Genomic DNA, 55,826 nt, shown 5'->3' on the forward strand with positions numbered 1-55,826 from the left:
AATGATCGCGGTGCCGTGCTGGTCGTCGTGGAAGACGGGGATATTCATCCGCTCCTTCAGCTTCTGCTCGATGTAGAAGCACTCCGGCGCCTTGATGTCTTCGAGGTTGATGCCGCCGAGCGTTGGCTCAAGCGCGGCGATCATGTCGATCAGCTTGTCCGGGTCGTTCTCGGCCAGCTCGATGTCGAACACGTCGATACCGGCGAACTTCTTGAACAGGCAGCCCTTGCCTTCCATGACCGGCTTCGAGGCCAGCGGGCCGATGTTGCCCAAGCCGAGCACGGCGGTACCGTTGGTGACGACACCGACCAGATTGGCGCGCGAGGTGTACAACGCGGCAGTCGATTCGTCCTCGACGATGGCGTCACAGGCAGCAGCGACGCCTGGCGAGTAGGCCAGCGCCAGATCGCGCTGGTTGGTCAGGCCCTTGGTCGGGCGAACGGAAATCTTGCCCGGGGTGGGCCAGCGGTGATATTCCAGTGCGGCTTCGCGCAAATCCTTTTCCACGGAAATTCCTCGGCAAACGTGTTAGGGAAAACCCTGCAGGTTACTCCAAAAAACCCCGCACGGGTTTCGTAATTATGAATTATTGCTTAGACCGGTGGATTTTTCCACTCGTCAGCAAAACTCAGGACGACTCCCAGTCGTGTACGTGCAGATGGGCATGTGCCTGCCCCCCGTGCCGATGCCGGTGACGATGCGCCAGTCCGGCCGCCTTCAGTAGTTCAAGGTCCTGCAGCGCAGCCGTCAGCGGCCCGTCGTAACACAGGCGGCCTTCGCCATTCAGGATCAGCGCACGCTCGCCCAGCTCGGCCGCCAGACTGAGGTTGTGCGTGCTGACCAGCACGGTGCGTCCCGATTCGAGCAGGGTATCGATCAACCAGCCGACCGTCGCCGGATCCAGCGATGCGCTCGGCTCGTCGAGCGCCAGGAAGGAAGGATCGAGCGCCAGCAAGCAGGCCAGCGCGACTTTCTGCTTCTGGCCGCCGGACAAGGCGAACGGCGCCTCGTCAAGCAAGGCCGACAGGCCCAGTTCAGCGGCCCAGCGTGCCACCCGCTGATCGCCATCGGACAAGCCGAGTTGCCGGGGCCCGTAGGCAATTTCCTCGCGCACCGTCGGATTGAACAGCATCGCCTCCGGGTGCTGGAACAAGAGCACGTTGTCCTGACGGAAACGGCGGGCAAAATCGCGTTGCCTCAGCAGATCCTTGGACAGCATGCGCCCCTGCCAGGCAATCGTGCCCTGTGTCGGCTGCAGCAGTCCGTTGACCAGGCGCAGCAGCGTCGACTTGCCGGCTCCGTTCGGCCCGAGCAGCACCACCTTCTCACCGACTTCGATACGGAAACTCAGGTCGGCGAAGACCGACCGGCCGTCGGGCCAGGCGTAGGCGACCCCATTAAATTCCAGCAATGGGTCAGCCATCGAAACTCCCGCGTGAGCGCATCGCCTGCGCCGATTGTTCGGCGCCGTGCAAAGCCTTTTCCATCAAGGCGCCACCCTGCACTCCGGCATGGCGGAGCAAGGTCGTCGGCTTTGGCGGCAGCGGATTGCGGCTGCGAAACGCCGCCCGGAAATCGTCGAGCAGGCGCCGGTAAACAACCACCTGGCCGAGCGTCAGTGTCGCCACCATGGACAACAACGGCCAACCGCGCAGGGCATCGAGCAGGCGCACGCGCTCGACCACCCAGAACCCCAGATAGACCAGCAGCAGCACCCGCAGGTTGATCAACAGCAAGGGCGCCCACACCGGCTGCGCCCGCCAGGCGGCGAGCAGCGCATAGGCCAGGCTGACGCTGGCGTTGAACAGCAGCAAGGCAAACACCGCGCGTTTCAGCAGCGACCAGCGTGACGCCCCCGCCGCCAGCAGGGCGGCCAGCAGCCCGAACGCCAGCCACGACGGCTCGTGGATGAAGCTGATTGCCAGCACGGCACCGGCATAACCGGCGAGCCAGAGGCGGGCGCGATTCATGCGGCGACCCAGCCTTTGCGCCGTGCCAGACGCCAGACGAACAAGGTCAGCGCCGCCTCGCCGACACCGATCAGCAGATGCGGCAAGAGCACGGCCGGCACGGTGATTTCCGGGCCGAGCGGGAAGAACAGCGGGGTGCCGTCGTCGCGCCGGGCTATGGTCGGCTGCAGGCCGAGTACCAGGGCAACGATCAAGGCAGAGACCTGCAGCGAAACGAAAGCGGCCACCACCACCGCGACGTCCTCATTGAAACGCGCCAGCGAGCGATACAAACCAACCGCCACCAAGGCCCCGACCAGGCCCAGGGCCAGCGCATTAACACCCAGCGCGGTAATGCCGCCGGCGCCGAACAGCAGCGCCTGCAGCAGCAGCACGCCGCTGTAAGCGAGAAACGCAAGGCGCACACCGAACACCAGCGCCAGCACCGCCACCCCGAGCGCATGCCCGGAGGTCCCGCCGGGCAGCGGCAGCATGATCAGGCCAAGCGCGTAGGCCAGCGCCGTCAGCATGGCCAGACGCGGCACCAGCGTCTCGTCGAGCCGTCCGACCAGCCCGCGGCCGGCCCAGGCCCAGGCAGCCGCCGCCACGCCCCAGGCGGGCAACCAGGTCTGCGGCGACAGGAATCCGTCGGGAATATGCATCGATCAGGGTCAGAACGTCAGCGAAGTGGAGAAGATCAGACGGTATTTTTCCTTACCCTCGGCACCCTGCTGCGTATTCGATTCGTTGAGCCGGGTCCACACCGGCTTCTTGATGCCAAGCGCGAAGCTGGCATTGTGCCAGTAGGCACGCACCCCGGGCATCACATATAGCATGCGTCCACCGGTACCTGCCTCGCCGACACCATCGACACGGTCGCGACCGAGCGCCAGGTATTGCACTTCAAGCACGGGATCAAGGCGGAAAGCCTTGTCCGGCATGGTCAGCGCCCGCCAGGACAACGCCGCGTTGAGGCGGTTCTCGGCACCGAACTGCACCCGCTCGCCATTGGCGTAGGTATAAGGCTGAAAGCGAAAGGTTGATGCTTCCAGATTCAGGGTCAGCGTCTGGCTGAGCATCTTGCTCGCAGTCACGCCAAGCGACCACGCCGGCTTGCCGAAGCCCAGCGATTTGCCTGCATCGATGCTGCCGTCGGCCAGACGGTGATTGGCACTGCCGGTCGGCAAGGTACTGCCGGCAAAAACGCTGAAATGCCAGTCCTCCAGATCATCAAGGCTTTCATTGGCCGGCGTCAGCTGCCAGCCGTCCTGGTCGTAGCGAAAACCGATCTGTCCCATCACCGAGGCATCGGCCCAACCGCGCGAATCGAGCCCGCCCGACGCCTCGACCTTGGCATGATGCGGCACGAACAGGTAGGCCGAAAACCACGGGGTTACGCCGTAACCCAGCCCGAGCATGGAAAAGCGGGCGTAGTCGGCATTCGGCGCCGCCCAATCGTATTGCTTGAAGCGTGCCTCATCCACTTTCAGGTAAGCCAGCATCGCCCCTGCCGGCAACAGCGACGAAGACGCCGACTCGATCGGTGCCCCCGGCCCTTGCAGACCGGCGGCCCCCACGCCGGCAACACCGTGGTGCGCCAGTGCCGGCTGGGCAAAAGCGGCCGCCAGCAAGGCCCCGGCGCGCAAGACGGCTGTGTTCATCGTTTTTTCCTCCCCAGGTAAAGCTGCCACAGCCCGAACAGGCCGAAAATCGTTCCCAGACCGCCGAGCCACAGTGCCGTCCGCGGCGTTTCGGCAAGCGGCGGTGTCACCGCGAGTTCGCCGGAAATTGCCGAAATCTGCCGGTCGACCCCATGACCGTCTTCCGACCAGGCTTTCAGTCGCCACTCACCCGGTGTATCGGCAATGAACACCACCCGACCGGCGACATCGGTCCGGCCAACCTGCGCGGGCGTCTCGCTACCGGCCGGATAAAGCTCGTAGGCCTCGAAGGCAAAGGGCTGAGCGTCGGCGTAGCGCAGCGTGACCACGGTGGCCGTCGCGCCAGCGGTATTGACCTGGACCTCATGCGCCGTCGCCGTGCCAGCAAGCAGCAGCCAAACCACAAGTAGGCGCCTCATCGGGCAATCTCGAACTGCAGCGTCGCGCTGCGTAGCGAGCGGTCGGCCTTGCCGTCGGTGAGCGGCGTCTCCAGCGTCGTCGAAATCAGTTGCACGCCAGCATGGCGCAGACGGATCGCAATCCGCCCATCGGCACCGGTGACGCCGCGCGTATCGTCGCCATAGGCGACCGGCAGAGCGGCGACCGGCTGGCCGTCGTCGGTGACCAGCAAGCTCAATTTGTCGCCACTGGCCAGCGTCAGCGGATCGCGCAGCGGCGTGATTTCCAGGCCCTGCCCGAGCGGCTGGCCGGCCGCCGGCAGCCAGCGGCCGATACGCTTCACCGACTCGGCCGCATGCCAGCTACGGAGCACGCCGCTCATCCCGGTTTTCGGCACGTTCTTGGTTTCCCAGGCCGTCTTCGTCCAGTAGCCGGAAACATACTGTGCCTGCAGCACGGCGCAGCCACCCGGCAGGCGCACCGGCGAGCTTGGCGGAACGGTCAGCGCCCGCTGTCGGCCTTCGCCGTCAAGGCAACGCGCGCCGACCACCCGCGCCGCATCGTAGGGGACGGTCTCGGCGCCGGCATGGGCGGAATGACGGTGGCCCTGGAGCAACACCAGTTCGTTGCCATCGGGTTCCAGCCAGAGATCATGCGCCCAGGCGAACGAGGAGCAACACAACAACAGGAAAAGCAGCGGAGCACGCATGACCGGGCAAGCCTTGTATGAAAATATTTACTATCTTCATACAAAATCCGTGCCCGCGCCATAAGTCATTGTGCGTATTCGATTTACGCTTCTACGCTGGACGCCAAGTGGTCAGCAACTTTCCACTGGCAGTGTCAGCGTGAATTCCGCCCCACCTTCCGGGCGGTTGGCGGCGCGCAGGTGGCCACCGTGGCGTTCGGCGATGCCGTAGCTGATCGACAGGCCAAGGCCGGTGCCCTGGCCGACCGGCTTGGTGGTGAAGAAGGGTTCGAACAACTGCGCCAGGTTGGCCTCGGGGATGCCGGGACCATTGTCGAGGAAACGCAGCTCCAGTTTCCCGTCGGCGACCTGCCCGGTGACCAGCAACTGCGCATCGGCCTGGCCGGCGGTGGCGTCACAGGCGTTCTGGACGAGGTTCATCGCCACCTGCTGCAGTTGACCGGACGAGCCGCGACAGCGCAGGCCGGGCGGCAGGTCGATGTCGACCGCGAACTTGCCGGCCGCGCTCTGGCTGACCCAGCGGACGGCGCGCTCGACCACCTCGTTGACGTCGACTTCCTCGGGTGCCGCACGGTCGACGGCAGAAAAGCGCTTGAGTGCGTCGACGATGTCGCGGGTGCGCTCGGCGCCTTCGATCATGCCGTCGATCAAGTGCGGCATGTCGGCCAGGATGCGGTCGATGCGGAGTTCCCGGCGCAGTTCGGGCAGGCTGGCGAGTTCGCCGGCGTGCACTGCATCGATATAGCTGCCGAGACGGCCGGCGTAGCGTTGCAGCGAGAGCACGTTACCAAGCACGAAGCTGATCGGATTGTTCAGTTCGTGGGCGACGCCGGCCACCAGCCGGCCCAGCGAAACCATCTTCTCAGCATGCAGCAGTTGGCTTTGCGTGCGCTTCAGATCGTCGTGCGCCTGACGCAAGGCATGGTAGGCCTTGCGCAGTTCGCCGACTGGCCGGCCGGTAACCACCACGCCCATCAGCTTGCCGGTCTGCGACACGCGCGGCGTGCAGTTCATCGACACCGGCACCGTCGAACCGTCACCGGCACGCAGGAAGAATTCGCAATCGTGCACGCCTTCGCGGGCGTAGCGGGCAAACAGGTCGCGGGCGCGGGCGCGCTCGACCTCATCGGCGAACAGGTCGAAGACCGGCGTATGCGCCAGCTCTTCCATGCTTTTGCCGGCGAAGTGGCAGAGCGAGGGATTGACCTCTTCGATACCGCCGTTGCGATCGCAGACGATCAGGATGTCGGACATCGAGGCGAGCACGCTCTCGATGAACTGGTGCGACTCTTCGAGCGCGGCATTCTTTTCTTCGAGGGCAACTTCATACTGGAGGAGGTCGTTATAGACCTCGTCCATCTTCTGGATCACTTCGATCCAGGCCTGCTCGCCGCCGCCGGCGAATTCAGCGGGTGGGGCGGTAGTGGACATGGTCGCTGCCATGGGCGTCGTGGGCGTGGTGGTATTCGGCCTCCAGCGCCACCAGGTTGAGATGGCCGTGGCGCACGCCGCGCTCGGCGATCAGGGCATCGGCAAATTGCCGGACGTCGGCCGTCGCCCCCTTGAGAATGACCGTTTCCAGGCAGTTGTCGTGGTCCAGGTGGGCGTGCATGGCCGCCACGGTCAGGTCGTGGTGGTCATGCTGCAGGCGGGTCAGGCGCTCCGACAGCTCGCGCTCGTGGTGATCGTAGACATAGGACAGATTGGCCACGCACTGACCGGCCGGCTTGCCGCGCTGGCGATCGTGCTCGATCGCGCCACGAATCAGGTCGCGGACGGCTTCGGAACGATTGACGTAGCCGCGGGCAGCAATCAGTTCGTCGAACTGCCGGGCGAGCGAGTCATCCAGCGAAATGGTGAAGCGTTCCATCAATCAGGCTCCTTGAAAACACGCCTGCCACAATGCCGCCATTCGCTGGCGCTGGCAAGATCAGGGCGCTGGCTCGGGCAGCGGAATCATCCGGCCCAGTTCGGCAGGGTGGTGCAGCAGGTCAGCCAGCGTATAGCGGTCGAGCACCGCCAGCATCGCCGCCAGCGCTTCGTCGAGGATGGCCGGCAGGCGGCAGGCCGGCATGATCCGGCAATGGCCGTCGCTGGCGAAGCACTCGACCAGCGCCCAGTCGTTTTCCGTCTGCCGGATCAGTTCGCCGAGCCGGATCCCGGCCGCCGGCCGCGCCAGCCGGATGCCGCCGCCTTTGCCGCGCACCGTTTCGATATAGGCCAGCCGACCAAGGTGATTCACCACCTTGGTCAGGTGGTTGGCGGAAATGTCGTAGGCCTCGGCGATTTCACCGATGGTTGCCAGCCGCTCGGCATGGATGCCGAGGTACATCAGTACGCGCAGGCTGTAGTCGGAGAAGCTGCTCAGTCGCACCGGCACCCTCCGGATGATAAGATGCAAAAATTATACATGTTATACAAAACCCTTCGGACCCCATGGTAAAGCAATCCCCCGGCAAGCGGACCATCGAAATCAAACCGGTGCCCGACCCCAACGTCAAGGTCTACCCGCGCTCGGTCAGCGGCCTGTTCAACAACTGGCGCATGGCCTTCGTCTGGCTCACCCAGATCGTCTTCTACGGACTGTGCTGGCTTCCCTGGAACGGCCGGCAGGCCGTGCTCTTCGACCTGGAACAGCGCCGCTTCTACCTGTTCGACCTGGTGCTGTGGCCGCAGGACACCATCTACCTGACCATCCTGCTACTCCTGTCGGCGCTGGCGCTGTTCCTGTTCACCGCCGTCGCCGGGCGCCTGTGGTGCGGCTACAGTTGCCCGCAGACGGTGTACACGGAGATGTTCCTGTGGGTGGAGAAGTGGATCGAGGGCGACCGGCCGCAACGCATCAAGCTCGACGCGGCGCCAAACAGCCGCGACAAGTTGCTGAAGAAATCGCTCAAGCACGCCATCTGGCTGGCAATTGCGCTGTGGACCGGGATCACCTTCGTCGGCTACTTCACGCCGATCCGCGATCTGCTCGGCGGCTTCGCCAGCGGCGCCACCGGCCCCTGGGAAATCTTCTGGATCCTGTTCTACGGCGGCGCCACCTACGGCATGGCCGGCTTCCTGCGCGAGCACATGTGCAAGTACATCTGCCCGTATGCCCAGTTCCAGTTCGTGATGTTCGACCGCGACACACTGATCGTCGCCTACGACGCGCAACGCGGCGAAGCGCGCGGCAGCCGGGCAAAAAATGCCGATCCCAAAGCCATCGGCCTGGGTGACTGCATCGACTGCAGCATCTGCGTCCAGGTCTGCCCGACCGGTATCGACATCCGCGACGGCCTGCAACTCGAATGCATCGGCTGCGCCGCCTGCATCGACGCCTGCGACCAGGTCATGGACAAGATGAACTATCCGCGCGGGCTGATCCGTTACTCGACCGAAAACGCCGTCGAGCAGGGTTTCGGCCGCCAGGAAATCATCCGCCGCACCTGGCGCCTGCGGCCGATGCTCTATCTTGGTGCATTCCTGCTCATCGGCGGCGTCAGCGCCTGGTCGCTGGCGACCCGTGCCCCGCTCAAGGTCGGCATCGAGAAGGAACGCGCGGCGCTTTATCGGGAAAGCGACAATGGCGACATCGAAAACGCCTTCCGCATGCATCTGACCAACGCCAGCGAACAGCCGCGCAACTTCCGCATCGAGGTCAGCGGCCTGCCCGGGATCGCCATCAACGGCGCCGACCGGGCCAGCGTCCCGGCCGCCGGCATGCAGGAAATCGCCCTGTCGGTGCGGGTCGAGCCCGGCAGCGCCGACGCCGGCTCGCACCCGATCAGCTTCCGCATCAGCGACGTCGACAACCCGGAAATCCACGTCGACCAGAAGGCTTCGTTCTGGATGCCGTGAACCGGCACGGGAAATGCTTCGTTGACGGTGTCGCCGAGACGACTCAAGCCGGGTCGTCCTGGCTCCGTTAAATCAGGCAAGCCGTCCAGGAGGAAGTCATCATGGCACACACCGACATCCGACTCACCGTCGCCGAAGAGCGCACCATCTACGACGTCGCGGCCATCGACCGCGCCCTCGACGAGGCCACCGGCAACCGTAACGAAGCCCTGGGCGCGCTCTACGAAAAGATGAAGCAGCGCGGCGGTGGCCGCTTCCTGATCCGCCCCAGTGGCACCGACATGGTCGACGACCTGTACGACACCTGCCCCAACTTCGGCGAAGTCATCGACGACATCAAGAAGCATCTGGCGCTGGCCGTCGCCGGTAGCGAGCCGATGCACTTCACGCCCATCCTGCTGCTTGGCGAACCCGGCATCGGCAAGACTCACTTCGCCCGCGAACTGGCGGCTCGTCTGGGTACCGGCCACGAATTCGTGTCGATGAGTTCGCTCACCGCCGGCTGGATCCTCTCCGGTGCCTCGGCGCAGTGGAACAACGCCAAACCCGGCAAGGTGGCGCACACTTTGGTGCATGGCGACTACGCCAACCCCATCGTGGTCCTCGACGAGATCGACAAGGCCGGCGGCGATTCGCGCTACGACCCGATGGGCGCGCTCTACAGCCTGCTCGAACACGACACCGCCCGCGCCTTCAAGGACGAGTTCGTCGATATCGACATCGACGCCTCGCACATCCTGTGGGTGACCACGGCCAACGACGAACGCAGCATCCCGGAGCCCATCCTCAACCGGATGAACGTCTACGAAGTGCCGCGCCCCGACTACGATGCTTCGTTGAGCATCGCCCGCGCGCTCTACCGCGACTGCATCAACGAGCACGACTGGGGCTTCCCGCCCGAGGCCGACGACGGCGTCCTGGAACGCCTGGCCTCGCTGCCGCCGCGCGACATGAAGAAGCGCCTGCTGTCGGCATTCGGCACGGCCAAGCTGGAAGGCCGCAACTGGCTGGAAAGCCGAGACTTCGACCAGGCCCGCATGGGGCGCAGCCGCAAGATCGGCTTCTGACGACGGCTGGCGGCGACCTCAGGTGGTCGCCGCCAGCTCCTTGCGCCGGCGCAGGTATTCCGGCTGAAACATGGCCATGCGCAAGACGTCGCGGTATTCGCCGTCAACGAAGAATTCCTCGCGCAAACGCCCTTCCTCGGTGAAGCCAAGCTTGGCATAGACATTCACGGCGCGTTCGTTGTCGCAATCGACGATCAGGTAGAGCTTGTACAGGTTGAGCACGGTGAAGGCGTAATCCATCGCCAGCCGCGTGGCGACGGTCGCATATCCTTTACCCTGATGCGCCGGCGCGATGATGATCTGGAATTCCGCCCGACGATGGATGTGGTTGATCTCGACCAGCTCGACCAGGCCAACCCGCTCACCCGCCGTCTCGGCGATGAAGCGGCGCTCGCTCTGGTCGTGGATGTGGCGGTCGTAAAGATCGGCCAGTTCGACGAAAGCCTCGTAAGGCTCCTCGAACCAGTAGTGCATGACCGTTTCGTTGTTGTCCAGTTCGTGGACGAAGCGCAGGTCTTCGCGCTCCAGGGGTCGCAGGATCAATGATTCAGGCATGGCGCCTCCTTCAACAGATGCAAACCCGATTCTAACGCCGGCAGAAGGTGTAATCTGTCACCGAATTGTCACGCCACCACGGAACACGATCCTGTCTCCCACAAGCACCGACGCCATGACCACCCACCCGCACCTCCGGGGCTGGCTGTTGGCATTCGTCCTGCTGATCAACACCATCGTTTTCGCCGTTGGCATCCAGAGCCTGCAATACAGTCGGGAACGAAATACCCAGGCGGTCTACGACACCACCGGCAACCTGGCCAACCTGCTTGAGACGAATATCGCCGAAACTGCCAGGCACATCGATCTCGCCCTGCTGGCTATGGTCGATAGCATGGAGGCCGACCTGCGCAATCATCGCCTCGACGATGCCCGTATCGCCGAGATGCTGCGCGTACAGGCCGAACGGGTTCCCGAAGTCGATGCCTTCCGGATCACCGACCAACAAGGGCGGGTTCTGTGGGGTAAGGGCGTCAATCGCCAAGCCCCGGCGAGCTATGCCGATCGAACTTTCTTCGCCGAACACAAGGCGGTCCCCGGCCAGTTCATGCTGCTCAGCCCCCCGATCATCGGCCGTGTTTCGGGCATACCGGTGATCGCCTTTACCCGCTCCTATCGCCACCCGGATGGCAGCTTTGCCGGCGTAATTGCCGCCGCCGTCCCGATTGCGCACCTGACCGCACAACTGGCGCAGCTGAATCTTGGCCCCCACGGTTCCGCCGTCATCCGGCATGAAAATCTGGGACTGATCACCCGCTACCCGAAGGTCGATGGCGAAGCCGGACAAATTGGCCACAAGCTCGTCTCGCCGCAATTCCTCGACCTCCTCAATTCCGGGGTCAGTAGCGGCAGCTTCCATACCGCCCGTGCACCGGATGGCTATGAACGCTCCTATGCCTTCCGGCGAGTGCGCAACATGCCGTTCATCCTCACCGTCGGCATGGCCCCGCAGGACTATCTGGAAAGCTGGAATGACGAAGCCCGTAAGCTCGGTGCCTTCGGCGCCGTCTTCCTACTCGTCACCCTGCTTGCCGCCTGGCTGGTTGACCGCTTCTGGCGGCAGCACCTGCGCGATACCGAGCGCTTGCTGCACAGCCAGTCGCGCTTCCGGAATTACGTCGAAACGGCGCCGGTCGGCATTTTCATTGCCGATCCCGATGGCCATTACCGCGAGGTCAACCCAGCGGCCTGCGAATTGACCGGCTATCCGCGCGAACGCCTGCTCGAAATGTCGATTACCGACCTGGCGCCGGACCAGCAAGCCGAACAGCACGACGAACTGTTCGAAATCATCAAACAAGGCGGCCGCCACGACACCGAGATGAGCATTCGTCACCGTGACGGCCACGAAATCCCGGTTGCCATGCGCACCACCATCCTGCCCGGTGGTCAGGTCATGGGCTTCTGTACCGACATGCGGGCACGCAAGGCGGCCGAGGCCGAACTGGCAGCACGCGAGGCACTGCTCGAACAGATTTTCCAGGCATCCAGCGTCGCCATCCTGCTGGTCGATCAGCAGGGCCGCCTGACCCATGCCAACCAGCGCATGGCCGAAATGTTCGGCATTCCGCTGCACCAACTGATCGGCAGTGAGTATGTCTCGCTGATCCACCCGGACGAAAGGGAAGCCGGCAGAGAACGGATGCTCGCGCTGCTGGCCAGCGCCATCGACGCAGTCGATCTGGAACGCCTCTACTGGCGCAGCGATCACAGCGAATTCTGGGGCCATCTGACCGGCCGTCGCCTCTATGCACCGGATGGCAGCGTGCTTGGCCTGGTCGGCATCATCGCCGACATCAACGAACGCAAGCAGGCCGAGGCCGCCTTGCGTGAGAGCGAGCAGCACTTCCGCACGCTGGCCAACTCAGGCTCTGCGCTGATCTGGACCTCCGGCCTGGACAAGGGCTGTAATTATTTCAATACGACTTGGCTGCAATTCACCGGCCAGCCACTGGAACACGAACTGGGCAATGGTTGGGCGAAAGGCGTGCATCCGGACGACTTCACGCACTGCCTGTCCATCTATGTCGATCACTTCGATCGCCGGCAGGCATTCTCGATGGAATATCGCCTGCGTCACGCCGACGGCGAATACCGCTGGATACGCGATGACGGCACGCCACGCTACGACAGCCAAGGCGAGTTCATCGGCTTCATCGGCTTCTGCTACGACATCACCCGCGAAAAGGCCACGGCCGAAGAGCTCGCGCGTTATCGCCAGCATCTCGAAGAACAGGTTGAACAGCGCACCCGCGACCTGCAACACGCCAAGGACGCCGCCGAAGCCGCCAACGTGGCCAAAAGTGCCTTCCTCGCCAACATGTCGCATGAAATCCGCACGCCGCTCAATGCAATCACCGGCATGGCCTACATGATCCGCCGGGCCGGACTGAGCGAACCGCAAAGCGAGCGGCTGGACAAACTCGAGAACGCCAGCCGGCACCTGCTGGAAATCATCAATGCGGTACTCGACCTGTCGAAAATCGAGGCCGGCAAATTTGCTCTGGAAGAGAACCGGCTGGATATTCCGGCAATACTCAACAGCATCACCGGCATCCTGCAGGACAAGCTCCAGGAAAAAAGCCTGCACCTGGAAATCAGCCTGCCACCGGCACTGCCCCCGCTGCTCGGCGACCAGACCCGACTGCAGCAGGCGCTGCTCAATTACGCAGCCAACGCGGCCAAATTCACCGAGGCCGGCAGCATCACCATCCGTATCGAAATCCTCGAGCAAACCTGCCAGGACATCCTGCTGCGCTTCTCGGTCAGCGACACCGGCATCGGGATTCCTGCCGACACCCTGCCACGCCTGTTCACCGCTTTCGAGCAGGCCGACAACTCGGCCACCCGACGTTATGGCGGCACCGGACTGGGTCTGGCCATCACCCGCAAACTGGCCGCGATGATGGGTGGCGAAACCGGAGTGGACAGCGTACCTGGCCAAGGCAGTACCTTCTGGCTGACGGCCCGCCTGCGCATCCAGCAGACATCCCGTGAATCATCGGCGGCGCTCCCGGACAATGCTGCGGAACAGGAGTTGGGCAGCAGTTTCGCCGGCCAGCGCATACTGCTCGTCGAAGATGAGCCGATCAATCGAGAAATCAGCGTCATGCTGCTCGGCGACACCGGCCTGATCGTCGACGTCGCCGAAGACGGCTACCAGGCGCTAGCTGCCTGCGGCCGCCAGCATTACGCCTTGATCCTGATGGACGTCCAGATGCCCGGCATGAACGGCCTCGAAGCCACCCAGGCGATCCGCCAGGACCCTGCGTGCGCCGACATCCCCATCCTGGCCATGACCGCCAACGCCTTCGCCGAGGACCGCGCACTCTGCCTGGCGGCCGGCATGGACGATTTCATCCCGAAACCGGTCACCCCGGAGGAACTTTTCGCCAAGTTGCTGAAGTGGCTGAGGAAAGGACGCCAACCCGGCCTGTGATCAATGAACGGTGCACACCATGCGCAGTAGGAACAATTTGATTTTCTGTAGGCTTACCAGTGACTTAGTGGACTTTTAAACGACTCGAAAACCCCCAAACACGCACCATTTCGCACGCTAAGAATCAAAGACTTAGCAGACAATTTGGTAAACAAACTTATTGAACATCGCTGCCTATAGACATATCGAAATCTATGTCGGAAAGAGTGGGGAAGCGTGTGAAAATGTTGGCACAAGCTGCGTGTTGTATATACAATACATGAACCATCCTATCCGTATTGCTGTCTATGCCTCTGACGATTTCAGCAAAAGTTCGTGAAAAACTGGCAAACAAGAAACCCCCTGTGACGCAGGAGGAGATTGCTCAATGTTTCACAAATCGCACCGGCAGCTACTTGTTAGACGAAAGGGAAGATCATGACTCAGACCCGCCAACACGATGGTTCATAGCAGAAACGGACTACGGCCGATTGCTAAAAATCGCCTTCATCGCTAAAGAAGGCAACATTATTATTCGTACCGCCTACGACCCGAACGCTGATGAAAAGCGTATATACACGAAGTACGGCTTGTAGGCCAAATTAGCAACATCAAATTGGGGATTACCATGAACAAGGAACTCATTCGCGCGTCGGATGAAGCTTGGGACGACAGATCGCTCGGAGCAGACGCAGCCTTTGTAAAAAAAGCGGATGACGATATCGAAGCGATGATCGACGAGTCAGCAGGATTGCAATTGATTTCAATTCGGCTGAATAAGTCGCTGATCGATGACTTCAAAGCGATTGCCGCGCTCAACAATGGAATTGGCTATCAAACTTTGATGCGCCAGATTCTCAAGCGTTTTGTCGACTGCGAGAAAAAGCGCCTCCTCAACGAATTGGTTGCGGCCAAGCAAGAAGAGCAGAAAGAGCAAGCGGCAGCCCAAAAAACTCGCCAAACATCCAAGCAACGAAAAGCCGCATGAGCGCTTAAAATGTAGCAAGCCCGCCACTCGGCGGGTTTTTTTTCGGCCCATTCGTCACTTTGACGGCAAGGGGAGTCGGGGGCTATAGTTCGGGCCTACCGCAACTGTCTGGAAGCCGCATAACTAAAGGGCTACCGGGCGGTTTAACCATTGGGAATGCGCCTTGTCTCCAGCACCAAAAAAAGAAAACGGACCTGAACAAAGCAGCCGGCCAGACGGCCTGGCGGTGCGAATTCGCCAGGCTAGGGAAAGAAAAAATCTATCCCTTTCGGACATTCACAAGGCAACTGGAATATCACGCACCTCACTTCATGACTATGAATCAGGAAGGACGAAGCCAGGATCACGGGAACTGTTGCTACTGACAGAGGTTCTGGAAGCGACCCCCAATTGGCTACTTTGCGGAACAGAGGAGCCATTAAAAAAGCGAGAGGGATTGGCCGCCCTAATCAAGCTGCGAAATAGCCCGCTGATGATGATGGTTTCAATGCTCGTTCTGCCCGTCGTAATGCAGTCATTGAGCGAAGATGAATTGGAGGCACTGCTTACCCTTATTGCATCAATGGTTGAAGCTAAGGACAAAGGAACTTATCGGCAAATATCGGCAATGGCAGAGGTCTTTGCAGAGCTACTAGGAACAGGCAGCCCGGCTGAGTTCACGGGGTGGTCAGAAAAATCCAAAGACCCCGAATTCATGGCCGAAATTCAACGAAAAATTGCGGCTAAAGCTGAAGCCATGAGCTAAAGCAGAGACGGAAAATTACCGGCAGAAATGCCGGTTTTTTTTGCCCGAAAATTCGAGTTTCACTACAGTTGTATTTTTTTGCGAACAGCGCTATTCTGATCGCACATCACTACACATGGAGTTAAACACGAACATGAAAATCCCTACCACTCTGCCAATCACTGCGGAGCAGTCACGCGCCTCCCGCTTCCAGTTGGGTCTGACCCAAGCCAACGTAATCGAAGAGAGCAACCTTCCCGGCCACAAGCTGAAGAACTTCGAAACCGGCCGCTTCGTGCCGGACATGCCTTTCCTCGAAGGCCTGCGCGACTATTACACCCTGAAAGGTATCGACTTCACCGAAACAGTGACGGCCACCAATCAGGCAACCGACCAAGACCAGGCCGGGCAGCAGAAGACGCCGGCCCATGGCGGCGCGATGGTTCGACCTGTCTCCCGTATGTGCTTCTACGTCAGCGACCAGGTGGAACCGGCGGCAGTCGATCAAATTCTCGAGCGCATGGATGGAAACGATGATCGTATCGCCACCATTCTTCAATCGCCGCTCAAGGGTGGATTCCTCAGCACCTATGACGAAGAGACCGAAGCCAAACAGCGCGAACTGTTCGGCGCCATGGCTGAAAACTATCTGCTCTTCCGCATCCTGCAAGGCCGCAACATCGTTTCCGCCCTGCCAGCCGGTGTTGAACCGACAACGCATGCCGATCTGCTGGCTACGTTCTTTGCAACGTCTCCTATTGCCATCGTCGGTAGCCCGCCCCCAGCGGCCAAAGCAATGCCTGCTGAGACGGTCGGCGCCAACAATTCGGAAGGGGGTGAGGAATGAATCCCATAGCCCCGGTTTCCATGCTGACTGGAAAAGGTTCCGGAACCGCGATTATGGTCATTGCGGCCCTGGTTGGCCTGACCATGTTTGCCCGGCAGCAAAGCCCACTCCCTAAAGCAACGCACTGAGGTAACCGCCATGACTGCGCGCCAGCAGCAGCCCCAAGGGGCAAGTTACGTCATCCGCTTTGAACGCGGCTCCCGACATGATCCACACCTAGCCGGCATGTTTCTGGGCTGGCTGGGTGGATATTTCACACCATGCACCAAGAGCGAGAGAGCCGCTGGCTACGTTGCGCCGCACATCGCCAAAGGCGTTGCCAGCCGTGCCGAGCAGGCCTACCCCGGCGCCCGCTTTCAAGTCCTGCGGGCCGAAGCCCTGAGGGACTGCGAATGACTCCATCCGTCGCAGCGGTATATGCCGCAAAGAACGCCCGCAAATGGGGGTATTGGGCGGCAATGCGGTATGCCGAAAAGCACAACGGCGGGAAGTCTTCCCTGTTCCTTGCTGCGCTGGATTTTGAGATGCGCCGCCATGGATAACGCCGTGAATCAAAATCAACTGACAGTCGCCGAAATCAAGCGCCGGCAACACGGTGCCATGATTCGGCAGATTGAGCGCGAGCAGTCAGCGCTATCCGAAGAATTCAAGAACCGGATGGTTGCCACCTTGCCCAAGCGCATGGCGATCAGGGCTGTCAGCGAATGGGAATCGCTGCTCCGCAACATCGGGGAGACCGGTGCCAATCTTTGGCTACTGGAAATAGGAGACCTGGCAGCCAAGTGCCTAATTCCAGCAGATGCCAGTGACCGGGATATTTGTGACCTTGCCCAGCAAAAGGCCAAGGAAGCAAGTTCCCTGCTGCAAACCATCAAACGTAAAAACGGCCGCGCCGCCCTGGAGCGCTACTGCCGCCGGAATGATATCGAACAGCCGCCGGCAAAGTTCGATGATGGTCAGGCGATTGCCCGCATGACTGATGAGCACTGGTGGCGCCGGCAGCTACGCCGGATTCACAGCGAGCAGTCAGAAAACCTCGCCATTGCGCTTGGCTACGTCCACGCCAAGGCTGGCCCCTATTGCTCCAACGAAGCGCTTTCCCGCCGGCAGCAACAGAACCGCCGCAACCGCAACACCCTGGAAGCAACCGAACTTGTCAGTGAAGACGGCGAAATCATGAGCCTTGCCGATATCGCCGATAGCGGGCTGGCAAACAAAGCGCTACGCCGGGCCGAACTGATGACCCGAGCCAAGGGCTATGAGGAAATTGCCCTTGATCTTGGTCACGTCGGCCTATTCGTCACTTTGACCTGCCCAGCACGCATGCACGCCCGCCTGCACAGGAGCAGCCAGACCAATCCAACACACGACGGCAGCAAGCCGCGTGACGGTCATGCCTACCTGCAAACGAACTGGGGGCGTATGCGGGCGAAGTTCGAGCGCCTAGGCATCCGGCCGTATGGCTTGCGCATCGCCGAACCACACCACGACGGCACGCCCCACTGGCACATGCTGGTGTTTGTCGATCAAGAGCGCAAGGCAGAGGTCATCGCCATCATGCGCGATTACGCACTGCAAGACTCGCCCAATGAGCCGGGCGCCAACAAATACCGCTTCAAGGTGGAAGAGATTCGCCGGGAGCGTGGTTCAGCAGTGGGCTACCTGGTCAAGTACGTCTGCAAGAACATTGACGGTGAAGGGCTCGAATCAGACCTTGAGGGCGTAGCCGCCAACGAGAGCGCAGCCAGGGCCGAAGCCTGGGCAAGATCGCACAGCATCAGGCAGTTTCAGTCGTTCGGCGTGCCCCCGGTTTCGATCTGGCGAGAACTTCGCCGGATTCCACGCGAAGGCATAGCCGGCGCCCCGGCAGCCATCAAGGAAGCACACGAAGCGGCCCAAAAGACCGAAGAACACCAGGCCGATTTTGCCAGCTTCCTGCGGGCCTGCGGTGGCGTTGGCCTCAAGCGATCCGATTACCTGCTGACGGTGGCAACTGAAGATAAACAGATTCAGGGGCGCTACGGACTGAGCGTTACAGCGCGGCCGGTTGGTGTTGCCCTCACCCACTGCCGGGAGCGAATTTTTCGCTCAAATCGTCGCGTCTGGACACCGTTTCGCCGAGCAAAAGCGGCCGATGCTTTGCCCCCTTGGACTTGTGTAAATAACTGTACGCGCTCTACAGATCAAGCAGTTACGAAGAACCCGCCGTGGTGGAAGCCCGAAAACGAATGGGAATCCACGGCCAAAGATGCCGATGGTTTTCTGATTGGGGTTTTCACCGGCCCTCTGTGGAAAAGGACAGATTCTGTGCGCCAGCACGGCACGAAAGAGGCGGGGAAAAGAATGGGCAGCAACGCCAGCGCGCCAGCCAGGTTGCCGCCCGACCACAACCGAATGATTGGAGCATTCGAGCATGGCTACCAAACAGCATAGCAATTCCAGAAAACTACGCAACAAGGTCAAAAGCTCAAGCAAGCGTTCGGATTGGGCCGCCGGCATGAGAGGCGCCGACCCCGAATGGTTGCACAGCAGGCAAGCCCGAGAACTTGCTCAAGTATTCGACGGCCATTTTCCAGCTTGGCTTATCGAATCGGAGCCTTGGCGCCCTGTTACCGGGGCGCGATTCCGACTCATGCGCGCAACAATACTCAGGCTCACAACGGAGCAATGCGCCGCATACCTGGGCATTCATAGAACAACAATCTGCCGCTGGGAGTCTGGGGAAATTGAAACGCCACGGGCTGCATTCGAGGCATTGCGCCTGCTGTGTGCGTCAGCAACTCAGCGACTCTCCCATAAGCACTGGGATGGCTGGTTCATCAACAGCCAAACGGGCGAACTGGTTTCACCGGATGTTGGCCGCTTGTCTGTTAAGCCGGAAGAGATAAACGGACTGCCAGCGCTCTACCACCGGCTTTCAATCCTCATGTTGCATGTGGAAAAGCTGGAAAGCCAGGTAGATGCCCTGGAAGTTGAAAACGCATCACTGCGTGGTAACGCGAAATCTCGCCAGATTGCCGCCGAACTGGAGTCAATGCAGGAAAGAATCGCCGGCCTGCTGGCAAGCGTCCGCACTGCCGAAATCATTGAATTCAACCACCCGGCCGCTGAACTCAGCCGCGCCACAGGATAAGGGGCCTCATCATGAAAGAACGTGTTTTCCACCTTCGCCGCGAACTCGATGCAGGAACCAACATTCGCCGCCTGCAAGCCTATATCCGGACTATTTCCCCCGGGCATAAGCCTGCGCCCAAACTGCTGGCAAAAGCCAACGAACGCGCTCTGCTGAAAAGGATCAAATAATGTCCGCCCGCCTCATTACCCTCGAAGCCTGGGCAGTTGCCACCTATGGCAAACATTCGCCCCACATCAACACCCTGCGCCGCTGGGCGCGGGATGCGCTGATTGTGCCAGCACCCGAAAAACACGGGCGCACCTACTACGTCAGCCCAAGCGCCCGATATTGCGACTATCGCAGCCAGACACCTGCAGTGCCTGCAGCCAGGCTGCAGGGCTCCGGCCGCTTGGTGGATCGCATCGCCCGTTGATCACATGGGCCGTCGCCGATCCGCTGCCACCCGAGACTTGCCGCCGAACCTCTATGTTCGGCGGGGGTATTACGCCTGGACCGACCCAAGAGACGGCAAAGTCTATTCGTTGGGGAAAGACAAGCGAAAGGCCGTCAATGAAGCGGTGGAAGCGAACCTGTCATTAACGGAAAGCCTTGCTCAGCCTCGATTGGTAAATCGCCTCGATGGCGAGCAAGGCAACACCTTGGACGCCTGGTGTGACCGGTACGAAACAATTCTGCAAGATCGCAAGCTTTCCACCGGAACCCTGAGTACCTATCGACAGCGCCTAAAGGCACTGCGTGAGAAGCACGGCGGCGACCTGATCGGAACAATAACCACCCGGCACATTGCCGAATTCCTCGCGCAATGGAAGAGGCATTCGCGCATGGGACAGGCGGTGCGCTCTCTGTTGCTCGATCTGTTCCGGGAAGCCATGGCAGCAGGCTGGACCGACAGTAACCCGGTTGAACCGACAAGAGCGCCGCGCCATGAAGTCGCCAGGGCACGCCTTACACTCGCCGATTACCAAGCCATCCACAAGGCAGCCGCCAGCATGCCACCCTGGGTGCAGCACAGCATGGAACTGGCAATCGTCACCGGCCAGCGCCGGGCCGACCTGGCAAAGCTAGGGCCGCGCAACGTCAAAGATGGAAAGCTATGGATCACTCAGGAGAAGACCGGCGCCAAGGTGTGCATTCCCCTTGATCTGAAGCTTGAAGCCATCGGTCTGACAGTCGGCCAGGTGATTGAACGCTGTCGGGATGCGGTTATAAGTCCCTGCTTCCTGCATCACATTCGCCACGTTGGCCGCGCCAAGCCCGGCGATGCCATCCGAGGCCACACACTGAGCGCCTTCTTTGCTGAAGCCCGCGACCTGACCGGCATACAGTGGCCTGAAGAGAAAACGCCGCCCAGCTTTCACGAACTGCGCTCCCTGTCGGCTCGCCTCTATGCAGAACAGGGAATCAACGCTCAAGCCCTACTTGGGCACAAGTCGGCCGACATGACGGCCATCTATCGGGATACTCGCGGCGCTGAGTGGATCGAGGTCAAAACCGCCTGATTCCAAGCCGGATTTGGTAAACATTTGGTGAACTTTTGGTGAACAATCCCGAGAAGCCCGCCAAATGGGGCTTTCTGGGCTAATGCACGGTACACACCATGCACGGATCGAAGCTGCGCACCACATGCTGCACGGTCGGCGGCGCGTCATCGCCGGCAGGCAGGCCGACCAGGGCCTGTTCGAGAGCGCCGGGTGTGCCGGCGGCGTCGCGCGGGGAGAAATTCCAGGTGGTCGGGGCGATGATCTGGTAGCGCTCGATCCGGCCGCGCTTGACGCTCAGCCAGTGGCCCAGGCCACCGCGGGCGGCTTCGACCAGACCGACGGCCTGGCCGCTGTCGGGTAGCGGCGCCGGCAGACAGAAAGGTTCGCCCGGCTCGATCGCACGCAGCCAGTTTTCCATCGCCGGAACGACTTGGGCGACTTCGAGCATGCGGGCGACGATGCGGGCGGTGACGCTGCCGCCATGGCGGGCGACCAGATCGCGCAGCAGAGGGTGGCCGGCGACGAGTTGCCGGGATAATGCGCCGGTTTCGACTACCTGACCGCCGTAGCGCGGGGCCTTGCACCAGGTGTAGGCCTCGGCCTTGTCGGCATCGACACGGGTTTCACCCTGCGCCGGCGGCAAGGGCGTGTCGCCATATAGCCAGGAATGGCTGACATCTTCGGCAATCCTGGTCATATCGAGCGGCTGAGCGCCCGTATCGGCTTGCCACAGGCCGGCCGGAAACAGTTCGTAGGCGCCGTAGGACAGGAAACGGTCGGCGGCGCGACCGCAGCGCTCCAACCCGAGATCGCCGGCGGCACGCAGGAACAGGGCGAAGTCGCCGTCGCGAGTCGCGGCCCACGCCTGCAGTTCGTCGAAGGCGGCGAGGCCGGCAAAGGCTTCAAGCGAATCGGCGAACAGCCTGCCTTCGAGGAAAGCGCGGAACTCGCGCAGCAGCGCCAGGATGCGGATGCGTTCGGCAGCGGTCATCGCCTTGCTGCTGCCACCCGGCTGCAGCGCCAGCGTGTGCGGCCAGCGGCCGGCCAGGAAACCGGTCAGGTTGAAGAAGCGGGCACGGGCCTGCAGCCAGGGCGCGACAGCGCTGCCGTGCTGGGCGGTGAAGCGCCGGGCGACATCGTCGTGCCAATGGCGCCCGGCGTAGGCGGCACGGGCAAAATCGGGCATGAAGAACAGGTGGAAATGCGTCAGGTGGTCGGCCAGGTTTTCCGTCGCCAGCACCAGCCGGCTCGCCAGTTGCCCGTTCGGCGGCGGCGTCACGCCGGCCAGCGCGGCCAGTGCCGAGGCCGCCGCCGCCGACTGGGCGACCGAGCAGATGCCGCAGATGCGCGGCACGACGGCCAGGGCATCGGCCGGGTCGCGGCCGACGAGGATCTGCTCGAAGCCCCGGAACAGCGGCGAATTGACGCGCGCGGCGACAACCCGGCCGGCGTCGATATCGAGACCGATTTCCAGATCGCCTTCGACACGGTTGAACGGACCAACCTGGATGCGCTTCATTTGCCGCCCTTTTTCACGCCCGGCCGGACCACGGTGTGGTCGACGACGGCGTTGTCGCGCACCCGTTTTGGCGTTGCCGACTTGGACAGCGCGGCGAGTGCAACGAACCAGGCTTTCGGCATGTCGACCGGCAGGCCGACCGGGATGCCGGCCAGCTTGGGCGTTTCCTGGAAAGCATGGCCGGGCGATTCGAACCCTGGCTCGGTACAGGCGATGCAGGCGTAGCCGCCCTTCAGGCAGGAACCGGCGCCATTCCAGGCCCGCGTGTTGCAGTCGGCGTGCGCCTGCGTACCTTTGCAACCGAGGTTTTCCATCAGACAGCCGAGGTCGGAATGCTTTTCGGCGCTGGCCTTGAATTCGTAGAACTCGTTGCGCGGGCAGCCGTGATGGACCAGTTGCTCGGCGTACAACAGCGGGCGGCCGATTTCGTCGAGATCGCTGGTGCGCAGGCCGTCGATGGCCAGCTTTTCCAGGGTATCGACCACCCAGCCCGGATGCGTCGGACAGCCGGCAATATTGACCACCGGCAGACCGCCCCGGGAGATGAATCCCTTGCCGAGCAATCCGCCCGGCGTGTCGGTGTCGTACTGCAGGCCGCAGGCCTCCAGCGGATTACCCGGCGTGCTCGCCGAAAACCCACCCCAGGCGGTGCAGGAACCGATGGCGAACACCCACTTCGCCTGCTCGGCCAGGCGCTGCACCCACTCGGTCAACGGTCGGCCGCTGCCAGCCATCAGGTGGAACTTGCCGGTACCGTTCGGCCCGCGCAGCATCGCGCCCTCGACGCAAAGCACATCGAATTCGCGCCGGCCGGCCGCGCAATCTTCCAGTACCGCCAATGCCTCTTCGCCGCTGGCTTCCGACAGCGCCGGATGCCAGACGAAGTCGATGCCGGCGTCGCGCAACTCGTCGAAGAGCGGCCGCGGTTCGTGGCACAGCAGCGACTGGGTGCAGCCGCCGCAACCGCCGCTTTGCAACCAGAGGACTTTCATTCGTCCCCCTGCCCTTCGTCAGCCAGACCGTAGCGCGCCAGCTTGGCGCGCAGGCCGACGCGCGACAGGCCGAGCTCACGCGCGGCGCGCGACTTGTTGCCGTGATGCCGCTGCATGGCAGCCTGCAGCACGCGCAATTCGAGTTGTTCCATGCGCTCGCGCAGATTGCCGGACAAGCCGTCGGTCCAGCTTGCGCCGACGCTGCCGCCATCGACTGCCGGCGCCTGGCGCAAGCGCGGCGACAGCAATCCCGCGCCCAGGGTCGGGCCATCGGCCAGCGCCACCATGCGCAGGATTTCGTTCTGCAGTTCGCGCACATTGCCCGGCCAGGAATACGCCGCGAACACCGCTAGCACCTCGGCGGCAAACCCGGCCACCGGCTTGCCCAGCGCGGCACAGCTTTGTTCCAGGATACGCGCAGCCAGCAGCGGCAGATCCATCGGCCGCTGCCGCAAAGGCGGCACATGTACCGGGATGGTCGCCAGCCGGTAGTAGAGATCCTCGCGGAAGCGGCCGGTCCGCACATCCTCGTCGAGGTCGCGGTTGGTGGCGGCAATCACCCGGACATCGACCGATACCGACTTGTTGCTGCCGAGCGGGCGAAACTCGCCTTCCTGCAGCGCGCGCAGCAACTTGACCTGGAAGGCCGGGCTGGTTTCGCCGATCTCGTCGAGGAACAGGGTGCCGCCGTCGGCCTGCTGGAACAGGCCGATGCGGTCATCGACGGCGCCGGTGAAGGCGCCGCGCTTGTAGCCGAACAATTCCGATTCGAGCAGGGTATCCGGTACCGCACCGCAGTTCTCGGTAATGAAGGGCTTGTCGGCGCGATTGCTCTCGTAGTGGATGGCGCGGGCGACCATTTCCTTGCCGGTGCCGGATTCGCCGGTGACCATCACCGACAGATCGTACGGGGCGATGCGACCGACCAGATCGCAGACCGGATCGAGTGGGCTGCCCGGCCCGCGCACCAGCGCGGCCAGGCCGAAGACCTTGCGCGCCTTGTCCTGCTTGCTGTCGACGCGACGGCGCAGGACCGGCTCGGCGGTACGCAGGTCGAGGCTGAGGCGCTGGTTTTCCTGCTGCAGACGCCATACCTCGGCGGCGCGCTGCAAGGTCAGCAACAATTGTTCGGGCTGCCAGGGCTTGAGCAGGTATTGCCAGATGCCGGCTTCGTTCACGCCGCTGATGATGTCCTCGGCGTCGGTATAGCCGGACAGGATGATGCGCACGATGTCCGGCCAGCGCTGGCGCACTTCCTTGAGGAACTGGACGCCGGTGGTGCCGGGCATGCGCTGGTCGCAGAGGATGACGCGGATGCCGGCGGTGCCTTCCTCCATTTCGAGGATCGCCATTCCCTCGTCGGCGCTGGACGCGCAGAACACCTCGAAATCCTCTTCCAGCGTGCGCCGCAGGGCTTCCTGCGAGCGCAACTCGTCATCGACGACGAGGACGGCGGGCAGGCGGCGCAACACGGGCAAGCTCATGCGGGAATCTTCCAGTCGAGATCGCGGTGCCGCGCCAGATGACGCGGCGTCCACGAATGCGGGCTTTTCTGGACGAAATGATAACGCGCGACGTGATAGGCCGGGTCGAAGCCGTAGAAATTGCGGCGCATCGCCGCCAGTTCCTCGTCGCGGTATTGCGCCAGCGGCTTGACCGCCTCGTCGGCGGCGCGGCGGGCATTCTTGTCCGCCAACTGGTTGGAGAAATCGGGTGCGTGCGCCAGTTCGACGGCCCGGCGGGCGACATCGACGGCATAGCCCGGCGCCGGCAGACAGGCATCGTAGAAGCCCAGACGCACGGCCTCGGCCGCCGCCATCGGCAGGCGATGGCGCATGATCGCCGCGGCGCCGTCGGCACCGACGCGCGGTGGCAGCAAATAGGTCCAGAACTCCGAACCGAACAGGTTGCCCATGTTCTTGTAGTGCGGATTGAGCATGACCCCGTCGCGCACCCACACCCGGTCGCAGGCGCGCGCCAGGAAACAGCCACCGGCCCCGGTGTTGCCGCCGACGGCGGCGACGGTCAATTGCGTCGTGCAGCGCAGGATGGCCTCGGCCAGATCGTCGATGGCGTTGATGTTGGCCCAGGATTCGTCCGGCGGACTGTCGGCGGATTCGATCACGTTCAGATGAATGCCGTTCGACCAGAAATCGCTGCCGCCGGTCAGTACGATGACGCGCACCGGCTGCGTCGTCGCCCAGCGGAAAGCCTCGGTCAGACGCCGGCACTGTGCCGTACTCATCGCGCCATTGTAGAAATCGAAGGACAGGAAGCCGACGCCGTCGGCCGCCGACCAGGCGATGTCCTGCCAAGTCGGCTGCACCGCGCGCTGCCAGCCGGCCAGCGGCACTTCCGGCAAGCCGGCGGCTTCCGGAAAAGCCAGCGTCGCCGGCAACTTGATCCCGCCCGGGCGCTTGACGTGGCCGATCCACACCGCGCCGTCGACGGTTGCCCGGCAGACGGCCGTTTCGCGCCGCGCCAGCAACTCGCCCGTCGCGCCGCGCAATTCGCTTTCCGGGTGCGCATCGAACAGGTGACAGGGCGCGCCGAACAATTCGTCGGCAACGCCGGGAAAGCCGTCGGCTGCGTGCAGGCGGGCGAGGATATCGGCGGTCGACTGCGTGTTCCAGTCGATTCTCCGGTCGGCCTGGCGCATCGGGGGATGCGCGGCGCCGGGCACACGTTGGGCAACGAAGTCGCCGGCGGCGAAACGCTCGATCGCCTGCAGTACGGCGCGCACCGCCGCTTCGGTGACTTCGTTGCGGTACAGCGAAGCCTTGGCCGCCAGGCGCATGGCAAAGCTCGCGCTGGCCCAGACCGGACCGGCATCCATTTCGGCCTCGGCCTGCAGCACGGTCACGCCCCAGTGCGGTTCACCGCGCTGTATCGCCCAGTCCAGCGCCGACGGACCGCGATCGCCGGGAACGCCCGGATGCACCACGAAACAGGGCAGCGCCGACCAGACCGACGCCGGAATCGCCCGCTTGAGGAACGGCGCCAGCAAAAGATCGGGCCGAAAGCGCGCCACCGCCTCTTCGGTCACCGAGTCGGCAATGTCGAACTCGACGCTGAGCTCGTGTCCGCGCGCGGCCAATTCGCAGAACAGGCGCTGCGTCAGGCTGTTGAAGCTGTGCGTTATGAATAATATCCGCATGTTATGTAGGTTTTTTTCAAAGAGGCAAAAAGCGTGAATCGCGCTACCACGGGGATTGCCGGCAGGCGCCTATTCATTCTGGGCACAGCTATGACCTTCGCTATATTTTTCAATCACTTGCATTTCGCTAGGATGCGAAAAATTGTCTCAGGGAGTTCATCAACATGGCCGCCACTCAGCGCAAATCGTCCCGCCCCCGCGTCGCCCCCCGGCCCCGCGTGGACTATGTCGCCGCCGTCCGCTATCCCGATGGCCGCAGCGACCTCTTCTATGTCCGCAACGCCGACAACCTTGCCGATGCCCGCGAGATGGTGCTGCTCGAAGTTGGCGAAGTGCGCAGCCTGGTGCTTGCCGAGCGACACTGAAAGCACCTCAGCAGATCCGCGGCAGCTGCTCGCCGGACAACCAGTCCACCATTCGCCGCCCACCGAAAGCCGTGGTCATCTGGACAAAATGATGATCGTCGGCGACGACCTGACCAATGATGGCTGCCGCCTGCCCAAGCGGGTGAGCCCGCATGACCGATAACAGCATTTCTGCGTCTTTTTCTCCACAGATGGCGACCAGTTTCCCCTCGTTCGCGACATAAAGCGGATCCAGCCCGAGCAGTTCGCAGGCCGCGTTGACCGCCGGTTTTACCGGCAGCGCCTTTTCCTGCAGCATCATGCCGACGCCCGACTGGCGGGCAATCTCGTTCAAGGTCGTGGCCAGCCCACCGCGCGTCGGGTCGCGCAGCACGCGCAAGTCGACGCCGCTGCCCAGCAGCGTTTCGATCAGCCCATGCAGCGCGGCGGTGTCGGAGACGATGGGCGACTCGAAACCCAGGCTCTCGCGCTCGGCCATGATCGCCATGCCGTGGTCGCCGAGCGTACCGGAAACCAGAATCACATCGCCCGGCCGCGCCCGCCGCCCGGACAGCTCGCGCCCCGGCGGCACGACGCCGACGCCGGTGGTGGTGATGAACACCCCGTCGCCCTTGCCGCGCTCGACCACCTTGGTGTCGCCGGTCACCACCGGCACCCCGGCGGCGCTCGCCGCCGCCGCCATGCTCTGCACGATGCGGGCGAGGTCGCCAAGCGGGAAGCCCTCCTCGAGGATGAAGCTGGCCGCCAGATAAAGCGGCCTGGCGCCCATCACCGCGACGTCGTTGACCGTGCCATGCACCGACAGGCAGCCGATGTCGCCGCCCGGGAAGAACAGCGGCGAGACGACGTGAGCGTCGGTCGCCATCACCAGCCGGCCCTCGCCCGGCAGTGGCAGCACGGCGCCGTCGTCGCCCTGGCCGAGGTATTCGTTGCCGAGATGGCGGGCGAACAGCTCGTCGATCAGTTGCGCCATTGCCCGGCCGCCCGAACCGTGGGCCAGGTCGACCTGGCCGTGCTTGAGGTCGAGAGGGCGGATGTAGGGTTTGCGGGTTTCAGACATCCTTGTACCGTCCATAGGTGTAATGCGCCGCACAGGCGCCTTCCGAACTGACCATGCACGAGCCCACCGGATTCTCCGGCGTGCACACCGTTCCGAAGATCTTGCAGTCCTGCGGCCGCTTGACCCCGCGCAGGATCGCCCCGCATTCGCAGGCCTTGTGATCCGGCACCGAGGCATAGCTCACGGAAAAACGCCTTTCGGCGTCAAATTCGGCGAACGCGCCGCGAATGCGCAGCGCCGAGTACGGTAAAACGTTCAACCCCCGCCATTCGAAGTGCTTGCGCATCTCGAAGACCTCGGCGACCAAGGCCTGCGCTTTCAGGTTGCCGTCGCGGTCAACGGCGCGCGAGAACTCGTTTTCGACTTCGGCGCGGCCTTCGTTGACCTGGCGGATGAGCATGCGGATCGCCTGCATCACGTCAAGCGGCTCAAAACCGGCGATGACCACGGGCTTGCGGTACTCCTCGGCGAAGAATTCGTAGGGCCGGCTGCCGATGATCGTCGACACGTGCGCCGGGCCGACGAAGCCGTCGAGCGGTACGGTGCCCCACTGACGCACTTCCGGCGATTCGAGGATGCTGGAGATCGCCGACGGCGTCAGCACGTGGCAGCAGAGCACCGAGAAGTTCTTCAGGCCGAGCGCGGCGGCCTGCTTGATCGCCACCGCGGTGGGCGGCGTCGTCGTTTCGAAGCCGATGGCGAAGAAGACGACCTGTTTGTCCGGGTTCTTCTGCGCCAGCGTGACGGCGTCGGCGCTCGAATAGACCATGCGGATGTCTCCGCCCTTCGCTTTCGCCTTCAGCAGCGACAGGCTGTCGGAGGCCGGCACGCGCAGGCAGTCGCCGTAGGTGCACAAGGTCACGCCCTCGTCGAGCGCCAGGCGGATGGCCTGGTCGACGCGGCCGATCGGCAACACACAGACCGGGCAGCCGGGGCCGTGGATCATGCGCACGTTGGCCGGCAGCAGGTCGGAGACGCCGTAGCGCGAGATGGCGTGGGTGTGGCCGCCGCAGAATTCCATGAAATGGTAGTTGCGGTTCGGGTCGGCCTCGGCGCGGATGCTGGCGGCGATCTTCTGCGCCACGTCGCCGTCGCGGAATTCGTCGATGTATTTCATCAGTGCAGCGTCAGGCCGTCGCCGTCGGCGGTCAGCTGTCCCATTTCGGCAAACAGCTTGAGCGTCTGCTCGGCTTCTTCCGGGTCGAGCTTGTTCAGCGCGTAGCCGACATGGACGATGACGTAGTCGCCGACGGCGACGCCGTCGACCAGCGACAGCGAGATTTCCTTGCGCACGCCGGCAAGATCGACGACGGCATTGTCGCCGTCACGCAGTTCGACGACCTGGGCGGGAATCGCGAGACACATGGGGCTTCCTTTCGGGGGAGTTCAACCGCGCCCGGCCAGGCGGCGGAAGAAGCCGCGCCGGTCGACCGGTTGCGGCTCGGGGTTCGTGGGCGTCGGCGCGGCGGCCGGCGGTTCGAAAAGCAGGTGCAGCGCGTCCATCGCGGTGCGCAATGCGGCGTCCTGGTCGGCGAGTTCGTCGACCGGCGCCAGGATGGGGACGAAGAAGCTCGCTGGCAGGTCGGCGTCGTCGCTGCGTTCGCTGATCAGGTCGAGATCGCCGGCCGGGAAACCGACGCGCAGGGTCTGTTCGACCGGCAGCTCGCGCCACAGTTCGCCGCCGCCGGGGAGCAGCAGCAGGTGGATGAACCACGGCGTGACGACGGCGCCGATCCAGTCGCCGCGATAGCGCCGGAAACCGGCGATGTCGACCGAGAGGCCGGGGTGGCCGCCGCCCAGCGCCGCCTGCCAGCGCCGATAGCGGGCGAGCACGCGCGGCGCCGGATTGTCGGTGTGGATGGCGGCGCTGGCCGGTGCGTTCATGCCTTGTCTCCGTGCATTTGCCGCGCGATCCAGGCCTGGCCCAGCGCCAGACCGCCGTCGCCGGCGGGGACGGCGCGCGCTTCGAGGACTTCGATGCCGGCCGCCGTCAAACGGCGGCGCAGCGCGTCGAGGAGCATCGCGTTCGCCGCGCAGCCGCCGCCGACCGCCATTTTCGCAAGTTTTTCGCGGTCGACCGCAAACATCGCCCACTCGGCGAGGCCGGCGGCGATGGTGGCGTGGAACAGCGCGGCGCCTTGCCCGGCATCCGTGCAGTCGAGCAGCGCCGGCAGCAGCGGCGAGAAGTCGAGGATATCGCCGGCTATCCGCCAGCCGCCGGCCAGCGGCTCGACCGGGCCGTGCGCCGCCGCCCGGCCTTCGAGTTCCATCGCCGCCTGGCCTTCGTAATACGAAACATCGCGCACGCCGAGCAGGCCGGCGGCGGCGTCGAACCAGCGGCCGAGACTGGAAGTCGGCGGGCAGCGCAACTGGCGGTCGAGCAGCGTCAGCAGCGGGCCGGCCTCGCGTTCCGGCCAGGTGCGTGCCAGCCAGCCGGCGACCTGGTCGCCGAGGCCGGCGCCGTGCAGCGCGGCAATCGCCATCCGCCACGGCTCGCGCGCCGCGCGGTCGCCGCCGGGCAGCGCCAGCGGGCGCAAGTGGCCGAGGCGACGGCAGGCGGCGCCGTCGGCGCGCAGCAGTTCGCCGCCCCAAGCGCCGCCGTCCGGGCCGAGGCCGACGCCGTCGAGCGCCAGCCCCAATAGCGGGCCGCTGACGCCGTGTTCGGCGCAGATCGCGCCAATGTGCGCGTGATGATGGCCGACGGCGAGTGCCGGCACGCCGAGTTCGCCGGCCAGACGCAGGGCCAGCGCGGTCGACGCGTAGTCCGGGTGTAAATCGTGGGCGATCAGCGCCGGTTTGACGTCGAGCACGGCGAGCAGGTGGGCGACGCTTTCTTCGAGGAAAGCCAGCGTCGCCGCGTTGTCGAGGCTGCCGATGTGCTGGGAGACGAAGGCCTCGCGCCCGCGCAGCACGCAGACGGCGTTCTTCAGGTGGGCACCGAGCGCCAGCACCGGCGGGCCGTTGTCGGCGAGCGGAATGGGCAGCGGCACGTAACCGCGAGCCCGGCGCAGGAAGGCTGGCGCGCCATCGGCCACGCGGACCACCGAATCGTCGCAGCGGACGACGATGTCGCGGTCGTGCACCAGAAAGGCGTCGGCGATGCCGTTCAGGCGCTGCAACGCTTCGGCGTTGCCGGTGACCAGCGGTTCGCCCTGCGGGTTGGCGCTGGTCATCACCAGCAGCAGGTCGCAGGGGGCGGCGAGCCAGTCGGTGCCCGCGGGACGGCCGGCGGCTTCATGCCAGAGCAGCAGGTGCAGCGGCGTCGCCGGGCGCATGACGCCGAGCCAGGGCAAGCCGGGAGCGACGCCGGCCAGTTCGGCGGCGCCCTTGCGACAGAGAACGATGGGCGCGGCGACATCGGCGAACAGCGCCCGCTCGCCGTCACCGAACTCGGCAAAAGCGGCGAGCGCGCCGGGATTGAGGCCCATCACCGCGAAAGGCTTGGCCTCGCGCGCCTTGCGTCGGCGCAGGGCAGCCACCGCCGCCCGGTTACGTGCGTCGCAGGCGAGGTGGAAGCCGCCCAGCCCCTTGATCGCGACGATACGGCCGGCGCGCAGCAGGGCCAGCGTGGCGGCGATGGGATCGTCACCGCCGGCCGCGAGATCGGCGCCGTTTTCATCGAGCAGCCGCAACTGCGGACCGCAATCGGGGCAGCAGGTGGTTTCGGCGTGGAAGCGGCGGTCAGCGGGGTCGGTGTATTCGGCGATGCACGGCGCGCACAGCGGAAAACCGGCCAGGCTGGTGCGGGCGCGGTCGTAGGGAATGCCGGCGCTGACGGTATAGCGCGGGCCGCAGTGGGTGCAGGTGGTGAAGGCGTAGCGCCAGCGGCGGTTGGTCGGGTCGCAGAGGTCGGCGATGCAGTCCGGGCAGATCGCCGCGTCCGGGCCGATGGCCGTGCGCACCGCGCCGGCGACGCTGTCGCGGATGACGAAGCCGGGCGCCGGTCGTTCGTCGCTGGCCGTGCTATCGATGGCGTCGATGCGGGCGAGCGGCGGGATCTCGCGCGGCAGGCGGGCGAGGAAATCGTCCAGGTGCGTGCCGGCGGCGAGCAGCGTGACGCCGTCGCCGTCGTTGCGCACCCAGCCGGCGATGCCGAGTTCGCCGGCCAGCCGCCAGACGTAGGGGCGAAAGCCGACGCCCTGGACGAGGCCGCGGATGTGCAGCAGGCGAGCGCTCACTTGGCCGCCAGCTGTCGCTCCAGGTCGGCGATGCGCGCCTTCAGCGCGGCGACGTTGTCGGCCAGACGGGCGCGCTGGCCGGCGACGCCGGCTTCGATCCAGGCCAGCCAGTCGGCCATGCCCTCACCGCTGGTCGCCGAGACGCGGAACACCGTCAGCTTCGGATTGACGCGGCGGGCGTTGGCTTCGGCGAGGTCGGCGTCGAACTGCAGGTAGGGCAGCAGGTCGCACTTGTTGAGCAGCATCACGTCGGCGGCGGCGAACATGTCCGGGTACTTGAGCGGCTTGTCCTCGCCCTCGGTGACCGAGAGGATCGCCACCTTGTGCTGCTCGCCGAGGTCGAAGGCAGCCGGGCAGACGAGGTTGCCGACATTCTCGATCAGGAACAGCGAGCCGTCCGCCGGCTGCAGGCGTTCCATCGCATGGCCGACCATGTGCGCGTCGAGGTGGCAGCCCTTGCCGGTGTTGATCTGTAGCGCCGGGGCGCCGGTGGCGCGGATGCGCTCGGCGTCGTTGGTGGTCTGCTGGTCGCCCTCGACGACGGCGATGGCGAGCCGCGCCTGCAGCGCCTCGATGGTCTTGACCAGCAGCGTCGTCTTGCCCGAGCCCGGACTGGACACCAGGTTGAGCGCGAAGACGCCGTGTTCGTCAAACCAGGCGCGGTTCTTGGCGGCGTAGCCGTCGTTCTTGGACAGGATGTCGCGCTCGATCTGCACCATGCGCGCCTGGCTCATGCCGGGCACGTGGGCGCGCGCCGGGCCGCTGCCGTAGTCAAGGTCGCCGTGGTGGTGGTGATCGTGGTCATGACCGTGTGCGTGGGCGTGCTCGCCGTGATGGACGTGCTCGTGCACATGTGTCGTGCCGTCGGCGTGCGTATGCGGGTGGCCGTGGGCATCGGCGATTTCGCCGTCGTGGCTGTGCGCATGCTCGTGATCGTGCGCATGGCCGTGCTCATGCACCGTGCCGTCGGCATGGACATGGCGGTGCGCGTGCGCCCCGCCTTCGATTTTCACTTCGCCGTCACCGCAGCCACAAACTGTACACATGATGGGTCTCCTGATTCTTATTCGATGGCGATTTCCCGCACCCGCATCTCGGTGCCGGCCGTGGGTTGCACCTGGTGGCTGCCGCAGATCGGGCAGGCGCCGTAACGCTCGCTGATCGGCACCGTTGCCCCGCACGGCATGCACCAGCCGGCGCCGGGCACGGCGACGATTTCCAGCGCCGCGCCGTCGGCGATGCCGCCCTTGGTGACAACGTCGAAGCAGAAACGCAGCGCTTCCGGTTCGACCGACGACAACTGGCCGATTTCGAGCACGACCAAGCCGACCCGGGCGGCGTTCTCGCGCCGCGCGGTGTCCTCGACCAGTTCGATGATGCCTTCGGCCAGCGACATTTCATGCATCTTTCCACTCCACTTCGTAGGGCAGGCACGGATCGAGCGCCAGGATTGCCGTTTCCAGGCCGATCCGGGCTGCCGCCGCGGCGTCGAAGCGACGCCCGGCGAGCAGTGCCGCCAACGCCTCGCGACCGGCAAAACAGGCGTCGGTCGGCGCTTCGAGATGATACCGCTTCACCCGCCCCTGCTCGACGGCAATTGCATGCGTCAGGATGCCCCGGGCGGTGACGCTCTGCGCCACGCCCAGCCCGTCGCCGCCGGCGGCGAGCAACGGGAACGGCTGGCCGGCGTCGAGCGCAGCGGCGGCCCGCGCGACGTCGGCGACGCGGGCCAGGTAGGTGGCGGCGATGTCATGCGGCGGCGGCGTCCTGGGCCGAGTCGCCACGCCGCCCTGCCACCAGGCGAGCCAGGCGGCGGGATCGGCTTGCGGCCAGGTCGGCGCGACGCCGCGATCATCAAGAATGCGCCGGCAGCGGTCGACCAGCGGGCACAGGGTTTCGTCGATCAACCGCCGGGTCGCCAGCGTGCCATCGACACCGAGACGGTCGCTGCGCCAGGCGATGAAGGCATCGCGCGCGGCCGGCAGGCCGCAGGCCACCGGCCAGTCGAGCAGCAGCCGCCACAGGTTTTCATGCAGCACTTCCAGCCACAGCAGGCGGTTATCGGTGGCATCGCAGACCATGCTGCGCCCTTCGGCGGCGGCCAGGGCGGCACGTGCGGTGACACGCTGGGCCTCGGCGCACAGCGCGTAGAGATGCGGGATCAGGCGGACCGCGGCGTCCGGGTTCTGACCGACGAACAGCCGCGTCATCGCCGGCCGTTCGAGAATGACCGCCTCGATGTGTACGCCGCCTTCGGCGAAGGCGGCGCGGATGATCAGCGAGCCGGCCGGATTCATCCGCGCAATCCCAGAAAGGCGCGCCGGCTGGGCGGTGGCGCGTCCACCGGCGGGTCCGGCGGCGCCGCGAGCGGATCGTTGAACAGCGCGGTGATCGCCGCCAGCGCGGTCAGCCGGGCCTGCTCGTGGCTGGCGAATTCGCCAGCCGGCGAGAACAGCGAACAGAGGTGGTAGCGGCCGAGCCGGGCCTCGTCGGCGACGATGAATTCATAGACGCCGGACGGAAAGGCCCAGTCGTAATGGCTGCCGGCAGCAACCGCCGGCCAGTCGGCGTGGCCGGGCAGGCAGAGCAGGTTGATCGCCCACGGCGTGACCAGGGCGCCGGTCCAATGACCGTGCCCGGCCAGGCGAAAGCCGACGGCCTCGACCTGCAGCGCCGGATTGCAGATCGGCAGGCCGGCCATGCGCGTCGCCGCGATGTCGGCAAAGACGGCTTCGATGTCGGCCGCCGGATCGTCTGGCCAGAATTTCACGCAGCGATGACCATGAACTTGTGCTTGGGCGCGTCGCAACCGGGGCAGCACCAGTCGTCGGGCAGTTCGGCGAAGGGCGTGCCACCCGGAATACCGCGCACGTCGTCACCCTCGGCCGGGTCGTACACCCACCAGCAAATGCCGCATTCGAGACGGTCGTCGGCTTGCACGGCGCGGAAGCTGCCTTCGAAGATGCGCTCGTTCATGGCTGCACTCACGCGTTTTCGGCCATCATATCGAGGTATTCCTGCAGCCGCTGCAGCGAATCGGCGAAATCTTCGGGCGCTGCCAGCGCCACTTCGGGCATGCCGCCGACCTCGATCGAGTTGAGAATGAGCACGTCCATGCTGTTGAAGTACTGCACCCACCAGACGTTCTTCAGCCGCGTGCTGGTGATCCGGCAGTTGCCGTAGCCGCGCGACAGGATCGACACCTCGCGGTGGCCGAGCCAGCCGTAGAGCGTGTCGAGGTCGGCCTCGCTGACCGGCAGCAGGCTCAGGTTGATCACGTGCGCTGCCTGTCCCGGTTGCCAGGCAGCGGCCTGCATGCGGATTTCCTCGACCAGCGCCGGTGCGTTCATGCAGCCGGCCGGGTAGTCGGGCGCGGGCAGTTCGCTGCCGGCGCAGGCGTCCATGGTCGCCGCGAGGACGTCGGGAATGGCGCCGGTCTGCAGGCGATCGCTGAGGAAACGGCCGTCGTCGGCGATTTCGAGCACGCGCCAGAAGCCGGCGAAGGCGGTTTCCTGGACGCGCCAGTGACGCGGCGCGGTGGTGAAGGCGCTGACTTCGCCGAAACCGAGCGACTGATTAATCAGGTCACGGACCGCCGGGTCCAGGCCGAGCAGGTCGATGCTGGCCGCACCGTCGAGACCGCGCGCTGCCGCCTGGTCGACGAAATCGCCGAGCAGGCCGAGCACGGCGGCAACGGCATCGGGGGCGGCGCCGTCGGGCAGATAGGGCGCCGAAAAGGTCTGCATGCCTTGCGGCATGGCCAGGTAGGCCGGGCCGTCATCGTCCTGCGAACCGGGGCCGAGGGCAACGACGGGAATCGGGAAGGAACGCAGGGACGCGGGATTCATGCGCAGGCTCCAGAGGTTCCGGCGTCACGCACCGGGATGGGAATCGGGCGCGGCCGGGCCGGGCCGGCGGCGAGGCGGGCGACTTCGTCGCGGTATTCCTGCCAGTCGCGGATGCCGTTGAGGCTGCCGAGATAATCGCCATCGCGCAGGAAAACGACCGCCGGCGCACGCGCCACGGCGAAGCGCTGCATCAGCGCGGCACTGGCTTCCGGACCGGCGACCAGGCGGGCGACGTCGGCGCCGAGGCCGTTCAGCGCTTCGGGCAAGATCACGCAGGCGTCGAGCACTTCCAAGTTGCGCTGCGGATCGTCGGTGAGCAGCAGGGCGGCCAGGCCGGCGGGAAATTGCGGAGCGTCGGCAGCGACGCGGACGAATCCGTGTTTCTGCTGCATCCGGGCAATGGCGCCTTCGAGGCGTTCGAGCGAGGTGGCGCCGGCTTTCAGTTCGAGCATCATGGGCGGGATGTCCTCAGGAATTCGGGGAGTTGGGGTTCGCGGTCGAGGTCGGCGAAGAAGGCGGACAGATCGGTCTCGCCGGCATTGACCGCGCTCAGCGCCGACAGTGCGGCATTGACGGCGGCGGCACGCTCGGCCGGAATGACCTCGCGGGCGGCGTCGAGAAAGCAGAGCAGCCAGGTGCCCGGCGGCTGCGCGCCGACCAGGCGGATGTCGATGCTGACCTCGCCGTCACGCCCCCGGCAGCGGGCGAAATGCTCGCCGCAGGCCAGCACCTCGACGGGTATGCCGAGACACATCAGGCGGCTTCCGCGTTCAGGAACCGGGCGTCGCCCAGGCGATAGGCCTGGTCGGCCGGCGGCCGGCCGGCTTCGTAGACGTCCATGGCCAGCGCCCGGTCGGTGATCGCCTCGGCCGCGCCTTCGCGGATGCTGCCGACGACGCCCCAGCGTTCCAGCCAGTCGAGCGCCAGGTTCAGCGCCGGCACCATCTGCGCCTTGACCACGTCGCGCAGGCTGCCGCCGTAGTCCTCGAGTTCTTCAGGCTGGACGCCGATCAGCACCAGTTCGGCCGGCAGCTTGCCGGTCAACGCTGCGGCCGCCAGCACTTCCTGGAAACCGGTCTGGTGCAGGCTCATCTTCTTGGCGCCCATGAAACGCGGCACCTGGTCGCCAACCACCTCGCGCAGGTCGCCCGGCGTGTCGCCGTAATCGACCGCGTCGAAAACCAGCAGGCAGTCGGCCTCCTGTACGTAGGGCAGCAGGTAGAGCCCCTGCGTGCCGCCGTCCATGACCGTGACGTTGTCCGGGAAGCACCAGCCGGCGTTGAGCGCCTCGACGCAACGCACGCCGAAACCTTCGTCGGCCCACAGCAGGTTGCCGATGCCGAGTACGAGAATTTTTTTGGGGTTCATGGGTTCCAGCTACCTCTTACGGAAAAGCGCCGCCGGAGCAAGGCGGCCTGCGCGCAGACAGTGCGTGAGCACGGCAAGCGCAGGCCAACGCCGCTCCGGCAAGCCGCCTCCTAGTCCTTGAACATGCGCCAGCCGGAGATCATGGTCGAGATCAGCGACTGCCGGCTCATGATGTCTTCACGAATCGCCGCGTAGATGTGGATGACGGCGAAGGTCATCATGATCCACATGCCCAGCCGGTGCAGGTTATGCACCTGCAGCGAGCCGCCGAGCGCCGGGATGACCCAGCCGAACAGCGTATCGGCCCAGCTGCCCAGCCCGGTGCCTTCGCTGTACAGCGCGAAGCCGGTGAGGACCATGCCAACCGCCAGCACAGTGAAGAAGAAGAACATCATCAACTGCGCCATCGGGTTGTGGCCGACGTATTTCTTCGGGGTCTTCTCAAGGAAGAGATACCAGCGCAGTTCGAAGAAGACTTCGCTCCACCAGTGCTTGTTGGTGATCGGCAGCATGAAGATCTGGCGCGCGTGGTGGTTGCCGACCAGCGCCCAGTAGATGCGACCGAGCAGCCCGATGGCGAAGATGTAGGCGGCCGCGAAATGGGCGAAACGGATGTAGCCCATGACGAAGTTTTCGGTCGAATCACCGGGTACGGTCGGCAAGGGTTTGCCGATGAAGTAACCGGTCACCGCCAGCACCACCATGCACAGCGCGTTGATCCAGTGCCACAGACGCACCGGCGCCTCGTAGACATAGATCGAGCGTACTTGCCGGCCGTGCCGTTCGGCCTCCAGCATGTCCTGTTGTGAAAGCATGATTGCCTCCTTTCCGGACCGCTCAGCGGACCTTGACCGTCGTCATTTCCTGTCCGTCCGGGCTCATCACGTGCGTCGAGCAGGCCAGGCAGGGATCGAAGGAATGCAGCGTGCGCAGGATTTCCAGCGGCTCGTCGGCCTTGGCCACCGGGGTGTCCATCAGAGAGGCCTCGAAGGCACCGATCTGACCCTTGTGGTCACGCGGACCGCCGTTCCAGGTGGTCGGCACGACGCACTGGTAGTTGTCGATCCTGGTGTCCTTGATCTTGATCCAGTGACCGAGGGCGCCGCGCGGGGCTTCGGTGAAACCGACGCCCTTGGCTTCCGTCGGCCAGGTCTTCGGTTCCCACTTGTCGATGTTCGCGGTGTTCAGGTCGCCAGCCTTGAGATTGGCCATCAGGCGGTCGAATTCGCGCGCCTGCAGCTTGACGCAGTAAGCCGTTTCCAGACCGCGCGCGGCGGTTCGGCCGAGTGTCGAGAACAGCGCGGTGACCGGCACGTCGAGGTGCTTGAGCGCGCCTTCGACCAGGCCGTGGATTTCCGGGTACTGCTTGGGCTGCAGGTAGCCGAGCACCATCCGCGGCAGGCAGCCGACTTCCATGGCGTGGCCGCGCCAGCGCGGGGCCTTGATCCACGAATACTTGGCGCCTTCGTCGAGTTCCTTGATGTTGGTCTTGGTCCCCTTGGTATTCGGGCCGAGCACGAAATTCGGCTCGGTGACACCGTCCCACGGATGCAGGCCGAGGTTCTCGTCCGGGTACTTGTACCAGCTGTGGGCGACATACTCCTGAACCTGCTCCGGATCGCGCAGGTCGACCGGGTGGATTTCGTCAAGCTTGCCATTGATGATCGCGCCGCGCGGCAGCATCAGGTTGCCGGCCGAGTAGTCGTTGGCCTTGAGCGGCAGGTCGCCGTAGGACAGCAGGTTCTTCGACGACAGGCCGCCGCCGTACAGCCAGCCCTTGTAGAAGGAGCCGATGGCGAGCAGGTCGGGGATGTAGACCTGTTCGACGAACTCGGTGCAACGGTCGATGATGCTCTTGACCAGGTTCAGGCGCTCCATGTTGATGGCGCCGACAGCACCGGCGCCCTCCAGATTGATCGCGCAGGGGACGCCGCCGACCAGCCAGTTCGGGTGCGGGTTCTTGCCGCCGAAGATGGTGTGCACCTTGACGATTTCCTTCTGGAAATCGAGCGCTTCGAGGTAGTGGGCGACGGCCATCAGGTTGGCTTCCGGCGGCAGCTTGTACGCCGGATTGCCCCAGTAGGCGTTGGCGAAGGGGCCGAGCTGGCCGGAATCGACGAACTTCTTCAGGCGGTTCTGGATGTCGCGGAAATAGCCCGGCGACGACAGCGGCCACGAGGAAATGCTCTGTGCCAGTTCCGAGGTCTTCTTCGGGTCAGCCTTCAGCGACGACACGACATCGACCCAGTCAAGGGCATGCAGGTGATAGAAGTGCACCAGATGGTCGTGAATGTAGAGATTCAACTGCATCAGGTTGCGGATGATGTTGGCGTTCTCGGGAATCTGGATGTTCAGCGCATCCTCGACCGCCCGCACCGAAGTCAGCGCATGGGTGCCGGTACACACGCCGCAGATGCGCTCGGTGAAGGCCCAGGCGTCGCGCGGATCGCGCCCCTTGAGGATGACTTCGAGACCGCGCCACATGGTGCCGGTGGACACCGCGTTGCGGATCACGTTGTTGGAATCGAGGTTCACTTCCACGCGCAGGTGGCCCTCGATGCGGCAGACCGGGTCGACGACGACGCGCTTGCCGGAGTTGTCGAGCTTGAAGCCCTGGGTTTCGTAAGCGGCCATCTGGTTATTCCCCCTTCTGTTCTTCGGTCTCGCCAGCCTTCTGGCGGGCGCGGGCCAGCGCGGTCACGGCCGCATGGGCGGCGATCGCCGCACCAACGGTGCCGGCCGCCGCCTTGCCGATGGTGTCGGCATTCGATTCGACGCCGAAAGCCTTGATGTCGGTGACGCGGTCGTAGAAGCTGCCTTTGTCCCAGAAGCCGTCCTCGGAGCAGCCGATACAGCCGTGACCGGATTGCACCGGCCAGGAGACGCCGCCGTTCCAGCGCATCGACGAGCAGGCGTTATAGGTGGTCGGGCCTTTACAGCCCATCTTGTACAGGCAGTAGCCCTTGCGCGAACCCTCGTCGTCCCAGGCTTCGGCGAACTGGCCGGCGTCGAAGTGGCCGCGGCGGTAGCACTTGTCGTGGATGCGCTGACCATAGAACATCTTCGGCCGACCCTGGCGATCAAGCTCGGGAATGCGGTCGAAGGTCAGCATGTAGGTGACGACACCGGTCATCACTTCGGGAATCGGCGGGCAGCCCGGGACATTGATGATCGGCTTGCCGGAAATCACCTTGTGCACCGGCGTGGCACGCGTCGGGTTCGGCTTGGCGGCCTGCACGCAGCCGTAGGAAGCGCAGGCGCCCCAGGAAATGATGGCCTTGGCGTCGGCACAGGTCTCGCGCAGCTTCTCGATGAAGGGGCGACCGCCCTGGATGCAGAACATGCCGTCTTCGTTGAGCGGCGGATTGCCCTCGACGGCGACGATGTACTGGCCCTTGTACTTGCGCTTGACCTCTTCGAGGATTTCCTCGGCCTGGTGGCCGGCGGCGGCCATCAGCGTGTCGTCGTAATCGAGCGACAGCATCGACAGCACGACGTCCTTGGTCAGCGGATGCGCCGAGCGGATGAAGGATTCGGTACAGCAGGTGCATTCCAGCCCGTGCAACCACAGGACCGGCGTGCGCGGCTTGGTTTCCATGGCCTGCGCGATGCGCGGCGCGGCGGCACTGCCCAAGCCGAGCGAAGTCGCGGTCAGGCTGCAGAATTTCAGGAAGCTGCGCCGGGAAATTCCCTGGCGGCGCAGCACATCATAAAAGGTTTCGGTCACAGCGCTTCCCCCCGTTGGTCAGAACTTGCGTGGCGATCACTTCGCAAGGCCTGTGCCATCCGAAAGAAAACTGGATTTACCATTTAAATTCATGGAATTGACAATAGCATCAAGACAAACAACCGCTCATCGGCATAGTTGTATGGAAATAAAAAGTCCACAAGTGGATACATAAATTCCACCCATACCGGATTTCCCGTACAGCAACGCATTCACTAGACTTGTGCTGGATCAAGACAGGGGCGGTTGTCTTGACTACAATCGCGGCCATGCCCACCGTTGCCGACCTGATGACGCTGCACGCTGACAGCGTAGCCCCCGATGCCACGCTGGCGACTGCTGCCGCCATGATGATCCGGTCCCGGATCTCCTCGGTCGTGGTGGTCGACCAGGGCCGCGTCGCCGGCATCCTGACCGAGCGCGACATGCTGCACGCCATGCGCCAGCACGACGACTCCAGCCGCTCGGTGCGCGAATTCATGACCACACCGGTACACACAGTCAGGCATGACACCGATGTCCGTGCCGCTTTTCGCCAAACCACGCGCCTGGGCATCCGCCATCTGGTCGTCACCGGCAACGACGACGGCCTGCTCGGCATCATCAGCGAAACCGATTTCCGGCGTTTCTTCGGACTCGACTTCTATCGCCATCTGAACACTGTCGAAGGTCTGATGGAACGGGTCTTTCCCCGGCTGCCGCGGACCGCGACCCTGGACCAGGCGCTAACAGCCATGGAAACAGCCAAGGCGACCAGCGTCGTCGTCATGGACGGCCCCCGGGCCTGCGGCATCGTCACTGAACGCGACGTGGTCCGGCTGTACCTGAACGAAGAGGGAAATCCACTGCTTGAAGCAGTGATGACCCAGCCGCTGACCAGCGTCTATCCTGACACTTCGGCAGCGGACGCGGCAGCGATGATGCTGGAAGCCCGCATCCGCCACCTGACCGTAGTCGACCGCGACAACCGCCTGATCGGCCTGCTCACAGAGCACAGCTTGATACGACCACTGGAAATGGATCTGCTCGATGAAGCGGTCAGCGAGCAACGCGGCCTGCAGACGCGCTACGACGAAGCCCTGCTGATCCGCAACGCGGCCATGGCCGGCATGCTGCGCGGCGAGCGCCTGGAAAACCTGCTCGAACTGGTGGTCCTGTCGGCCGAACACGAGGTGCCCGGCATCAAATGCACGATCATGCTGGCCAATCCGGATGGCAGAACCTTGCGCCTAGCAGCCGCCCCCAGCCTGCCGGAAGCTGCACAGCAAATCCTGGCAACGGCGGAAATCGGCGAAGGCGTTGGTGTTTCCGGCACCGCAGCCTGGCGGCGCGGTGAAGCCTTCATCGAAGATGTGTATACCCAGGCCGAAGGCGAGCGTTACCACGACTTCGCCCGGTTGCTGGGCGGCCGCTCGGGCTGGGCCGAAGCCCTGATCGGTGCAGACCAGACCTTGCTCGGCACCTTCGCGGCCTACCGCGAAAACACTGGCCGCCTGCCCGAAAGCATCCGCGCCACCGTCCACCAGGCCAGCCAGCTGGCCACCCTGCTGATTTCGCAGCAACGCCAGTCGGCAGAATTGCAGAACAGCCGGAATACTTTCCACCAGCTCTTCGAAACCGTCGCCAACGCCCTGTTCGTGCTCGATGCCGACAGCCATTTCCTCGACGCCAACCAGTCCGCCGAGCAAATGTGCGGCTACAGCCGCGACGAACTCCGCGGCCGCAAGCCGGACGACATGGCCGTCGCCGGCATGAACAAGCCCGGCGAAGTGGCTGCGGCCATCCGCGCCGCCGCCGCGGGAAAACCACAATCCATCGAATACTGGGGCCGTACCCGCAGCGGAGAAATCACCCTGATCCGCGTCCAGATGACCGCCACCAGCTATGCCGGGCAGCCGGCCGTGATCGCCAGTGCCATCGACATCGGCGCCAGTCGCGCCGAAGAACTGCGCCTGGGCATCGAGCGCGATCTGGCCAACGCCCTGACCGGTGGCAGCGACCATACCGGGCTGCTCGCCACCATGCTCGACCTGTCGCTGCGCATTCCCGAATTCGATTGCGGCGGCATCTACTGGCAGGCACCGGGCGGCGGTTACGAATTGCTTGCCCAGCGCGGGCTGTCCGAGCACTTCATCGAACAGGTCCGCTATTACCCGGCTGACTCCCGTCAGGCACGCCTGATCCAGGAACACCGGGTCATCTGCAGTTGCCAGCACTGCTGCAGCCAGCACGAGGACTGCAGCCTGCTGGCGCTGCCGCACATCAACGCCGAAGGCCTGCGCTGCCTGCTGATCCAGCCCATCGTCGTCGACGGCCAGGCGGTCGCCTGCCTGAATTTGGCCGGCCGCCATACCGAGCAGATCTCCGAGGCCAATTGCCAGGCCGTCCAGAACATGGCCCGGCAATTCGCGCTGGCCCTCGAACGCCAGGTCCTGGAGGAACGCCAGCGCCTGGCCGCCAGCGTTTTCGCCAACGCCCACGAAGGCATCATGATCACTGACGTCAGCGGCCGCATTGTCGAGGTCAACCCCACCTTCAGCGAGCTGACCGGTTTCAGCCGGGCCGAAGCCATCGGCCAGAATGCCGGCCTGCTCAATTCCGGCCACCACGACAGCAGTTTCTACCGCGAGATGTGGCAGGCCATCCACCAGCACGGACACTGGCGCGGCGAAGTCTGGAACCGCAAGAAATCCGGCGAGATCTTCGTCGAACTGCTGACCATCTCCGCCGTGCGCAGCCCGGATTCGACGATCACGCACTTTGTCGGCATTTTTTCCGACATCACCGTGCTCAAGGAACATCAGCAGCGGCTCGAACACCTGGCGCATTTCGATGCCCTGACCCAGTTGCCCAATCGCATGCTGCTCGCCGACCGACTGCAACTGGCCATGGCCCACGCGGCACGCACGCACGGACTGCTGGCAGTCTGCTATCTCGATCTCGACGGTTTCAAGCCGGTCAATGACCAGTACGGCCATGCCGCCGGCGACCGCCTGCTGATCGAGGTCGGGCAACGGCTCAAGAGTTGCGTGCGCGGCGGCGACACGGTGGCCCGCCTGGGTGGCGACGAATTCGTGCTGCTGCTGGCCGGGCTCGGCGACATCCACGAATGCGACCAGGCCCTGAACCGCGTCGCCACGACCTTGACCCGCCCCTTTGCCGTCCCCGGCGGCGAGGCGAGCATTTCCGCCAGCATCGGCGTCACGCTCTACCCCAACGACGGCTCCGATGCCGACACCCTGCTGCGCCACGCCGACCAGGCGATGTACGTGGCCAAGCAGGCGGGACGCAACCGCCACCACCTGTTCGACCCGGAAAACGACCGGCGCGCCAAACAACGGCGGGAAGACATCACCCGTATCGGCGAAGCGCTCAGCGGCGGCGAATTCACCCTGCACTACCAGCCCAAGGTCGACATGCGCCAGGGCCGGGTGATCGGCGCCGAGGCCCTGATCCGCTGGCAACACCCGGAACGTGGCCTGCTGCTACCGCAGAACTTCCTGCCGACGATCGAAGGCAGCGAGCTGGCGATCGATCTCGGCAACTGGGTCATCCGCACCGCGCTCGATCAGCTTGCCCATTGGGCGCAGGCCGGCCTCGATCTGGCGCTGAGCATCAATATTGCCGGCGAGCATCTGCAACACCCGGAATTTGCCGACATGCTGGCCGCCGAACTCGCCGCCCACCCCGAGGTGCTCCCCGAACGCCTCGAGCTGGAAGTCCTCGAAACTGCCGCCATCGAAGATGTCAGCCGTGCCGCCGAACTGTTCGAAACCTGCCGCAAACTCGGCGTCAGCTTCGCCCTCGACGACTTCGGCACCGGTTACTCCTCGCTAACCTATTTCCGCCGCCTGCCGGCCGAAATGCTCAAGATCGACCAGTCATTCGTCCGTGACATGCTTGACGATCCGGAGGATCTGGCCATCGTCGAAGGCGTCATCGGCCTGACCCGGGCCTTCCGCCGCCAGGTGATCGCCGAAGGCGTCGAAAGCGTCGAACACGGGCTGGTCCTGCTGCTGCTCGGTTGCGATCTGGCCCAGGGCTTCGGCATCGCCCGCCCCATGCCTGCATGCGAACTGCCGGACTGGATCAGGGATTTCCGACCCGACGACCTGTGGAGTTCAGCCTCGTCCTTTGCCTGGTCACGCGAAGACCTGCCGCTCCTGATCGCCGAAGTCGACCACCGCCGCTGGTTGAAAACCCTGGACAGTCACCTGGCCGACGACAGCGGCCTGCTGCCGATTCCGGAACTGGACGAACGCGCCTGCGGTTTCGGACGCTGGTATCACGGCGCCGGTGCGCGACGCTACGGACACATCCCGGTCTTCGAGCAGATCGATGCAACACATCATCGTCTGCACGAAATGGCCAGGCACATCCTCAACGCCAGACAGGCCGGCCTGCCCGAAGCCATTCCGGAACTGCTGGAAAAACTCAGGGAAGCCAGCGGCGAACTGGCGCACCTCCTGCAGGAACTGCAGGCGGAAATCCTGCTCGGCGCTCAGACCAAAAGGCGGTAAGCCGGCGAATCCAGCCCGCGAACGGCGGCCAGCAGGGCATCGATGGCCTTCGGCCGGACAAAGCAACTGCGCCAGGCCAGGGCCACCCGGCGCGACGGCTCGGGCGGCGTAAACGGGATGACGCTGATCATGTCGTTGCTGTACGGATGCTGGAGCGCACCGTCGGGCAACACCGACACCCCCAAGCCCGACGCCACCATGCAGCGGATGGTACCGATCGAATGACCGAGGCGGATGTCGGTTTCCGGGCTACTGACCTGCGGACAGGCACCCAACACCTGATCGCGGAAGCAGTTGCCGGCCTTGAGCAACAGCACCTCGTCGCCGGCCACTTCTTCCGGCGCGATTGCCTTGCGGCCTTCCCAGGCATGACCGCGCGGCACGATGACCTTGAACACCTCATCGTAGAGCGGCCGGGTGAGCACACCGGGCAAATCGAAGGGCAGGGCCAGGATGGCCACGTCGATGTCGTTGTCGCGCAGCATGTCGGCCAGATTGGCCGTCATGTTTTCCTCGATCACCAGCGGCATGTTGGGCGCCACCGCCTTGAGCGAGTGGATCAACTGCGGCAGCAAGTAGGGGCCGATGGTGTGGATGACGCCAAGCCGCAGCGTACCGTCGAGCTGGTCGCGACCACGCTGGGCGATCTGCCGCACCTTCTCGGCTTCCTCCAGCGCCAGCTGCGCCTGTTCGACGACCCGGGCACCGACCAGACTGGGGCTGACGAAGCCTTTGCCGCGTTCGAACAGCTGTACACCGAGCTCATCTTCAAGGCGGGCAATGGCCACACTGAGCGTCGGCTGACTGACCGAACAACGTTCGGCAGCACGGCTGAAATTCTTTTCCTGGGCAAGGGCCACGATGTAGCGTAATTCGGTCAGGGTCATCCGTTTCACATCCTCCGGGCATGGATCATACCCTCAACACTTATAGGGTCTACCTATGACTACTATAGTTGAAACCCATGAAAAACATTGACTTGGATCAAACCCGGCATATCGACGACAGGGACAATGGCCTGACACATTTTATCAACGAGGGAGAAACACGATGAAACATACCATTCTGTCGACCGCCGTCGCCCTGGTATCCGGCATCGCCATTCAGTCCGCCGCACTGGCTGCTGCCGACGAACCGATCCAGCCGATCAAGCCGCCGGCCAGCATCAACATCGGCATGGTCGAACTGGGCAAGAAGCTCTATTTCGATCCGCGCCTGTCCAAGTCCGGGATCATGTCCTGCAACACCTGCCACAACCTGTCGATGGGCGGCACCGACAACATCCCGACCTCGGTCGGCGACAAGTGGCAGCAAGGTCCGATCAATGCACCGACCGTGCTCAACTCCAGCCTGAACCTGGCCCAGTTCTGGGACGGCCGCGCAGCCGACCTCAAGGCCCAGGCCGGCGGCCCGATCGCCAATCCGGGCGAAATGGCCTTCACGCACACCCTGGCCATCAACGTCCTCGAATCGATCCCGGCCTATGTCCGCGAGTTCAAGCTGGTCTTCGGCAAGGACAAGATCGATATCGATCAGGTCACCACCGCCATCGCCGAATTCGAGAAGACCCTGGTCACGCCGAACTCCCGCTTCGACCAGTGGCTGCTCGGCAACAAGACGGCACTGACCAAGGACGAGCAGGAAGGCTACAAGCTGTTCAAGGACAGCGGCTGCGTTGCCTGCCACAACGGTGAAGCCGTCGGCGGCAACTCCTTCCAGAAGATGGGCGTCGTTGCGCCGTACAAGGGCAACATGCCTGACGGCCGCGCCGCTGTGACCGGCAAGGACGAAGACCGCTTCAACTACAAGGTCCCGACCCTGCGCAACGTTGAAATGACCTATCCGTACTTCCACGACGGTGCCGCCAACACGCTGACCGAAGCCGTCGACGTCATGGGCCGCCTGCAACTGGGCAAGAAGTTCACCAAGGACGAAAACGCCAAGATCGTCGCCTTCCTGAAGACTCTGACCGGCGACCAACCGACCTTCATGCTGCCGATCCTGCCGCCGTCTTCGGATTCGACCCCGCGTCCGACGCCGTTCAAGTAAGCGGCACAGTCCTACCTCTCAATTTTCGGGGGCTTCGGCCCCCATTTTTTTCCTGTTTGATTCACCTCAATCTGTCGGTACACTTGCGCGTCCATAATCTGCACCTGATTTTCCCGGGTATCCAACATGCTGGAAGCTGACAATCTGGAATGCGTGCGCGGCGAGCGCCGCCTGTTCTCAGGCCTCGGCTTCACGCTGGACGCAGGCGAACTGCTTTACCTGCAGGGCCGCAACGGTGCCGGCAAGACCAGCCTGCTGCGCATGCTGATCGGGCTGCTGCCCCCCGAAACCGGCGAAATCCGCTGGCACGGCAAACCCATCCGCAAACAGGCCGACGAGTACCACGCCGCCCTCTGTTACCTCGGCCACCTGAACGCCATCAAGGAAGAACTGACGCCGCTCGAGAACCTGCTGGCCGCTGCCCGCCTGGCTGGCGAAGCCTTGTCCGAGGACGACGCCATCGACGCACTCGAACAGGTCGGCCTTGCCGGACGCGAGGACCTGGCCTGCAAATACCTTTCACAAGGCCAGAAACGCCGGGTGGCACTGGCCCGCCTGGTAATCGACCGGCGTCCGCTGTGGATTCTCGACGAACCCTTCGTCGCCCTCGATGTCGCCGCCGTCGACTGGCTGGCCGGCATCATCTCCGGCCACCTGCAACGCGGCGGCATGGCCGTGATGACCACCCACCAGCCGGTTGCCATTCCCGCCGGCACGGTCCGCGAACTACGCATCGGCTGAGAACGGAATCCATGTCCAACATCGTCTTCTCCGTCATCGCCCGCGACCTGAAACTGGCCATGCGCCGTCAGGCCGACATCGTCTCGGCGCTGTTCTTCTTCATCATCGTCGTCAGCCTGTTCCCGCTCGGCATCGGCCCCGAACTCGACCTGCTGCGCCAGCTCGCGCCCGGCGTGCTGTGGGTGGCGGCCTTGCTGGCGACCATGCTGTCGCTGCCCCGGCTGTTCGCCGACGACCATCGCGACGGCACGCTCGAACAACTGGCGCTGTCACCGCACCCGCTAGGCCTGGTGGTTACCGGAAAAGTGATTGCTCACTGGCTGGTTTCCGGCCTGCCGCTGGCCTTGATCGCACCCGTCCTCGGCATCCAGTTCGACCTCTCCGGTGAAGCCCTGCTGGTGCTCACCGGCGCCATCCTGCTCGGCACGCCGGCGCTGTCCGGTATCGGCGCCATCGGCGCAGCGCTGACGCTCGGCTTGCGCGGCGGCGGTGTACTTTTGTCCCTACTTGTTCTCCCGCTCTACATTCCGGTGCTAATATTCGGGGCTGGCGCAGTTGACGCGACGGTGTCCGGTCTCGGGGGGGAAGGACATCTATCACTGCTCGCTGCAATGACCATCGCTGCAATCGGTTTCGCCCCCTGGGCGTCGGCTGCGGCCCTGAAGATCGCCCTCGAATGAACGACCGCTTCAACCTCTACCGCTTCTCGTCTCCGGCCACCTTCTACCCGCTGGCCGGGAAAATGATCCCCTGGTTCATCGCCGCCGGCACCCTGCTCGGGCTGGTCGGCCTGTATATCGGCATGCTTGTCGCGCCGACCGACTTCCAGCAGGGCGAGGGCTACCGGATCATCTTCATCCACGTCCCGACCTCATGGATGAGCATGTTCATCTATCTGGTGATGGCCTTCTGGGCCGCCATCGGGCTGGCCTTCAACACCCGCCTGTCGGGCATGATGGCGCAGGCCCTGGCCCCGACCGGCGCGCTGATGGCCTTCCTCTCGCTATGGACCGGCGCGCTCTGGGGCAAGCCGATGTGGGGCACCTGGTGGGTCTGGGATGCCCGACTGACCTCCGAACTGATCCTGCTCTTCCTCTACATCGGCTACATGGCGCTGGTCGCCGCCATCGACGACGCCCGCCGCGCCGACAAGGCCGGTGGCATCCTGCTGCTGGTCGGCGTGGTCAATATCCCGATCATCTATTTCTCGGTGAAGTGGTGGAACACCCTGCACCAGGGCTCCAGCGTCAATCTGACCAAATCGTCGATGGCCGAAATCATGCTCTGGGGCATGCTGCTGATGGCCCTGGCCTTCTGGATGTATTCGATTGCCGTGGCCCTGGCCCGGGTGCGCACCATCATTCTTGAACGGGAATGCCATACCGACTGGGTCCGCGCCGAACTGACGGGAGGCAAGTCATGATCCACTGGAACAGTTTTTCCGATTTCCTCGCCATGGGCGGCTACGGACTCTACGTCTGGGGCTCCTTTGGCGTCACGGCACTGATCATGGTGATCGAGCCGATCGCCGTCGCGCGCCAGCGCAAGACCACCATCGCCCGCCTGAAGCGCCAGTTGCGCGCAGAATCCCGGAGTACCGAAGCATGAAGTCACGCCACAAGAAACTCGCCCTGATCGGCGGGGCGATCGCGCTCGTCGGCATCATTGCCGCGCTGGTGCTGAACGCCCTGAACAGCAACATCGCGCTGTACATTTCGCCAACCGACGTCGCCCAGGGTAAAGCCCCGCAGGAGAAGCTGTTCCGCATCGGCGGCCTGGTCAAGGAAGGCAGCATCCAGCGCCAGGCTGACGGCGTGACCATCCGCTTCATCATCACCGATTCCGAATCCGACATCAGCGTCGACTACGTCGGCATCCTTCCCGACCTGTTCCTGGAAGGCAAGGGCGCCGTCGCTCAGGGCCGCCTGCTGCCGGATGGCACCTTCAAGGCCCAGGAAGTGCTGGCCAAGCACGACGAAAACTACATGCCGCCGGAAGCCGCCAAGGCGCTCAACGACGCCCATGTCCGCGGCGTCCAACGTCAGGCCGAAGAAGAAGCGGCCAAGGCAGCACAACCGAAAGCGAGCTACTGAGCATGATTCCCGAACTTGGCCATTTCGCCCTGATCTTTTCCGCCATCGTTGCCCTGCTGCTCGGCACCCTGCCGCTGATCGGCGCCCATCAGGGCCGTCCGGCCTGGATTGCGCTGGCCCGCCCGGCCACCGACGTATTCGCGCTGCTGGTCACCTTCTCCTTCCTGTGCCTGACCTGGGCCTTCATCGCCAATGACTTCTCGGTGGTCTATGTCGCCCAGCATTCGAATTCGCTGCTGCCGATCGAATACCGCATCTCGGCCGTCTGGGGCGGCCATGAAGGGTCACTGCTGCTGTGGATGCTGATGATGTCCTGGTGGGCGCTGGCGGTCCGCCTGTTCTCCAGGCAACTGCCCGACGTCATGCTGGCTCGCGTGCTTGGCACGCTCGGCCTGGTCTGCTTCGGCTTCCTGCTGTTCATCCTGTTTACCTCCAATCCCTTCGAGCGTCTGCTACCCGGCGTCGCCGAAGGGCGCGACCTCAACCCGCTGCTGCAGGATCCCGGCCTGATCATCCACCCGCCGCTGCTGTACATGGGTTACGTCGGCTTCTCGGTCGCCTACGCCTTCGCCATCGCCGCGCTGCTCTCGGGCAAACTCGACGCCGCCTGGGCACGCTGGTCGCGGCCATGGACGACAGCCGCCTGGGTGTTCCTGACCCTGGGTATCGCCATGGGTTCGTGGTGGGCGTATTACGAACTGGGCTGGGGCGGCTGGTGGTTCTGGGATCCGGTCGAAAACGCCTCGTTCATGCCCTGGCTGATCGGCACCGCCCTGATGCACTCGCTGGCGGCCACCGAAAAGCGCGGCAGCTTCAAGAACTGGACCGTACTGCTGGCCATTTCCGCCTTCTCGCTGTCGCTGCTCGGCACCTTCCTGGTCCGTTCCGGCGTGCTGACCTCGGTGCATGCCTTCGCCACCGACCCGACCCGCGGCATCTTCATCCTGATCTTCCTGGTCGCCGTCGTCGGTACCTCGCTCGCCCTGTTCGCCTGGCGCGCGCCGTCGGTCGGCCTGGGCGGCAAGTTCGGCCTGGTCTCCCGCGAATCGCTGCTGCTGACCAACAACGTCCTGCTCGTCGTTTCCTGCGCCACCGTCCTGCTCGGCACGCTCTACCCGCTGCTGATCGACGCGCTCGGCCTGGGCAAGATTTCGGTCGGCCCACCGTACTTCGACGCGGTCTTCGTCCCGGTCATGGTGCCGGTCCTGTTCCTGATGGGGATCGCGCCCTTTGCCCGCTGGAAGGAAGCCTCGCTGCCGGAAATCCAGCGCGCGGTGCGCTGGGCGCTGGCTGCCGCTGCCGTCGTCGCCATTGCCCTGCCGCTGATCTACGGCGAATGGAAGACCCTGACCGCACTCGGCATCCTGCTCGCCGGCTGGATCCTGTTCACCGCCGGCTTGAATTTCTTCCAGCGAGTCAGCGCCACTCGCGGCGAGCGCAGCCTGCTGGCGTCGGTCTTCAGCCAGCCGGCCAGCTTCGCCGGCATGCATCTGGCGCACATCGGGGTCGCCGTCTTCGTCGTCGGGGTCGCCATGGTCTCGTCCTATGAAGAGGAAAAGGACGTCAAGATGGCCCCGGGTGAAACCGTCGAGGTCAGCGGCTACAGCTTCACCTTCAACGGCGTGCAGGCAGTCCAGGGGCCGAATTACCAGGCCGCGCAAGGCGAATTCGACCTGTCCATGGACGGCCGCTTCATCCGCAAGCTGAATCCGGAGAAGCGCAACTATTTCTCGTCGTCGATGCCGATGACCGAAGCCGCCATCGATGCCGGCCTGTGGCGCGACGTCTACGTCTCGCTGGGTGAGCCGATCAACCCCGACCAACCGGAAGGCGAATGGGCCGTCCGCGTCTATTACAAACCCTTTGTCGACTGGATCTGGGGCGGCTGCGTGATCATGTCGCTGGGCGGCCTGATCGCCATGTTCGACCGGCGCTATCGCAACCGGCGCAAGACGGGAGGCAAGCAGGCATGAATCGTTATTTCTGGGTACTCGGCGCCTTCATCGCACTGGTCGTCTTGCTCGCCGTCGGCCTGAATCTGAATCCCCGCGACGTGCCCTCGCCGCTGGTCGGCAAGCCCGCACCGGCCTTCCGTCTGGCCGTTCTCGGCCAGGAAGGCCAGACCATGGGTCCGGAAGACCTCAAGGGCAAGGTCTGGTTGTTCAATGTATGGGCCTCGTGGTGCGTCTCCTGCCGCCAGGAACACCCGGTACTGGTCGACTTCGCCCGACGCGGCAACGGTACGCCGATCGTCGGCCTGAACTACAAGGAACTGCGCGGCGACGGCGCCATCGACATGCGCCGCGTTCCGGCCGAACAGGAAGTACCGCTCGCCCTGGAACGTGCCAGCGGCTGGCTGAAGACGCACGGCGACCCCTACCTGCTGACGGTCATGGACATCGATGGTCGGGTCGGCATCGACTACGGCGTTTATGGCGTGCCGGAAACCTATGTCATCGACAAGACCGGGATCATCCGCATGAAGCACACCGGACCGATCAGCCCGCAGATCCTCAATGAGAAGATCCTGCCCCTGGTCGCGGAGCTGAACAAATGAAGCCTTTTTTCTCTAGCCTGTTGCTCGTTCTCGGTCTGATCTCCGGTCCGGTCTTCGCCTCGGCAACCAATGAAGCGGCACTCGCCGACGATCCGGTCGCCGAAAAGCGCCTCCAGGAGCTATCGAAGGAATTGCGCTGCCTGGTCTGCCAGAACGAAACCATCGCCGGCTCGAACGCCGAACTGGCCGTCGACCTGCGCCGGGAAATTCGCGGCATGATCCGCGACGGGCGTTCCGACCGGGAAATCCTCGATTTCATGGTCACCCGCTACGGCGATTTCGTGCTCTACCGACCGCCGGTCAAGGGCATCACGCTACTGCTCTGGGTCGGCCCGCTGGCGCTGCTGCTGATCGGCATCATCGCCATGCGCAGCTATCTCAAGCGGCGCAGCAGCCAGGTGGCCAGCGCCAGCCGCCCACTTTCCGCCGATGAAGCCCGGCGCGCCGAAGCACTGCTCAAGGAAATGAACGACAAATGACCCAGTTTGCCATCTACGCTGCCCTGGTCGTCCTGGCGGGCCTCGCGCTGCTGCTGCCCGTGCTCTGGTTCGGCAAGCGCAACAAAACCACCGCCGCCGATCGCAAGGAGGCCAACCTGGCCATCTTCCGCGACCAGCTCGCCGATCTCGAGCGCGAGCACCAGGAAGAAATCATCACCCGCGAGGAATTCGAACAGGCGCACACCGAACTCAAGCGCCGCCTGCTCGAGGAAGTCGAATCGGACAACGACGATCAAGCTGGTACCGCCCGTCCGACCAGCCGCCCGACCGCCATCGCGCTGATACTGCTGCTGCCCTTGGCGGCGCTGCTCGGCTACCTGCTGCTCGGTAATCCGAAGGCGCTGGACCCGGCCAATACCGCGCCGCAGAAGCAGATGACTGCGGACGACATCAATGCCATGGTGGCCAGACTGGCGGCCCGCATGGAAACCAACCCGGACGACCTGAACGGCTGGGTCATGCTCGGCCGCTCCTACAAGATGCTGGGCCGTTACGACGACGCCGTCGCTGCCTACGGCAAGGCCGAAACCCTGATCGACAAGGATCCGGAACTGCTCGCCAGCTATGCGGAAACCCTGGCCATGGCCAGCGGTCAAGGCCTGACCGGCAAGGCCAAGGAGCAGATCGACAAGGCCCTCAAACTCGATCCCAAGCATGCTCACACCCTGTTCCTGGCCGGCGCCGCCGCCATGGAAGCGGGCGATGCGAAAAACGCCATCGCCTACTGGGAAGCGCTGCTGCCCCAGGTTGAGCCGGGCTCCGAGCTGGACCAGATGCTGCGTGCCGGTATCGAGCAGATGAAACAGGCGAAGTGATGTCTCCGTGCCGGGAAGGCGGTATGCTTGCAGGAAAAGCTTACCGCCCAAACCACCGGAGACTCACGCATGACCCAGGAAAAATTCCGCCTCGTCACCCGCAGCGACTTTGACGGCCTCGTCTGCGCCGTCCTGCTGAATGAACTCGATCTGATCGACGACATCAAGTTCGTCCACCCGAAGGACATGCAGGACGGCAAGGTGGACATCACCGGCCGCGACATCACCACCAACCTGCCCTACGTCGCCGCCGCGCATCTGGCTTTCGACCATCACCTGTCGGAAACCATCCGCAACACCGGCGAGCGCAAGAACCACATCATCCATCCGGAAGCCCCGTCGGCAGCCCGCGTTGTCTACGACTACTACGGCGGCAAGCAAGCCTTCCCGCGGATCAGCGATGCAATGATGGAAGCCGTCGACAAGGCCGACGCCGCGCAGTTCTCGCGCGAGGAAATCCTTGAACCGACCGAGTGGGTGCTGCTCAACTACCTGATGGATGCACGCACCGGCCTCGGCCGTTTCCGCGAATTCCGCATCAGCAACTACGCGCTGATGATGGACCTGATCAAGTACTGCCGCGACCACGACATCGCCGATATCCTGGCGCTGCCCGACGTGCGTGAGCGGGTTGATCTGTATTTCGAGCATGCTGCCCAGGCCAAGGAACAGATCCAGCGCTGCGCCAAGGTGTACGGCAACCTGGTCGTGCTCGACTTGCGCGACGAGGAAACGATCTACGCCACCAACCGTTTCACCATCTACGCCATGTTCCCGCAGACCAACATCTCGATCCACGTGATGTGGGGCATGCAGAAGCAGAACACGGTATTCGCCACCGGCAAATCCATCCTCGACCGCAGCAGCAAGACCAATGTCGGCGAACTGATGCTGCAGTACGGCGGCGGCGGGCATCAGGCGGCCGGCACCTGTCAGGTCGCCAACGACCAGGCAGAAACGACCTTGCAGGCCCTGATCGCCCGGATCAACGCCGACGGCTGAAAATCAGCCCATAGTCGGAACGAGCGGGGGTGGCTTCATCCCCTGCTCGATCATTTCCGTCTCCACCTTGATGCGCAGCACCAACAGCCCCTGAAGTGACTCCCGGGCCTTGTCATCGGCCCAACTGGCATGATGATCGCGCAGACAGGCATCGATTTCGTGGCGATTGGCCAAGTCGACGCCACAAATCATCGCGTATTTGTGAATTTCGTGATCAAGATCGGCAATTTCCTGCTGATAGTGCTCAAAACCGCTCATGATGCGCTCTCGTAAAAAAAGGCCTGTCCGGGAACAGGCCTTTTTTGCTGTTTGTCGTGAGCAGAAGTTTATTCGAACTCGATGATGATCTGGTCAACCGACAGGCTTTCGCCAACGGCGGCGGAGATCTTCTTGACCTTGCAATCCTGCTCGGCCTTGAGGATGTTCTCCATCTTCATCGCTTCGATGACTGCCAGCTTCTCGCCGGCCTTCACTTCCTGACCGACCTTGACCGCGATGTCGCGCAGCAGGCCGGGCATCGGCGACAGCAGGAACTTCGACAGGTCGGGCGCCGGCTTC

61 protein-coding genes (2 of these 61 only partly in view) are annotated in these 55,826 nt (G+C 64.1%); 26 read left to right on the top strand and 35 right to left on the bottom strand.

Annotated elements, in window-relative coordinates; translation table 11 throughout:
- The 10 genes from G471_RS0101070 to G471_RS0101115 form a co-directional block, all read right to left on the bottom strand.
- A protein-coding gene (locus tag G471_RS0101070; protein WP_028993678.1) for an NADP-dependent malic enzyme crosses the window boundary here: on the bottom strand, positions 1-507 show its beginning. It extends 1,770 nt beyond the left edge of the window; only the first 507 of its 2,277 coding nucleotides appear in the window; it begins with the start codon at positions 505-507; the stop codon falls past the left edge of the window.
- Between the two features lie 121 nt (positions 508-628).
- Positions 629-1,423, bottom strand: a complete 795-nt coding sequence (locus tag G471_RS0101075) for an energy-coupling factor ABC transporter ATP-binding protein (RefSeq protein WP_211226361.1) — start codon at positions 1,421-1,423, stop codon at positions 629-631.
- Entirely contained in the window at positions 1,416-1,970 is a 555-nt protein-coding gene (locus G471_RS0101080) for a hypothetical protein (RefSeq protein WP_028993680.1), read from the bottom strand. Before G471_RS0101080 ends, G471_RS0101075 begins: the two co-directional genes overlap by 8 nt.
- Complete coding sequence (locus G471_RS0101085) at positions 1,967-2,611, bottom strand: energy-coupling factor ABC transporter permease (RefSeq protein WP_028993681.1); 645 nt, start codon at positions 2,609-2,611, stop codon at positions 1,967-1,969. Before G471_RS0101085 ends, G471_RS0101080 begins: the two co-directional genes overlap by 4 nt.
- A gap of 9 nt (positions 2,612-2,620) precedes the next feature.
- Positions 2,621-3,610 (bottom strand): hypothetical protein, encoded by a 990-nt coding sequence (locus G471_RS0101090; protein WP_028993682.1) that lies wholly within the window; start codon positions 3,608-3,610, stop codon positions 2,621-2,623.
- Complete coding sequence (locus G471_RS0101095; protein ID WP_028993683.1) at positions 3,607-4,029, bottom strand: hypothetical protein; 423 nt, start codon at positions 4,027-4,029, stop codon at positions 3,607-3,609. The genes G471_RS0101090 and G471_RS0101095 overlap by 4 nt, the downstream gene beginning before the upstream one ends.
- Positions 4,026-4,718 (bottom strand): DUF4198 domain-containing protein, encoded by a 693-nt coding sequence (locus G471_RS18145; protein WP_028993684.1) that lies wholly within the window; start codon positions 4,716-4,718, stop codon positions 4,026-4,028. Before G471_RS18145 ends, G471_RS0101095 begins: the two co-directional genes overlap by 4 nt.
- A gap of 111 nt (positions 4,719-4,829) precedes the next feature.
- Entirely contained in the window at positions 4,830-6,149 is a 1,320-nt protein-coding gene (locus tag G471_RS0101105; RefSeq protein ID WP_028993685.1) for a PAS domain-containing sensor histidine kinase, read from the bottom strand.
- The gene (nikR, locus tag G471_RS0101110) at positions 6,124-6,588 is read right to left on the bottom strand and encodes a nickel-responsive transcriptional regulator NikR (protein ID WP_028993686.1); all 465 of its coding nucleotides are present in this window, start codon (positions 6,586-6,588) and stop codon (positions 6,124-6,126) included. The genes G471_RS0101105 and nikR overlap by 26 nt, the downstream gene beginning before the upstream one ends.
- Positions 6,589-6,648: 60 nt before the next feature.
- Positions 6,649-7,092 carry an Rrf2 family transcriptional regulator gene (locus G471_RS0101115; RefSeq protein WP_028993687.1) on the bottom strand — a complete coding sequence of 148 codons (444 nt, stop codon included), beginning with the start codon at positions 7,090-7,092 and terminating at the stop codon, positions 6,649-6,651.
- A gap of 62 nt (positions 7,093-7,154) precedes the next feature.
- Between G471_RS0101115 and ccoG the strand changes: the two genes are divergently transcribed.
- Together ccoG and G471_RS0101125 are read left to right on the top strand one after the other, a co-directional pair.
- Positions 7,155-8,561 carry a cytochrome c oxidase accessory protein CcoG gene (gene ccoG, locus G471_RS0101120; RefSeq protein ID WP_028993688.1) on the top strand — a complete coding sequence of 469 codons (1,407 nt, stop codon included), beginning with the start codon at positions 7,155-7,157 and terminating at the stop codon, positions 8,559-8,561.
- 101 nt (positions 8,562-8,662) lie between these two features.
- Positions 8,663-9,628 (top strand): AAA family ATPase, encoded by a 966-nt coding sequence (locus G471_RS0101125; protein WP_028993689.1) that lies wholly within the window; start codon positions 8,663-8,665, stop codon positions 9,626-9,628.
- A gap of 18 nt (positions 9,629-9,646) precedes the next feature.
- Here G471_RS0101125 and speG read toward each other — a convergent pair whose 3' ends face one another.
- On the bottom strand, positions 9,647-10,183 hold the full coding sequence (gene speG / locus G471_RS0101130; protein ID WP_028993690.1) for a spermidine N1-acetyltransferase: 537 nt from the start codon (positions 10,181-10,183) through the stop codon (positions 9,647-9,649).
- A 115-nt stretch (positions 10,184-10,298) separates the two neighbouring features.
- Here speG and G471_RS18150 point away from each other — a divergent pair, with 115 nt between their 5' ends.
- The 11 genes from G471_RS18150 (at position 10,299) to G471_RS0101175 (ending at position 20,795) form a co-directional block, all read left to right on the top strand.
- On the top strand, positions 10,299-13,622 hold the full coding sequence (locus G471_RS18150; protein WP_051295198.1) for a PAS domain S-box protein: 3,324 nt from the start codon (positions 10,299-10,301) through the stop codon (positions 13,620-13,622).
- A 287-nt stretch (positions 13,623-13,909) separates the two neighbouring features.
- Complete coding sequence (locus G471_RS0101140; RefSeq protein WP_028993691.1) at positions 13,910-14,197, top strand: BrnT family toxin; 288 nt, start codon at positions 13,910-13,912, stop codon at positions 14,195-14,197.
- Positions 14,198-14,229: 32 nt separating this feature from the next.
- Positions 14,230-14,589, top strand: a complete 360-nt coding sequence (locus G471_RS0101145; RefSeq protein ID WP_028993692.1) for a hypothetical protein — start codon at positions 14,230-14,232, stop codon at positions 14,587-14,589.
- Between the two features lie 163 nt (positions 14,590-14,752).
- Entirely contained in the window at positions 14,753-15,334 is a 582-nt protein-coding gene (locus tag G471_RS18545) for a helix-turn-helix domain-containing protein (RefSeq protein ID WP_081700053.1), read from the top strand.
- Positions 15,335-15,467: 133 nt separating this feature from the next.
- Positions 15,468-16,160 carry a hypothetical protein gene (locus G471_RS0101155; protein WP_157272418.1) on the top strand — a complete coding sequence of 231 codons (693 nt, stop codon included), beginning with the start codon at positions 15,468-15,470 and terminating at the stop codon, positions 16,158-16,160.
- A gap of 138 nt (positions 16,161-16,298) precedes the next feature.
- Positions 16,299-16,556 carry a hypothetical protein gene (locus tag G471_RS0101160; RefSeq protein WP_028993695.1) on the top strand — a complete coding sequence of 86 codons (258 nt, stop codon included), beginning with the start codon at positions 16,299-16,301 and terminating at the stop codon, positions 16,554-16,556.
- Positions 16,557-16,694: 138 nt separating this feature from the next.
- Entirely contained in the window at positions 16,695-18,593 is a 1,899-nt protein-coding gene (locus tag G471_RS16345) for a replication endonuclease (RefSeq protein ID WP_051295199.1), read from the top strand.
- Positions 18,574-19,293 carry a hypothetical protein gene (locus G471_RS18970; RefSeq protein WP_157272419.1) on the top strand — a complete coding sequence of 240 codons (720 nt, stop codon included), beginning with the start codon at positions 18,574-18,576 and terminating at the stop codon, positions 19,291-19,293. Before G471_RS16345 ends, G471_RS18970 begins: the two co-directional genes overlap by 20 nt.
- Positions 19,294-19,304: 11 nt before the next feature.
- On the top strand, positions 19,305-19,463 hold the full coding sequence (locus G471_RS18975) for a hypothetical protein (RefSeq protein ID WP_157272420.1): 159 nt from the start codon (positions 19,305-19,307) through the stop codon (positions 19,461-19,463).
- Positions 19,463-19,708, top strand: coding sequence for an excisionase (locus G471_RS18550; RefSeq protein WP_081700055.1), 246 nt, complete (start codon positions 19,463-19,465; stop codon positions 19,706-19,708). The genes G471_RS18975 and G471_RS18550 overlap by 1 nt, the downstream gene beginning before the upstream one ends.
- Positions 19,709-19,712: 4 nt before the next feature.
- Entirely contained in the window at positions 19,713-20,795 is a 1,083-nt protein-coding gene (locus G471_RS0101175; RefSeq protein ID WP_028993697.1) for a phage integrase Arm DNA-binding domain-containing protein, read from the top strand.
- 79 nt (positions 20,796-20,874) lie between these two features.
- Here the strand turns inward: G471_RS0101175 and G471_RS0101180 are convergent, their stop codons facing one another.
- The 4 genes from G471_RS0101180 to G471_RS0101195 are packed head-to-tail and all read right to left on the bottom strand — an operon-like array spanning position 20,875 to position 26,445.
- Positions 20,875-22,296 carry a nickel-dependent hydrogenase large subunit gene (locus tag G471_RS0101180; protein ID WP_028993698.1) on the bottom strand — a complete coding sequence of 474 codons (1,422 nt, stop codon included), beginning with the start codon at positions 22,294-22,296 and terminating at the stop codon, positions 20,875-20,877.
- Positions 22,293-23,288, bottom strand: a complete 996-nt coding sequence (locus tag G471_RS0101185) for an NADH-quinone oxidoreductase subunit B family protein (protein ID WP_028993699.1) — start codon at positions 23,286-23,288, stop codon at positions 22,293-22,295. Before G471_RS0101185 ends, G471_RS0101180 begins: the two co-directional genes overlap by 4 nt.
- The gene (locus G471_RS0101190) at positions 23,285-24,772 is read right to left on the bottom strand and encodes a sigma-54-dependent transcriptional regulator (RefSeq protein WP_028993700.1); all 1,488 of its coding nucleotides are present in this window, start codon (positions 24,770-24,772) and stop codon (positions 23,285-23,287) included. Before G471_RS0101190 ends, G471_RS0101185 begins: the two co-directional genes overlap by 4 nt.
- Positions 24,769-26,445 (bottom strand): hydrogenase maturation protein, encoded by a 1,677-nt coding sequence (locus G471_RS0101195; protein WP_028993701.1) that lies wholly within the window; start codon positions 26,443-26,445, stop codon positions 24,769-24,771. Before G471_RS0101195 ends, G471_RS0101190 begins: the two co-directional genes overlap by 4 nt.
- Positions 26,446-26,609: 164 nt before the next feature.
- Between G471_RS0101195 and G471_RS18980 the strand changes: the two genes are divergently transcribed.
- On the top strand, positions 26,610-26,810 hold the full coding sequence (locus G471_RS18980; protein WP_157272421.1) for a hypothetical protein: 201 nt from the start codon (positions 26,610-26,612) through the stop codon (positions 26,808-26,810).
- A gap of 7 nt (positions 26,811-26,817) precedes the next feature.
- Here the strand turns inward: G471_RS18980 and hypE are convergent, their stop codons facing one another.
- From hypE to G471_RS0101285, 17 genes are all read right to left on the bottom strand, one after another.
- On the bottom strand, positions 26,818-27,870 hold the full coding sequence (gene hypE / locus G471_RS0101205; protein ID WP_028993702.1) for a hydrogenase expression/formation protein HypE: 1,053 nt from the start codon (positions 27,868-27,870) through the stop codon (positions 26,818-26,820).
- Positions 27,863-28,987 (bottom strand): hydrogenase formation protein HypD, encoded by a 1,125-nt coding sequence (gene hypD / locus G471_RS0101210; RefSeq protein WP_028993703.1) that lies wholly within the window; start codon positions 28,985-28,987, stop codon positions 27,863-27,865. The genes hypE and hypD overlap by 8 nt, the downstream gene beginning before the upstream one ends.
- Entirely contained in the window at positions 28,987-29,235 is a 249-nt protein-coding gene (locus G471_RS0101215) for a HypC/HybG/HupF family hydrogenase formation chaperone (protein ID WP_028993704.1), read from the bottom strand. The genes hypD and G471_RS0101215 overlap by 1 nt, the downstream gene beginning before the upstream one ends.
- A 21-nt stretch (positions 29,236-29,256) precedes the next feature.
- The gene (hybE, locus tag G471_RS0101220) at positions 29,257-29,754 is read right to left on the bottom strand and encodes a [NiFe]-hydrogenase assembly chaperone HybE (RefSeq protein ID WP_028993705.1); all 498 of its coding nucleotides are present in this window, start codon (positions 29,752-29,754) and stop codon (positions 29,257-29,259) included.
- Positions 29,751-32,048: a carbamoyltransferase HypF gene (gene hypF / locus G471_RS0101225; RefSeq protein ID WP_028993706.1), complete on the bottom strand. Its 2,298-nt coding sequence runs from the start codon at positions 32,046-32,048 to the stop codon at positions 29,751-29,753. Before hypF ends, hybE (G471_RS0101220) begins: the two co-directional genes overlap by 4 nt.
- Positions 32,045-33,094: a hydrogenase nickel incorporation protein HypB gene (gene hypB, locus G471_RS0101230; protein ID WP_028993707.1), complete on the bottom strand. Its 1,050-nt coding sequence runs from the start codon at positions 33,092-33,094 to the stop codon at positions 32,045-32,047. Before hypB ends, hypF begins: the two co-directional genes overlap by 4 nt.
- Before the next feature lie 17 nt (positions 33,095-33,111).
- Entirely contained in the window at positions 33,112-33,453 is a 342-nt protein-coding gene (hypA, locus tag G471_RS0101235; protein ID WP_028993708.1) for a hydrogenase maturation nickel metallochaperone HypA, read from the bottom strand.
- Complete coding sequence (locus G471_RS0101240; protein ID WP_028993709.1) at positions 33,446-34,345, bottom strand: hypothetical protein; 900 nt, start codon at positions 34,343-34,345, stop codon at positions 33,446-33,448. Before G471_RS0101240 ends, hypA begins: the two co-directional genes overlap by 8 nt.
- Positions 34,342-34,818: a [NiFe]-hydrogenase assembly chaperone HybE gene (gene hybE, locus G471_RS16350; protein WP_081700056.1), complete on the bottom strand. Its 477-nt coding sequence runs from the start codon at positions 34,816-34,818 to the stop codon at positions 34,342-34,344. The genes G471_RS0101240 and hybE (G471_RS16350) overlap by 4 nt, the downstream gene beginning before the upstream one ends.
- A complete protein-coding gene (locus G471_RS0101250; RefSeq protein ID WP_342663984.1) occupies positions 34,815-35,036 on the bottom strand; it encodes a rubredoxin in 222 nt (73 codons plus the stop codon). The genes hybE (G471_RS16350) and G471_RS0101250 overlap by 4 nt, the downstream gene beginning before the upstream one ends.
- Positions 35,033-35,896 carry a hydrogenase expression/formation protein gene (locus tag G471_RS0101255; protein WP_051295201.1) on the bottom strand — a complete coding sequence of 288 codons (864 nt, stop codon included), beginning with the start codon at positions 35,894-35,896 and terminating at the stop codon, positions 35,033-35,035. Before G471_RS0101255 ends, G471_RS0101250 begins: the two co-directional genes overlap by 4 nt.
- Positions 35,893-36,351, bottom strand: a complete 459-nt coding sequence (locus tag G471_RS18155; RefSeq protein WP_051295202.1) for a thioredoxin domain-containing protein — start codon at positions 36,349-36,351, stop codon at positions 35,893-35,895. Before G471_RS18155 ends, G471_RS0101255 begins: the two co-directional genes overlap by 4 nt.
- Positions 36,348-36,650, bottom strand: a complete 303-nt coding sequence (gene hypC / locus G471_RS0101265; RefSeq protein WP_028993712.1) for a HypC/HybG/HupF family hydrogenase formation chaperone — start codon at positions 36,648-36,650, stop codon at positions 36,348-36,350. Before hypC ends, G471_RS18155 begins: the two co-directional genes overlap by 4 nt.
- Complete coding sequence (locus G471_RS0101270) at positions 36,650-37,264, bottom strand: HyaD/HybD family hydrogenase maturation endopeptidase (RefSeq protein ID WP_028993713.1); 615 nt, start codon at positions 37,262-37,264, stop codon at positions 36,650-36,652. The genes hypC and G471_RS0101270 overlap by 1 nt, the downstream gene beginning before the upstream one ends.
- A gap of 110 nt (positions 37,265-37,374) precedes the next feature.
- The gene (cybH, locus tag G471_RS0101275; RefSeq protein ID WP_028993714.1) at positions 37,375-38,079 is read right to left on the bottom strand and encodes a Ni/Fe-hydrogenase, b-type cytochrome subunit; all 705 of its coding nucleotides are present in this window, start codon (positions 38,077-38,079) and stop codon (positions 37,375-37,377) included.
- A 22-nt stretch (positions 38,080-38,101) separates the two neighbouring features.
- Entirely contained in the window at positions 38,102-39,898 is a 1,797-nt protein-coding gene (locus tag G471_RS0101280) for a nickel-dependent hydrogenase large subunit (protein ID WP_028993715.1), read from the bottom strand.
- 4 nt (positions 39,899-39,902) lie between these two features.
- Positions 39,903-40,991, bottom strand: coding sequence for a hydrogenase small subunit (locus G471_RS0101285; protein ID WP_028993716.1), 1,089 nt, complete (start codon positions 40,989-40,991; stop codon positions 39,903-39,905).
- Positions 40,992-41,242: 251 nt separating this feature from the next.
- On the opposite strand from G471_RS0101285, the gene G471_RS18160 reads away from it, so the two are divergent.
- A complete protein-coding gene (locus tag G471_RS18160; protein WP_157272422.1) occupies positions 41,243-45,511 on the top strand; it encodes an EAL domain-containing protein in 4,269 nt (1,422 codons plus the stop codon).
- Here G471_RS18160 and G471_RS0101295 read toward each other — a convergent pair.
- Complete coding sequence (locus G471_RS0101295) at positions 45,493-46,398, bottom strand: hydrogen peroxide-inducible genes activator (RefSeq protein ID WP_028993717.1); 906 nt, start codon at positions 46,396-46,398, stop codon at positions 45,493-45,495. The genes G471_RS18160 and G471_RS0101295 overlap by 19 nt on opposite strands.
- Positions 46,399-46,561: 163 nt before the next feature.
- On the opposite strand from G471_RS0101295, the gene G471_RS0101300 reads away from it, so the two are divergent.
- From G471_RS0101300 to G471_RS0101355, 11 genes are all read left to right on the top strand, one after another.
- Positions 46,562-47,560, top strand: a complete 999-nt coding sequence (locus G471_RS0101300) for a cytochrome-c peroxidase (protein ID WP_028993718.1) — start codon at positions 46,562-46,564, stop codon at positions 47,558-47,560.
- 126 nt (positions 47,561-47,686) lie between these two features.
- Entirely contained in the window at positions 47,687-48,301 is a 615-nt protein-coding gene (gene ccmA / locus G471_RS0101310) for a cytochrome c biogenesis heme-transporting ATPase CcmA (RefSeq protein WP_028993719.1), read from the top strand.
- 11 nt (positions 48,302-48,312) lie between these two features.
- Entirely contained in the window at positions 48,313-48,981 is a 669-nt protein-coding gene (gene ccmB / locus G471_RS0101315) for a heme exporter protein CcmB (protein WP_028993720.1), read from the top strand.
- Positions 48,978-49,724: a heme ABC transporter permease CcmC gene (ccmC, locus tag G471_RS0101320; protein WP_028993721.1), complete on the top strand. Its 747-nt coding sequence runs from the start codon at positions 48,978-48,980 to the stop codon at positions 49,722-49,724. Before ccmB ends, ccmC begins: the two co-directional genes overlap by 4 nt.
- A complete protein-coding gene (gene ccmD, locus G471_RS0101325) occupies positions 49,721-49,909 on the top strand; it encodes a heme exporter protein CcmD (protein ID WP_028993722.1) in 189 nt (62 codons plus the stop codon). The genes ccmC and ccmD overlap by 4 nt, the downstream gene beginning before the upstream one ends.
- The gene (ccmE, locus tag G471_RS0101330; RefSeq protein WP_028993723.1) at positions 49,906-50,394 is read left to right on the top strand and encodes a cytochrome c maturation protein CcmE; all 489 of its coding nucleotides are present in this window, start codon (positions 49,906-49,908) and stop codon (positions 50,392-50,394) included. Before ccmD ends, ccmE begins: the two co-directional genes overlap by 4 nt.
- Before the next feature lie 2 nt (positions 50,395-50,396).
- Complete coding sequence (locus tag G471_RS16365) at positions 50,397-52,367, top strand: heme lyase CcmF/NrfE family subunit (protein ID WP_043420591.1); 1,971 nt, start codon at positions 50,397-50,399, stop codon at positions 52,365-52,367.
- Positions 52,364-52,951 (top strand): DsbE family thiol:disulfide interchange protein, encoded by a 588-nt coding sequence (locus G471_RS0101340; RefSeq protein ID WP_028993724.1) that lies wholly within the window; start codon positions 52,364-52,366, stop codon positions 52,949-52,951. The genes G471_RS16365 and G471_RS0101340 overlap by 4 nt, the downstream gene beginning before the upstream one ends.
- On the top strand, positions 52,948-53,430 hold the full coding sequence (locus G471_RS0101345; RefSeq protein WP_028993725.1) for a cytochrome c-type biogenesis protein: 483 nt from the start codon (positions 52,948-52,950) through the stop codon (positions 53,428-53,430). Before G471_RS0101340 ends, G471_RS0101345 begins: the two co-directional genes overlap by 4 nt.
- Complete coding sequence (ccmI, locus tag G471_RS0101350) at positions 53,427-54,266, top strand: c-type cytochrome biogenesis protein CcmI (RefSeq protein ID WP_028993726.1); 840 nt, start codon at positions 53,427-53,429, stop codon at positions 54,264-54,266. The genes G471_RS0101345 and ccmI overlap by 4 nt, the downstream gene beginning before the upstream one ends.
- 69 nt (positions 54,267-54,335) lie before the next feature.
- Positions 54,336-55,268, top strand: a complete 933-nt coding sequence (locus tag G471_RS0101355) for an exopolyphosphatase (RefSeq protein WP_028993727.1) — start codon at positions 54,336-54,338, stop codon at positions 55,266-55,268.
- Positions 55,269-55,271: 3 nt separating this feature from the next.
- Here G471_RS0101355 and G471_RS0101360 read toward each other — a convergent pair whose 3' ends face one another.
- Together G471_RS0101360 and accC are read right to left on the bottom strand one after the other, a co-directional pair.
- Positions 55,272-55,526, bottom strand: a complete 255-nt coding sequence (locus tag G471_RS0101360) for a hypothetical protein (protein WP_028993728.1) — start codon at positions 55,524-55,526, stop codon at positions 55,272-55,274.
- Between the two features lie 68 nt (positions 55,527-55,594).
- On the bottom strand, positions 55,595-55,826 hold the 3' portion of the coding sequence (gene accC / locus G471_RS0101365) for an acetyl-CoA carboxylase biotin carboxylase subunit (RefSeq protein ID WP_028993729.1). It continues 1,781 nt past the right edge of the window; the window shows 232 of its 2,013 coding nt (coding positions 1,782-2,013); its start codon lies off the right edge, out of view — the gene reads right to left on this strand; the stop codon is at positions 55,595-55,597.

This window comes from Azonexus hydrophilus DSM 23864 (assembly GCF_000429605.1).
GTDB lineage: Bacteria > Pseudomonadota > Gammaproteobacteria > Burkholderiales > Rhodocyclaceae > Azonexus > Azonexus hydrophilus.

Coding starts and splice junctions, on each gene's coding strand:
- G471_RS0101075 (WP_211226361.1), bottom strand. CDS start 1,423: ATGGCTGACCCATTGCTGGAATTTAATGGGGTCGCCTACGCCTGGCCC.
- G471_RS0101080 (WP_028993680.1), bottom strand. CDS start 1,970: ATGAATCGCGCCCGCCTCTGGCTCGCCGGTTATGCCGGTGCCGTGCTG.
- G471_RS0101085 (WP_028993681.1), bottom strand. CDS start 2,611: ATGCATATTCCCGACGGATTCCTGTCGCCGCAGACCTGGTTGCCCGCC.
- G471_RS0101090 (WP_028993682.1), bottom strand. CDS start 3,610: ATGAACACAGCCGTCTTGCGCGCCGGGGCCTTGCTGGCGGCCGCTTTT.
- G471_RS0101095 (WP_028993683.1), bottom strand. CDS start 4,029: ATGAGGCGCCTACTTGTGGTTTGGCTGCTGCTTGCTGGCACGGCGACG.
- G471_RS18145 (WP_028993684.1), bottom strand. CDS start 4,718: ATGCGTGCTCCGCTGCTTTTCCTGTTGTTGTGTTGCTCCTCGTTCGCC.
- G471_RS0101105 (WP_028993685.1), bottom strand. CDS start 6,149: ATGTCCACTACCGCCCCACCCGCTGAATTCGCCGGCGGCGGCGAGCAG.
- nikR (WP_028993686.1), bottom strand. CDS start 6,588: ATGGAACGCTTCACCATTTCGCTGGATGACTCGCTCGCCCGGCAGTTC.
- ccoG (WP_028993688.1), top strand. CDS start 7,155: ATGGTAAAGCAATCCCCCGGCAAGCGGACCATCGAAATCAAACCGGTG.
- G471_RS0101125 (WP_028993689.1), top strand. CDS start 8,663: ATGGCACACACCGACATCCGACTCACCGTCGCCGAAGAGCGCACCATC.
- speG (WP_028993690.1), bottom strand. CDS start 10,183: ATGCCTGAATCATTGATCCTGCGACCCCTGGAGCGCGAAGACCTGCGC.
- G471_RS18150 (WP_051295198.1), top strand. CDS start 10,299: ATGACCACCCACCCGCACCTCCGGGGCTGGCTGTTGGCATTCGTCCTG.
- G471_RS0101140 (WP_028993691.1), top strand. CDS start 13,910: ATGCCTCTGACGATTTCAGCAAAAGTTCGTGAAAAACTGGCAAACAAG.
- G471_RS0101145 (WP_028993692.1), top strand. CDS start 14,230: ATGAACAAGGAACTCATTCGCGCGTCGGATGAAGCTTGGGACGACAGA.
- G471_RS0101155 (WP_157272418.1), top strand. CDS start 15,468: ATGAAAATCCCTACCACTCTGCCAATCACTGCGGAGCAGTCACGCGCC.
- G471_RS0101160 (WP_028993695.1), top strand. CDS start 16,299: ATGACTGCGCGCCAGCAGCAGCCCCAAGGGGCAAGTTACGTCATCCGC.
- G471_RS16345 (WP_051295199.1), top strand. CDS start 16,695: ATGGATAACGCCGTGAATCAAAATCAACTGACAGTCGCCGAAATCAAG.
- G471_RS18970 (WP_157272419.1), top strand. CDS start 18,574: ATGGCTACCAAACAGCATAGCAATTCCAGAAAACTACGCAACAAGGTC.
- G471_RS18975 (WP_157272420.1), top strand. CDS start 19,305: ATGAAAGAACGTGTTTTCCACCTTCGCCGCGAACTCGATGCAGGAACC.
- G471_RS18550 (WP_081700055.1), top strand. CDS start 19,463: ATGTCCGCCCGCCTCATTACCCTCGAAGCCTGGGCAGTTGCCACCTAT.
- G471_RS0101175 (WP_028993697.1), top strand. CDS start 19,713: ATGGGCCGTCGCCGATCCGCTGCCACCCGAGACTTGCCGCCGAACCTC.
- G471_RS0101180 (WP_028993698.1), bottom strand. CDS start 22,296: ATGAAGCGCATCCAGGTTGGTCCGTTCAACCGTGTCGAAGGCGATCTG.
- G471_RS0101185 (WP_028993699.1), bottom strand. CDS start 23,288: ATGAAAGTCCTCTGGTTGCAAAGCGGCGGTTGCGGCGGCTGCACCCAG.
- G471_RS0101190 (WP_028993700.1), bottom strand. CDS start 24,772: ATGAGCTTGCCCGTGTTGCGCCGCCTGCCCGCCGTCCTCGTCGTCGAT.
- G471_RS0101195 (WP_028993701.1), bottom strand. CDS start 26,445: ATGCGGATATTATTCATAACGCACAGCTTCAACAGCCTGACGCAGCGC.
- G471_RS18980 (WP_157272421.1), top strand. CDS start 26,610: ATGGCCGCCACTCAGCGCAAATCGTCCCGCCCCCGCGTCGCCCCCCGG.
- hypE (WP_028993702.1), bottom strand. CDS start 27,870: ATGTCTGAAACCCGCAAACCCTACATCCGCCCTCTCGACCTCAAGCAC.
- hypD (WP_028993703.1), bottom strand. CDS start 28,987: ATGAAATACATCGACGAATTCCGCGACGGCGACGTGGCGCAGAAGATC.
- G471_RS0101215 (WP_028993704.1), bottom strand. CDS start 29,235: ATGTGTCTCGCGATTCCCGCCCAGGTCGTCGAACTGCGTGACGGCGAC.
- hybE (WP_028993705.1), bottom strand. CDS start 29,754: ATGAACGCACCGGCCAGCGCCGCCATCCACACCGACAATCCGGCGCCG.
- hypB (WP_028993707.1), bottom strand. CDS start 33,094: ATGTGTACAGTTTGTGGCTGCGGTGACGGCGAAGTGAAAATCGAAGGC.
- hypA (WP_028993708.1), bottom strand. CDS start 33,453: ATGCATGAAATGTCGCTGGCCGAAGGCATCATCGAACTGGTCGAGGAC.
- G471_RS0101240 (WP_028993709.1), bottom strand. CDS start 34,345: ATGAATCCGGCCGGCTCGCTGATCATCCGCGCCGCCTTCGCCGAAGGC.
- G471_RS0101255 (WP_051295201.1), bottom strand. CDS start 35,896: ATGAATCCCGCGTCCCTGCGTTCCTTCCCGATTCCCGTCGTTGCCCTC.
- G471_RS18155 (WP_051295202.1), bottom strand. CDS start 36,351: ATGATGCTCGAACTGAAAGCCGGCGCCACCTCGCTCGAACGCCTCGAA.
- hypC (WP_028993712.1), bottom strand. CDS start 36,650: ATGTGTCTCGGCATACCCGTCGAGGTGCTGGCCTGCGGCGAGCATTTC.
- G471_RS0101270 (WP_028993713.1), bottom strand. CDS start 37,264: ATGAACCCCAAAAAAATTCTCGTACTCGGCATCGGCAACCTGCTGTGG.
- cybH (WP_028993714.1), bottom strand. CDS start 38,079: ATGCTTTCACAACAGGACATGCTGGAGGCCGAACGGCACGGCCGGCAA.
- G471_RS0101280 (WP_028993715.1), bottom strand. CDS start 39,898: ATGGCCGCTTACGAAACCCAGGGCTTCAAGCTCGACAACTCCGGCAAG.
- G471_RS0101295 (WP_028993717.1), bottom strand. CDS start 46,398: ATGACCCTGACCGAATTACGCTACATCGTGGCCCTTGCCCAGGAAAAG.
- G471_RS0101300 (WP_028993718.1), top strand. CDS start 46,562: ATGAAACATACCATTCTGTCGACCGCCGTCGCCCTGGTATCCGGCATC.
- ccmA (WP_028993719.1), top strand. CDS start 47,687: ATGCTGGAAGCTGACAATCTGGAATGCGTGCGCGGCGAGCGCCGCCTG.
- ccmB (WP_028993720.1), top strand. CDS start 48,313: ATGTCCAACATCGTCTTCTCCGTCATCGCCCGCGACCTGAAACTGGCC.
- ccmC (WP_028993721.1), top strand. CDS start 48,978: ATGAACGACCGCTTCAACCTCTACCGCTTCTCGTCTCCGGCCACCTTC.
- ccmD (WP_028993722.1), top strand. CDS start 49,721: ATGATCCACTGGAACAGTTTTTCCGATTTCCTCGCCATGGGCGGCTAC.
- ccmE (WP_028993723.1), top strand. CDS start 49,906: ATGAAGTCACGCCACAAGAAACTCGCCCTGATCGGCGGGGCGATCGCG.
- G471_RS16365 (WP_043420591.1), top strand. CDS start 50,397: ATGATTCCCGAACTTGGCCATTTCGCCCTGATCTTTTCCGCCATCGTT.
- G471_RS0101340 (WP_028993724.1), top strand. CDS start 52,364: ATGAATCGTTATTTCTGGGTACTCGGCGCCTTCATCGCACTGGTCGTC.
- G471_RS0101345 (WP_028993725.1), top strand. CDS start 52,948: ATGAAGCCTTTTTTCTCTAGCCTGTTGCTCGTTCTCGGTCTGATCTCC.
- ccmI (WP_028993726.1), top strand. CDS start 53,427: ATGACCCAGTTTGCCATCTACGCTGCCCTGGTCGTCCTGGCGGGCCTC.
- G471_RS0101355 (WP_028993727.1), top strand. CDS start 54,336: ATGACCCAGGAAAAATTCCGCCTCGTCACCCGCAGCGACTTTGACGGC.
- G471_RS0101360 (WP_028993728.1), bottom strand. CDS start 55,526: ATGAGCGGTTTTGAGCACTATCAGCAGGAAATTGCCGATCTTGATCAC.